Annotated in this window: 51 protein-coding genes (2 of these 51 only partly in view); 42 read left to right on the forward strand and 9 right to left on the reverse strand. The window is 70.0% G+C overall.

What is annotated here, in order from left to right:
* The 12 genes from ACPXBU_RS29690 to ACPXBU_RS29745 all read left to right on the forward strand — a co-directional run.
* Positions 1-798 carry the 3' portion of an FAD-dependent oxidoreductase gene (locus ACPXBU_RS29690; RefSeq protein WP_425760706.1) on the forward strand. 531 nt of this gene lie to the left of the window's left edge, so only the last 798 of its 1,329 coding nucleotides appear in the window; its start codon lies off the left edge, out of view; its stop codon occupies positions 796-798.
* A 23-nt stretch (positions 799-821) separates the two neighbouring features.
* Positions 822-2,303, forward strand: coding sequence for a 2-hydroxymuconic semialdehyde dehydrogenase (locus ACPXBU_RS29695; protein WP_425760762.1), 1,482 nt, complete (start codon positions 822-824; stop codon positions 2,301-2,303).
* 20 nt (positions 2,304-2,323) lie between these two features.
* Entirely contained in the window at positions 2,324-3,121 is a 798-nt protein-coding gene (locus ACPXBU_RS29700) for a 2-keto-4-pentenoate hydratase (protein WP_425760708.1), read from the forward strand.
* A complete protein-coding gene (locus tag ACPXBU_RS29705) occupies positions 3,118-4,053 on the forward strand; it encodes an acetaldehyde dehydrogenase (acetylating) (protein WP_425760709.1) in 936 nt (311 codons plus the stop codon). The genes ACPXBU_RS29700 and ACPXBU_RS29705 overlap by 4 nt, the downstream gene beginning before the upstream one ends.
* Positions 4,050-5,111 (forward strand): 4-hydroxy-2-oxovalerate aldolase, encoded by a 1,062-nt coding sequence (gene dmpG / locus ACPXBU_RS29710; protein WP_425760711.1) that lies wholly within the window; start codon positions 4,050-4,052, stop codon positions 5,109-5,111. Before ACPXBU_RS29705 ends, dmpG begins: the two co-directional genes overlap by 4 nt.
* Positions 5,108-5,881, forward strand: coding sequence for a 2-keto-4-pentenoate hydratase (locus tag ACPXBU_RS29715; RefSeq protein ID WP_425760713.1), 774 nt, complete (start codon positions 5,108-5,110; stop codon positions 5,879-5,881). The genes dmpG and ACPXBU_RS29715 overlap by 4 nt, the downstream gene beginning before the upstream one ends.
* Positions 5,882-6,032: 151 nt before the next feature.
* Positions 6,033-6,464, forward strand: coding sequence for a RidA family protein (locus ACPXBU_RS29720; protein WP_393373718.1), 432 nt, complete (start codon positions 6,033-6,035; stop codon positions 6,462-6,464).
* Positions 6,461-6,985: a 3-hydroxyanthranilate 3,4-dioxygenase gene (locus ACPXBU_RS29725; RefSeq protein WP_393373716.1), complete on the forward strand. Its 525-nt coding sequence runs from the start codon at positions 6,461-6,463 to the stop codon at positions 6,983-6,985. The genes ACPXBU_RS29720 and ACPXBU_RS29725 overlap by 4 nt, the downstream gene beginning before the upstream one ends.
* Positions 6,985-7,986, forward strand: a complete 1,002-nt coding sequence (locus tag ACPXBU_RS29730) for an amidohydrolase family protein (protein WP_425760716.1) — start codon at positions 6,985-6,987, stop codon at positions 7,984-7,986. Before ACPXBU_RS29725 ends, ACPXBU_RS29730 begins: the two co-directional genes overlap by 1 nt.
* A gap of 181 nt (positions 7,987-8,167) precedes the next feature.
* A complete protein-coding gene (locus tag ACPXBU_RS29735; RefSeq protein ID WP_425760718.1) occupies positions 8,168-9,631 on the forward strand; it encodes an amidase in 1,464 nt (487 codons plus the stop codon).
* Between the two features lie 75 nt (positions 9,632-9,706).
* Entirely contained in the window at positions 9,707-10,003 is a 297-nt protein-coding gene (locus ACPXBU_RS29740; protein WP_355032334.1) for an aa3-type cytochrome oxidase subunit CtaJ, read from the forward strand.
* On the forward strand, positions 9,990-10,397 hold the full coding sequence (locus tag ACPXBU_RS29745) for a DUF5130 family protein (RefSeq protein WP_393373708.1): 408 nt from the start codon (positions 9,990-9,992) through the stop codon (positions 10,395-10,397). Before ACPXBU_RS29740 ends, ACPXBU_RS29745 begins: the two co-directional genes overlap by 14 nt.
* A gap of 56 nt (positions 10,398-10,453) precedes the next feature.
* Here ACPXBU_RS29745 and ACPXBU_RS29750 read toward each other — a convergent pair whose 3' ends face one another.
* Both ACPXBU_RS29750 and pepN read right to left on the reverse strand, forming a co-directional pair.
* Positions 10,454-11,017 carry a Uma2 family endonuclease gene (locus ACPXBU_RS29750; protein ID WP_425760720.1) on the reverse strand — a complete coding sequence of 188 codons (564 nt, stop codon included), beginning with the start codon at positions 11,015-11,017 and terminating at the stop codon, positions 10,454-10,456.
* 89 nt (positions 11,018-11,106) lie between these two features.
* Positions 11,107-13,656 carry an aminopeptidase N gene (pepN, locus tag ACPXBU_RS29755; protein ID WP_425760722.1) on the reverse strand — a complete coding sequence of 850 codons (2,550 nt, stop codon included), beginning with the start codon at positions 13,654-13,656 and terminating at the stop codon, positions 11,107-11,109.
* 220 nt (positions 13,657-13,876) lie between these two features.
* On the opposite strand from pepN, the gene ACPXBU_RS29760 reads away from it, so the two are divergent.
* The 4 genes from ACPXBU_RS29760 (at position 13,877) to ACPXBU_RS29775 (ending at position 17,123) form a co-directional block, all read left to right on the forward strand.
* Positions 13,877-14,503, forward strand: coding sequence for a DsbA family protein (locus ACPXBU_RS29760; RefSeq protein ID WP_393373700.1), 627 nt, complete (start codon positions 13,877-13,879; stop codon positions 14,501-14,503).
* A 197-nt stretch (positions 14,504-14,700) separates the two neighbouring features.
* On the forward strand, positions 14,701-15,288 hold the full coding sequence (locus tag ACPXBU_RS29765; RefSeq protein ID WP_425760723.1) for a hypothetical protein: 588 nt from the start codon (positions 14,701-14,703) through the stop codon (positions 15,286-15,288).
* Between the two features lie 79 nt (positions 15,289-15,367).
* Positions 15,368-16,567: a DUF1015 family protein gene (locus tag ACPXBU_RS29770; protein WP_425760724.1), complete on the forward strand. Its 1,200-nt coding sequence runs from the start codon at positions 15,368-15,370 to the stop codon at positions 16,565-16,567.
* Positions 16,568-16,655: 88 nt separating this feature from the next.
* On the forward strand, positions 16,656-17,123 hold the full coding sequence (locus ACPXBU_RS29775; protein WP_425760725.1) for a ribose-5-phosphate isomerase: 468 nt from the start codon (positions 16,656-16,658) through the stop codon (positions 17,121-17,123).
* An 8-nt stretch (positions 17,124-17,131) separates the two neighbouring features.
* Here ACPXBU_RS29775 and ACPXBU_RS29780 read toward each other — a convergent pair whose 3' ends face one another.
* A complete protein-coding gene (locus tag ACPXBU_RS29780) occupies positions 17,132-17,473 on the reverse strand; it encodes a hypothetical protein (RefSeq protein ID WP_425760726.1) in 342 nt (113 codons plus the stop codon).
* A gap of 140 nt (positions 17,474-17,613) precedes the next feature.
* Here ACPXBU_RS29780 and ACPXBU_RS29785 point away from each other — a divergent pair, with 140 nt between their 5' ends.
* From ACPXBU_RS29785 to ACPXBU_RS29810, 6 genes are all read left to right on the forward strand, one after another.
* Positions 17,614-18,159 (forward strand): hypothetical protein, encoded by a 546-nt coding sequence (locus ACPXBU_RS29785; protein ID WP_393373690.1) that lies wholly within the window; start codon positions 17,614-17,616, stop codon positions 18,157-18,159.
* Between the two features lie 207 nt (positions 18,160-18,366).
* Positions 18,367-18,942, forward strand: coding sequence for a DUF5565 family protein (locus ACPXBU_RS29790; protein WP_425760727.1), 576 nt, complete (start codon positions 18,367-18,369; stop codon positions 18,940-18,942).
* Between the two features lie 5 nt (positions 18,943-18,947).
* The gene (locus ACPXBU_RS29795) at positions 18,948-19,952 is read left to right on the forward strand and encodes a PQQ-binding-like beta-propeller repeat protein (RefSeq protein WP_425760728.1); all 1,005 of its coding nucleotides are present in this window, start codon (positions 18,948-18,950) and stop codon (positions 19,950-19,952) included.
* A 119-nt stretch (positions 19,953-20,071) separates the two neighbouring features.
* The gene (locus tag ACPXBU_RS29800) at positions 20,072-20,581 is read left to right on the forward strand and encodes a SigE family RNA polymerase sigma factor (RefSeq protein ID WP_393373683.1); all 510 of its coding nucleotides are present in this window, start codon (positions 20,072-20,074) and stop codon (positions 20,579-20,581) included.
* On the forward strand, positions 20,578-21,420 hold the full coding sequence (locus ACPXBU_RS29805; protein WP_425760729.1) for a hypothetical protein: 843 nt from the start codon (positions 20,578-20,580) through the stop codon (positions 21,418-21,420). Before ACPXBU_RS29800 ends, ACPXBU_RS29805 begins: the two co-directional genes overlap by 4 nt.
* A gap of 163 nt (positions 21,421-21,583) precedes the next feature.
* Positions 21,584-22,189: a hypothetical protein gene (locus ACPXBU_RS29810; protein WP_425760730.1), complete on the forward strand. Its 606-nt coding sequence runs from the start codon at positions 21,584-21,586 to the stop codon at positions 22,187-22,189.
* Positions 22,190-22,351: 162 nt separating this feature from the next.
* Here the strand turns inward: ACPXBU_RS29810 and eccCa are convergent, their stop codons facing one another.
* Positions 22,352-26,374: a type VII secretion protein EccCa gene (gene eccCa, locus ACPXBU_RS29815; protein ID WP_425760731.1), complete on the reverse strand. Its 4,023-nt coding sequence runs from the start codon at positions 26,372-26,374 to the stop codon at positions 22,352-22,354.
* A gap of 116 nt (positions 26,375-26,490) precedes the next feature.
* On the opposite strand from eccCa, the gene eccD reads away from it, so the two are divergent.
* Positions 26,491-27,813 (forward strand): type VII secretion integral membrane protein EccD, encoded by a 1,323-nt coding sequence (gene eccD / locus ACPXBU_RS29820; protein ID WP_425760732.1) that lies wholly within the window; start codon positions 26,491-26,493, stop codon positions 27,811-27,813.
* A gap of 25 nt (positions 27,814-27,838) precedes the next feature.
* Here eccD and ACPXBU_RS29825 read toward each other — a convergent pair whose 3' ends face one another.
* Genes ACPXBU_RS29825 through ACPXBU_RS29835 form a run of 3 tightly spaced genes read right to left on the reverse strand, consistent with a single transcriptional unit; the run spans position 27,839 to position 29,260 of the window.
* The gene (locus tag ACPXBU_RS29825) at positions 27,839-28,189 is read right to left on the reverse strand and encodes a hypothetical protein (RefSeq protein ID WP_425760733.1); all 351 of its coding nucleotides are present in this window, start codon (positions 28,187-28,189) and stop codon (positions 27,839-27,841) included.
* 47 nt (positions 28,190-28,236) lie between these two features.
* Positions 28,237-28,956 carry a hypothetical protein gene (locus tag ACPXBU_RS29830; protein ID WP_425760734.1) on the reverse strand — a complete coding sequence of 240 codons (720 nt, stop codon included), beginning with the start codon at positions 28,954-28,956 and terminating at the stop codon, positions 28,237-28,239.
* A gap of 10 nt (positions 28,957-28,966) precedes the next feature.
* The gene (locus ACPXBU_RS29835) at positions 28,967-29,260 is read right to left on the reverse strand and encodes a hypothetical protein (RefSeq protein WP_393373666.1); all 294 of its coding nucleotides are present in this window, start codon (positions 29,258-29,260) and stop codon (positions 28,967-28,969) included.
* 60 nt (positions 29,261-29,320) lie between these two features.
* Between ACPXBU_RS29835 and ACPXBU_RS29840 the strand changes: the two genes are divergently transcribed.
* From ACPXBU_RS29840 to ACPXBU_RS29910, 15 genes are all read left to right on the forward strand, one after another.
* Positions 29,321-30,181, forward strand: coding sequence for a hypothetical protein (locus tag ACPXBU_RS29840; protein WP_425760735.1), 861 nt, complete (start codon positions 29,321-29,323; stop codon positions 30,179-30,181).
* A gap of 66 nt (positions 30,182-30,247) precedes the next feature.
* Positions 30,248-30,583: a WXG100 family type VII secretion target gene (locus ACPXBU_RS29845; RefSeq protein ID WP_355032311.1), complete on the forward strand. Its 336-nt coding sequence runs from the start codon at positions 30,248-30,250 to the stop codon at positions 30,581-30,583.
* Between the two features lie 19 nt (positions 30,584-30,602).
* A complete protein-coding gene (locus tag ACPXBU_RS29850) occupies positions 30,603-30,896 on the forward strand; it encodes a WXG100 family type VII secretion target (protein WP_393373663.1) in 294 nt (97 codons plus the stop codon).
* A gap of 143 nt (positions 30,897-31,039) precedes the next feature.
* A complete protein-coding gene (locus ACPXBU_RS29855; RefSeq protein WP_425760736.1) occupies positions 31,040-31,606 on the forward strand; it encodes a putative T7SS-secreted protein in 567 nt (188 codons plus the stop codon).
* Positions 31,600-35,556, forward strand: a complete 3,957-nt coding sequence (locus ACPXBU_RS29860; protein ID WP_425760737.1) for a DUF6531 domain-containing protein — start codon at positions 31,600-31,602, stop codon at positions 35,554-35,556. Before ACPXBU_RS29855 ends, ACPXBU_RS29860 begins: the two co-directional genes overlap by 7 nt.
* Entirely contained in the window at positions 35,556-36,119 is a 564-nt protein-coding gene (locus tag ACPXBU_RS29865) for a hypothetical protein (protein WP_425760738.1), read from the forward strand. Before ACPXBU_RS29860 ends, ACPXBU_RS29865 begins: the two co-directional genes overlap by 1 nt.
* Before the next feature lie 155 nt (positions 36,120-36,274).
* A complete protein-coding gene (locus tag ACPXBU_RS29870; protein ID WP_425760739.1) occupies positions 36,275-36,919 on the forward strand; it encodes a hypothetical protein in 645 nt (214 codons plus the stop codon).
* 206 nt (positions 36,920-37,125) lie between these two features.
* Positions 37,126-37,662, forward strand: coding sequence for a hypothetical protein (locus ACPXBU_RS29875; protein WP_425760740.1), 537 nt, complete (start codon positions 37,126-37,128; stop codon positions 37,660-37,662).
* Positions 37,663-37,999: 337 nt separating this feature from the next.
* On the forward strand, positions 38,000-42,559 hold the full coding sequence (locus tag ACPXBU_RS29880; RefSeq protein ID WP_425760741.1) for a DUF6531 domain-containing protein: 4,560 nt from the start codon (positions 38,000-38,002) through the stop codon (positions 42,557-42,559).
* Between the two features lie 80 nt (positions 42,560-42,639).
* Positions 42,640-43,092 (forward strand): hypothetical protein, encoded by a 453-nt coding sequence (locus ACPXBU_RS29885; RefSeq protein WP_425760742.1) that lies wholly within the window; start codon positions 42,640-42,642, stop codon positions 43,090-43,092.
* 393 nt (positions 43,093-43,485) lie between these two features.
* On the forward strand, positions 43,486-43,731 hold the full coding sequence (locus tag ACPXBU_RS29890; RefSeq protein ID WP_425760743.1) for a hypothetical protein: 246 nt from the start codon (positions 43,486-43,488) through the stop codon (positions 43,729-43,731).
* A gap of 184 nt (positions 43,732-43,915) precedes the next feature.
* Entirely contained in the window at positions 43,916-44,377 is a 462-nt protein-coding gene (locus ACPXBU_RS29895) for a hypothetical protein (protein ID WP_425760744.1), read from the forward strand.
* Between the two features lie 557 nt (positions 44,378-44,934).
* Positions 44,935-49,449, forward strand: a complete 4,515-nt coding sequence (locus tag ACPXBU_RS29900) for a DUF6531 domain-containing protein (RefSeq protein WP_425760763.1) — start codon at positions 44,935-44,937, stop codon at positions 49,447-49,449.
* A complete protein-coding gene (locus ACPXBU_RS29905; RefSeq protein ID WP_425760745.1) occupies positions 49,440-49,904 on the forward strand; it encodes a hypothetical protein in 465 nt (154 codons plus the stop codon). Before ACPXBU_RS29900 ends, ACPXBU_RS29905 begins: the two co-directional genes overlap by 10 nt.
* A gap of 394 nt (positions 49,905-50,298) precedes the next feature.
* Entirely contained in the window at positions 50,299-50,964 is a 666-nt protein-coding gene (locus ACPXBU_RS29910; RefSeq protein WP_425760746.1) for a hypothetical protein, read from the forward strand.
* Positions 50,965-51,012: 48 nt separating this feature from the next.
* Here ACPXBU_RS29910 and ACPXBU_RS29915 read toward each other — a convergent pair whose 3' ends face one another.
* A complete protein-coding gene (locus ACPXBU_RS29915; RefSeq protein WP_393373647.1) occupies positions 51,013-52,266 on the reverse strand; it encodes a DUF1501 domain-containing protein in 1,254 nt (417 codons plus the stop codon).
* A 1-nt stretch (position 52,267) separates the two neighbouring features.
* Positions 52,268-53,536, reverse strand: coding sequence for a DUF1800 domain-containing protein (locus ACPXBU_RS29920; protein ID WP_425760747.1), 1,269 nt, complete (start codon positions 53,534-53,536; stop codon positions 52,268-52,270).
* Positions 53,537-53,801: 265 nt separating this feature from the next.
* Here ACPXBU_RS29920 and ACPXBU_RS29925 point away from each other — a divergent pair, with 265 nt between their 5' ends.
* The 4 genes in view from ACPXBU_RS29925 to ACPXBU_RS29940 are tightly spaced (each overlapping or abutting the next) and all read left to right on the forward strand, a layout consistent with a single transcriptional unit that may run on beyond the window.
* Positions 53,802-55,073 (forward strand): glycosyltransferase, encoded by a 1,272-nt coding sequence (locus ACPXBU_RS29925; RefSeq protein ID WP_425760748.1) that lies wholly within the window; start codon positions 53,802-53,804, stop codon positions 55,071-55,073.
* A complete protein-coding gene (locus tag ACPXBU_RS29930; RefSeq protein WP_425760749.1) occupies positions 55,060-56,241 on the forward strand; it encodes a glycosyltransferase in 1,182 nt (393 codons plus the stop codon). Before ACPXBU_RS29925 ends, ACPXBU_RS29930 begins: the two co-directional genes overlap by 14 nt.
* Positions 56,238-57,470, forward strand: a complete 1,233-nt coding sequence (locus ACPXBU_RS29935; RefSeq protein WP_393373636.1) for a glycosyltransferase family 4 protein — start codon at positions 56,238-56,240, stop codon at positions 57,468-57,470. Before ACPXBU_RS29930 ends, ACPXBU_RS29935 begins: the two co-directional genes overlap by 4 nt.
* A protein-coding gene (locus tag ACPXBU_RS29940; RefSeq protein ID WP_425760750.1) for a glycosyltransferase crosses the window boundary here: on the forward strand, positions 57,467-57,671 show its 5' portion. Its footprint extends 1,001 nt past the window's final position; the window shows 205 of its 1,206 coding nt (coding positions 1-205); it begins with the start codon at positions 57,467-57,469; its stop codon lies beyond the right edge, outside the window. The genes ACPXBU_RS29935 and ACPXBU_RS29940 overlap by 4 nt, the downstream gene beginning before the upstream one ends.

The raw sequence follows: 57,671 nt of genomic DNA on the forward strand, positions 1-57,671 counted from the left end.
GGGTTGCTGCACGAGAGCGTGGACTTCCTCGACTACGGCTACAAGGAGTTGACGATCCCGCCGCTGGGCGGGGACTTCGCGCTCGATCCAGACGCGCTGCACATCTGGCCGCGCGGCACCTCGATGATGATCGCGCTGCCCAACCCGGACCGCTCCTTCACCTGCACGCTGTTCTGGCCCAACGAGGGCGCCGGCAGCTTCGCGGCACTGGACAGCCCGGCGGCGATCGAAGACCACTTCGCCAGGCACTACCCGGACGTCATCCCGTTGGCGCCGAACCTGGTCGACGACTACCGGCACAACCCGGTGGGTGTGCTCGGCACGGTCCGCTGCGCCCCCTGGCAGGTCTTCGGCAAGGTCGGGCTGCTCGGCGACGCGGCGCACGCGATCGTGCCGTTCTACGGTCAGGGCGCCAACTGCGCGTTCGAGGACGTGGTCGAGTTGGACCGCTGCCTGGACGAGTGCGCCGACGACTGGTTGGCGGCGCTGCCTCTGTACCAGCGACGCCGCCAGGAGAACGCCGAGGCCATCGCCGCGATGGCGCTCACCAACTTCGTGGAGATGCGGGACAGGGTCGCCTCTCCGGTCTTCCAGCTCCGCCGCAGGATCGAGCACGCCCTGGAACGCGCACTGCCCGGCCGGTACGTTTCGCAGTACGAGCTGGTGTCCTTCTCCACCACCCCGTACGCCGAGGTGCGCCGCCGGGTGCGCCGGCAGCACCGGGTGCTCGGCGCGGTCGTCGGCGGGGCCGCCCTGCTGCTGGTCGGCGCGACACTCGGTCGAGGGAGGCGCGGATGACCGCCAACTGGGATCCCCGGCTGATGGCCGGTCACGCGCCGGCCGGGCCGCAGCGGCTGCGCAACTTCGTCGGCGGCGAGTTCGTCGACGGTGGTCCGACGTTCGCCAAGGCCAGCCCGGTGACCGGGGAGCAGGTCTTCGAGGTGCTCGAGGCGTCCGAGTCCACCGTGGATGACGCGGTGGCCGCCGCGCGGGCGGCGCTGCGCGGACCGTGGGGCCGGATGGGCGAGCGCGAACGCGCCGAGGTGCTGCGCCGGGTCGCCGACGAGTTGGAGCGCCGCTTCGACGATCTGGTCACCGCCGAGGTCGCCGACACCGGCAAGTCCATCGCCCAGGCCCGCACCCTGGACATCCCGCGCGGTGCGGCGAACTTCCGGGCGTTCGCGGAGATCGTGGCGACCGCGCCCACCGAGTCGTTCACCACCGTCACCCCGACCGGCGGCCGGGCGCTCAACTACGCGCTGCGCAAACCGGTCGGCGTGGTTGCGGTCATCGTGCCGTGGAACCTGCCGCTGCTGCTGCTCACCTGGAAGGTCGCCCCGGCACTGGCCTGCGGCAACGCCGTCGTGGTCAAGCCCAGCGAGGAGACACCGGCCTCGGCGACGGTGCTCGCCGAGGTGATGGCCGCCGCGGGCGTACCGGCCGGGGTGTTCAACCTGGTGCACGGGTTCGGGCCCGACTCGGCCGGCGAGCACCTCACCCGCCACCCGGGCGTGGACGCGATCACCTTCACCGGCGAGTCGGCCACCGGCGGCGCGATCATGCGGGCCGCCGCCGACGGGGTGAAGGCGGTCAGCTTCGAGCTGGGCGGCAAGAACGCCGGCCTGGTCTTCGCCGACGCCGACCTGGACGCCGCGGTGGCCGGCTCGGTGCGGTCCAGCTTCACCAACGGCGGGCAGGTGTGCCTCTGCACCGAACGCCTCTACGTGCAGCGCCCGGTCTTCGAGGAGTTCACCGCCCGGCTGGCGAAGCGGGCCGGTGAGCTGGCGTACGGCTGGCCGACCGACGAGGCCACCGCCACCATGCCGCTGATCTCCCACCAGCACCGGGCGAAGGTCCTCGGCGCGTACGAGCTGGCCCGCTCCGAGGGCGCCGAGGTGCTCACCGGTGGCGGCACGCCCACCTTCGGCGACACCCGTGACGGCGGGTCGTACGTGCAGCCGACAGTGCTCACCGGGCTCGGGTCGGACGCCCGCACCAACCGGGAGGAGATCTTCGGCCCGGTTGTGCACGTCGCGCCGTTCGACACCGAGGACGAGGCGTACGCCCTGGCGAACGGCACCGAGTACGGCCTCGCCGCCACCGTCTGGACCCGGGACGTGGGGGTCGCGCACCGGGCCGGCGCCCGGCTCGACGCGGGCATCGTCTGGGTCAACACCTGGTTCCTGCGTGATCTGCGTACCCCGTTCGGCGGGGTGAAGGCGTCCGGCATCGGCCGGGAGGGTGGCGTGCACTCGTTGAACTTCTACTCCGAGTTGACGAACGTCTGCGTGGACCTGTCGTGAGCCGTGGCGAGGGAGTGGGCATGGAAGCTGACATCGAGGCCGCCAACCGGGAACTGGCCGACGCCCGCAGCACCGGCACGCCGTGCCCGCCGCTGCGTGGGCGACTGCTGCCGGAGGGCGACGTCGAGTCCGCGTACCGGGTGCAGCAACTCCAGGCGCGGGCCTGGCAGGGCCGCGGCGAACGCCGGGTCGGCGCGAAGATCGGGCTGACCTCCCGGGCGGTGCAGGAGACCTTCGGGGTGTACCAGCCGGACTTCGGCATGCTCACCGACGCGATGGCTGTCGGCGACGGGGTCGAGGTGCCCATCGGCCGGCTGCTCCAACCCCGGGTCGAGGCGGAGATCGCGTTCGTGCTCGACAAGGATCTCCCGGACCCGCAGCTCACCACCGTCGACCTGATCCGCGCGGTCGACCACCTGCTGCCGGCCATCGAGATCGTCGACTCGCGGATCGCCGGCTGGGACATCTCCATCGTGGACACCGTCGCGGACAACGCCTCGAGTGGGCTCTTCGTGCTCGGCACCACGCCCCGCCGGCTGGCCGACGTCGACCTGCGGCTGTGCGGGATGGTGCTGGAGCACGCCGGCGAGCCCGTCTCGGTGGGCGCGGGCGCGGCCTGCCTGGGCAACCCGCTGCACGCCCTGCACTGGCTGGCCGGCACCCTCGCCCGTGCCGGTGACCCGCTGCGCGCCGGGGACGTGGTGCTCTCCGGGGCGCTCGGCCCGATGGTGCCGGTCACCCCGGGGGCCGCGTACGAGGCCCGGATCTCCGGGCTCGGCTCGGTGCGGACATGCTTCAGCAAGGGGGGTAACCAGTGACCACTGACGTGGCGGTGCTCGGTTCCGGGAACATCGGCACCGACCTGATGATCAAGGTTCTCCGGCTCAGTGACAGCCTGCGCATGGTGGCGATGGCCGGCATCGACCCGGCCTCCGACGGTCTGGCCCGCGCCCGCCGGCTCGGCGTGGCCACCACCGCCGAGGGCGTGGACGGGCTCGTGGCGATGCCCGAGTTCGCCGACGTCGAGCTGGTCTTCGACGCCACCTCGGCCGGTGCGCACCGGCACCACGACGAGGTGCTGCGCGCACACGGCCGCACGGTTGTCGACCTGACCCCGGCCGCGCTCGGCCCGTACGTGGTGCCGCCGGTAAACCTCGACGAGCACCTGCACGAGCGCAACGTCAACATGGTGACCTGCGGCGGGCAGGCCACCGTGCCGATCGTCGCCGCCGTGCGCCGGGTCACCCAGGTGGCGTACGGGGAGATCGTCGCCTCGATCGCGTCGAGGTCGGCGGGTCCCGGCACCCGGGCCAACATCGACGAGTTCACCGAGACGACGGCACGCGCCATCGAGGTGGTCGGTGGTGCCGAACGGGGCAAGGCGATCATCGTGCTGAACCCGGCCGACCCCCCGCTGCTGATGCGCGACACCGTCTACTGCCTCTGCCCGGACGCCGACGCCGACACCGACGCCATCGCCGCGTCCGTGGCGGACATGGTGGCGACGGTGCAGGAGTACGTCCCGGGCTACCGGCTCAAGCAGGACGTGCAGTTCGACCGGGTCGAGGCGTACCTGCCGACGTTCGGTCGGCGGCTCACCGCGTTGCAGGTGTCGGTCTTCCTGGAGGTCTCCGGCGCCGGGCACTACCTGCCCGCGTACGCCGGGAACCTGGACATCATGACCTCGGCCGCGCTGCGTACCGCGGAGCGGCTGGTGGCCCTGCGTGCTTCGGAGGTGGCCGCGCCGTGACCGATCTCTACATCCAGGACGTGACGCTGCGCGACGGCATGCACGCCATCGCCCACCAGTACACGGTCGACCAGGTCCGCACCATCGCCGCCGCGCTGGACGCCGCAGGCGTGGCCGCCATCGAGGTGGCGCATGGAGACGGCCTCGCCGGTTCCAGCGTCAACTACGGCCACGGCGCGGCCAGCGACGCCGAGTGGATCTCCGCGGCCGCCGAGGTGCTGACCACGGCGAAGCTCACCACCCTGCTGCTGCCCGGCATCGGCACCATCGCCGACCTGAAGGCGGCGAAGGCGCTCGGGGTGACGAGCGTACGCATCGCCACCCACTGCACCGAGGCGGACATCTCCGCCCAGCACATCTCCTGGGCCCGGGAGAACGGCATGGACGTGGCCGGGTTCCTGATGATGTCGCACATGTTCGATGCGGCCGGGCTCGCCGGGCAGGCCAAGCTCATGGAGTCGTACGGGGCGCACTGCGTCTACGTCACCGACTCCGGTGGGCGGCTGCTGATGTCCGACGTGGCGCAGCGGGTCGACGCGTACCGGCAGGTCCTCGCCCCGGAGACACAGATCGGCATCCACGCGCACCACAACCTGTCGCTCGGGGTGGCGAACAGCGTGCTCGCCGTCGAACACGGCCGGGTCACCGGGTCCGCGCCGGTCGGACCGGACGCGCCCCACGGCCGGACCGTCCGCGTCGACGCCTCCCTGGCCGGCATGGGCGCGGGTGCCGGCAACGCGCCCCTGGAGGTCTTCGTGGCGGTCGCCGAGCTGCACGGCTGGAAGCACGGCTGCGACGTGTTCGCGCTGATGGACGCCGCCGACGACATCGTCCGCCCGTTGCAGGACCGGCCGGTCCAGGTGGACCGGGAAACGCTCTCCCTGGGGTACGCGGGGGTCTACTCCAGCTTCCTGCGGCACGCCGAGCGGGCGTCGGCGAAGTACGGCGTGGACGTCCGCTCGATCCTGGTCGAGCTGGGCCGGCGCCGGATGGTCGGCGGCCAGGAGGACATGATCGTGGACGTCGCACTCGACCTGGCCGGCAAGGAGCCCTCATGATCGGACCAGACATCGCGGGGATCGCCGAGAAGCTCGGCGTGGCGGCGGCCACGGCCACCGCGATCCCGCAGCTCGCCGCCGAGACCGGCCTCGACGTGGATACCGCGTACGCCGTGCAGGCCGCGCTGCTGCAGCGTCGGCTCGACGCCGGTGAGCGGCTGGTCGGGCTGAAGATGGGGCTGACCAGCAGGGCGAAGATGGCCCAGGTCGGCGTGGACGAGGTGATCTGGGGGCGACTCACCAACGCGATGCGGGTGCCCGACGGCGGTGCCGTGGACCCGTCCGCGTACATCCACCCCCGGGTGGAGCCGGAGGTGGCGTTCCTCCTGGACCGGCTGCCCGAGCCGGGCGAGCCGGTCGGCGACTTCGCCACTGCCGTCCGCGCCGTCGCGCCGGCCATCGAGCTGATCGACTCCCGGTACGCGGACTTCCGCTTCGCGCTGCCGGACGTGATCGCCGACAACACCTCGGCCGCCGCGTTCGTGATCGGGCCGTGGTCGCCGGTGCCCGACGGCCTGGACAACCTGGGCGTGCTGTTGGAGGTCGACGGTCGGGTGGCGCAGGTCGGTTCGACGGCGGCGATCCTCGGCGATCCGCGTCGGGCCCTCGACGAGGGCATCCGGTTGGCGGGTCGGCACGGGGTGCGGCTGGAGTCCGGCTGGGTGTTCCTGGCCGGCGCCGCCACCGCCGCCGTGCCGCTGCGTCCGGGCGCCCATGTCCGTGCGGTCGTGGAGAAGCTGGGCACGGCGTCGCTTCGGGTCTCTTCGTGATCGGCGTGCGGGCTTTCGTGGGCGCGGCCGTGGGGGTTCCGGGCAGCCCGACCGGCTCCGGGCGGTCAGGCTTGATCCCTGCGCCGGTCGGGCTGCCCGGAACCCCTGACCTGGTCGCGGTGGTCGCGTCGGTGCCGGGTGGGGGTGGGTCATGAGTGCCTCTGGTGCTCGGGTGGTCCCGGGCAAGGCCGTGCCGCGGGGGGCTTTTCCGCACGTCAAGGTCGCGGGTGGGTTCGTTTTTGTCTCCGGTACGTCGTCGCGGCGGCCGGACAACAGCTTCGCCGGTGTGTCGGTGGACGAACTCGGCACCACGAACCTCGACATCCGGGTGCAGACGCGGGCGGTGATCGAGAACATCGGCGATCTGCTGCGGTCGGTCGGTGCGGACCTCGGCGACCTCGTCCAGGTCACGTCGTACCTGGTCAACATGAACGACTTCGGTGGCTACAACGAGGTGTGGGCGGAGTTCTTCGACGCGTCCGGGCCGACCCGCACCACGGTGGCCGTGCACCAGTTGCCGCACCCGCACCTGCTCATCGAAATCCAGGCCGTGGCCCTTCTTCCCTCTGGAGGTCAGTCGTGAGTGAGATCGCCGAGCCGTTCAGCTTTCCGGGCTGGATCGCGGACAACCAGCACCTGTTGAAGCCGCCCGTGGGCAACAAGGAGATGTTCCCCGGCGGGGACGACTTCATCGTGATGGTGGTGGGCGGGCCCAACCAGCGCACCGACTTCCACGTGGACCCGTACGAGGAGTTCTTCTACCAGGTCAAGGGCAACATGCACATCAACCTGATGACCCCGGAGGGGCCGCGTACGGTGCACGTGCGCGAGGGTCAGATGTGGATGCTGCCGCGCAACACCCCGCACTCGCCGCAGCGGCCGGAGGCCGGCTCGATCGGCATGGTCGTGGAGCGGGTCCGCGAGGAGGGCACCCTGGAGACCTTTCAGTGGTACTGCCCCGGGTGCGGCCACCAGGTGTACGAGGTGGAGTTGCAGGTCCGCGACATCGCGGCCGACCTGCCGCCGGTGTTCCAGGCCTTCTACGCCGACGAGGCCGCCCGTACCTGCGCCAACTGCGGCACCCTGCACCCGGGTAAGGGCTGATGCCCGCAGGCGTGGTCGACGTGCACACGCACGTCGTACCGAAGGGGTGGCCGGACCTCGGCGCGGCGTGCGGTGGGTCCGGTTGGCCCTGGTTGCGCGTCGACTCCGAGCGCGCCGCCATGATCATGGTGGGGGAGACGGAGTTCCGCCCGGTCGGCGCCGAGTGCTGGGACGGGGCGCGCCGGCTGGCCGACATGGACGACGACGGCGTGGACGTGCAGGTGGTCTCGCCGACACCTGTCTTCTTCAGCTACCACCGGCCGGCCGACCAGGCGGTGAAGGTCGCCCGGATCTTCAACGACCTGACCCTGGAGGTCACCGCGGCCGGTGGCGGCCGACTGGTGCCGTTCTGCCAGGTGCCCCTCCAGGACCCGGACGCCGCGTGCGCCGAGCTGGATCGCAGCCTGGCCGCCGGGCACGTGGGCGTGGAGATCGGCAACCATGTCGGCGACCGGGACCTGGACGACGCGGGCGTGGTCACCTTCCTGCAGCACTGCGCCGAGGTGGGCGCACCCGTGTTCGTCCACCCGTGGGACATGCCGGGCGGTCCCCGCCTGGACCGCTGGATGGCCCGGTGGCTCACCGGGATGCCCGCCGAGACGCACCTGTCGGTGCTGGCGATGATCCTGGGCGGTGTCTTCGACCGGGTGCCCGACTCGTTGCGGATCTGCTTCGCGCACGGCGGCGGCAGCTTCCCGTTCTGGCTCGGCCGCGCCGACAACGCCTGGCACCGCCGGGGCGACCTGGTCCGTGGCGCGTCCGCGGCCCCGCCGAGCAGCTACGTCGACAGGTTCAGCGTCGACTCGGTGGTCTTCGCCCCGCCCGCGCTGCGGCTGCTCGTCGACACGATGGGGGAGGACCGGGTGCTGGTCGGCAGCGACTACCCGTACCCGTTGGGCGAACGCCCGGCCGGCGCGGTGGTCCGCGACGCCGACTTCCTCACCGACGACCAGCGCGACAAGCTGCTCTCCCGCAACGCGCTGCGCTTCCTGCGCGGCTGAGCACCGCGCCGCACCCTCGACCTGAGCAGATCTTGGAAAGTTTCCGTTAGCGCGGCGAACGGAAAGTGTCCAAGATCTGCGGCTCGGCAGGGCCGGTGGGTGGCAGAAGTCCAGTTGGTCCGTTTTCGGTCGCCAGCGCGTGTCGGCTGCGCGAAGTGCTGACGGCCGGCAGGATGACGGGATGGCCGAGCCGCACGACCTGACCGCGTTGGAGCAGGCCGCGGCGATAGCCCGTGGCGAGCTGTCCAGCGTCGACCTGGTCGAGCACTACCTGCGCCGGGTGGAAGCGCTCGGTGACACCGTGGGCGCGTTCGTCACGGTCACGCCCGATCTCGCCCGGGAAGCCGCTCGCGCAGCCGACGCCGCGCCGGTCGAGGCCCGAGGCCCGCTGCACGGTGTGCCGACCGCGATCAAGGACCTGACGCTCACCGCCGGGGTCCGCACCACATTCGGGTCGGCCGCCTTCCTCGACTTCGTCCCGCCGGTCGACGCCGACGTGGTCCGGTTCATCAAGGCCGCCGGCCTGGTCAGCCTCGGCAAGACCACCACCTCCGAGTTGGGCTGCTCGCTCTACTCGGAAGGCCGGGTCGCGCCCCCGGCCCGCAATCCGTGGCAACTGGCGTACACCGCGGGCGGGTCCAGCGGCGGCGCGGCGGCGGCGGTGGCGGCCGGGCTGGTTCCGGTCGCCCAGGGGTCCGACGGCGGCGGCTCGCTGCGCATCCCGGCGTCGCTCTGCGGCCTCGTCGGCTACAAGCCCAGCCGTGGCCTCGTCTCCGGCGGGCCGCTCGGCTCCGGCGCGTTCGGCCTGCCCACCAGCGGCCCGCTCGGGCGGACCGTCACCGACGTCGCCGCGCTGCTCGACGTCATGGCCGTGCCGGTCCCCGGCGAGCCCTACCTGCCGCCAACCGCGCCGCCGGGCGGCTACCTGGCCGCCGCGCGCCGTGCCGCTCCCGGCCCGCTGCGGATCGGCCGGTTCACCACGCCGATGCTCGCCGACGAGCCGGTGCACCCCGACTGCGTGGCCGCCGTGGACCAGGCCGCCGCGCTGCTCACCGCGGCCGGCCACGAGGTGGTCGAGGTGGCGCCGCCGCTCGGGCCGGCGGCGTGGCCACTGTTCGAGATCCTCTGGTACGTGCTGGCGCTCACCCCGGTGCCGCCACAGCGGGAGGCGGAGCTGCTGCCGCTGACCCGGTTGCTGCGGGCCCGCGGCGCCGAGATCTCCGCCGGCACCCTGGCCGCCACCCTCGGGGAGTTGCAGGCGCAGGTCCGGCTCGGTGCCCGTCGCACCGCCGGCTTCGACCTGCTGCTCTGTCCCACCCTCGCGGCCCCGCAGGCACCCGTCGGCTGGTTCAGCGCCGATGGTGACCCGGCGGCCGACTTCGACAGGCAACGCCGCTTCTCGCCGTACTGCGCCATCTTCAACGTCACCGGCGATCCCTCCGTCTCCCTGCCGGTGGGCGCAACGACCGACGGCCTGCCCGTCGGGGTGCTGCTCACCGGCCGATACGGCGACGACGCGCGGCTCATCGCTACCGCTGCGCAACTGGAGAACTCCAGTGACGGATGGGATCGGCACCCCGCAATCTGGCGGGCCGTCGACTCCGCTAACGTGAATGGTGACGGAGTCGGGCGGTCGACAACATGATCGTCCATCCGACCCGGTTGTTCGAGGTCGTCCTTCTTCCGCCTGGGGGCGTTGGGATTGTCTGTTACCGAGACGTTGCTGGTCTTCGTCGGCATCCCGTTGGCCGCGGTGCTGGTCATCGCCGGCCTGTCGTACGCCGGCAGCCGTGGGGGTGCCACCGGCGGTGGCGGTGGCGCCAAGCGCTACCGGCCGGGCCGGCCCTTCGACTTCACTCCGGTCTGGTTCCTGGGCCGTCCGGAGCAGCTGGCCGACTCGGCCGGCACCGCGCTGACGGCGGGGGCGCAGGCGCCCGCGCTGACCAGCCACAAGCTTGAGCAGGCCAGCGTCGACGCGCCGGCCGGTGGAACCGGAGGCGCAAGTGACCGTTGGTGAGAAGCAGACCGGGTCGGAAAATCCGCCCGAGGTGCTGGACGGGCCGTTCTCGACCCGCCAGCTGCTGCGCATCGACGAGGCGCTGCGCCTGGCCGACCGGGGCACCGGCCTGGTCTTCTCGGTCTTCGTCGGCGGCCTCGACGAGCCGATCCGGGAGCACGCCCAGCGGCTGCACCGCCAGCTCGCCGACCCCGACCGGTCGGTGCTGATCGCGGTGTCGCCAAACCAGCGCCAGTTGGAGATCATCACCGGCCGCTACGCGCGCAAGCGCGTCCCCGACACGTACGCCAAACTGGCCGCGCTCTCCATGGCGGGCGCGTTCAGCGGCGGGGACCTGGCCGGCGGCATCATCAACGGCCTCGACCAGCTCGCCAGCCACGCCGGCAAGGGCTGAGTCCTCCCAGCTACGACGAAGCCCGGTCCGCGTTCAGCGGGCCGGGCTTTCGTGTCTCACCGGGGCCAGGCGCTCGGGTCCAACCTCATCGTCCACGGCTCGTCCACGGTCACCGCGTCGTCCGGACCGATAGTGCCCAGCAGCTCGTAATGGTCGCCCTCGCCGAGCCGATAGCGGTAGATGATCGGGCCGAAGTCGCCTCGCTCCACGCGCCAGTAGTGCGGGATGCCCGCCTCGGCGTAGAGGGCGGGTTTGGTGAAGCGATCGTGGCGCCGGCTCCCCGTCGACTCGACTTCCAGGACGAGCGCGATGTTCTTGGGTTCGGCCCACATGCGCCCGCGCGGTGCGCTTGGTAGCAACACCGTCAGATCGGGGATGAGATTACCGCCGGGAACCTGCACCCCGATCTCCCGAATCACCCGCCAACCGGCGGGAGCCGACTGGCGAATCGCCATCCGAATCTCGTCCGCCAGCTCATGGTGCTCGGGCCCGGCCGGAGGAGTCACGTGCAGGCTCCCGTCGATGATCTCGTAGCGGTTACCGTCGGCAGGCAGGTCGAACAAATCCTGCTCGCGCCAGCCCCGGTCCGGGGGCTGCCACTGGTAGGTCGGCTGTGCCATCACGTCCACCTCCTTTCGCAACCATAACGGCCCGGTACCGGCGTCGACTCGCGTCCACGCCGGCACCGGGCCGCGTACTCCCCTGTTGGTCAGCTCTGCTGGGCGTCCTTCGTGCGGGCCTTGAGCGCCCGCACCACACCGTCGCGGCCCTCGGCGACCAGCCGGCGCAGCGGGCCGGGATGCCCGTCGCCGGCCAGCCACGCGTCGGTGGCCGCCACCGTGTCGTCCTCCACCAGGTAGATCGGGTACGCCAGCTGCGCGAACTCCTGCGCGGGCTCGCTGTCCCGGGTGGCCCACACCTGGCCGACGGCCGCGAAGTACCGCTCCCGGTAGGGCGCGATCAGGTCCACCTGCGCCGGGTGGGCGAGGCCCTGCAGGAGCGCCCGGTGGCGCCAGTTGGGCAGGGAGTCCGGACCGGTCAGCAGCGCCCAGACCGACTCCTTGTTCTCCGCCGTCGGCACCAGCGCGTGCGCGTACGCCGCCTCCCGTTCGCCGCTGGCGGTGCGGTCACCGGCCAGCTCCGCCTCGATCTCGGCGGCACCGGCGGCGCCGTTGGCCACCAGTGCGGAGAGGACCGACCAGCGCAGCTCGGTGTCCACGGTCAGCCCGGCCAGCGTACCGACCCCGTCCAGCCACCCGCGCAGCGTGGCCAGATCCTCGTCGGAGCGGGCCGCCGAGGTGAACGCACGAGCCCAGGCGAGCTGGAACCCGCTGCCGGGCTCCGCGGCGGCGAGCGCGTCCCGGGCGGTACGCGCCAGCTCGGCCCAACCGGTCGGCGCCCAGGCCGGGTCGGCGTAGAGGGTGATCGCGGTGGTCGCCTGCCGCAGGGTCGCGGTGACCAGGTTGATGTCGGTCTCCGCGGGCAGCCCGGTCAGCGCCAGCGCCACGTAGTCGCGGGCCGACAGCTCGGCGTCACGGATCATGTCCCATGCCGCAGTCCAGCAGAGCGCCCGCGCCAGCGACGACTCGAAGCCACCGATGTGCTGCACCACCGTGGCCATCGACCGGTCGTCGAGGCGCAGCTTGGTGTAGCTCAGGTCGTCGTCGTTGAGCAGCAGCACGTCGGCGGCCCGGACACCGCGCAGCTCGGCGAGGTCGGTCCGCTCGCCGGTCACGTCCACCTCGTGCCGTTCGCGGCGCACCAGCCGTCCGTCGGTCAGGTCGTACAGGCCCACGCCGATGCGGTGCGTCCGCAGCGTCGGGTACGCGGTCGGCGCTTCCTGCCGGACCGCCACCTGCTCGTAGGTGCCGTCCACGCCGATCGTCACCTCCGGGCGCAGCGTGTTGACCTGCGCGGTCTCCAACCACTGCGCGGCGAACTTGCGCAGTTCCCGGCCGGACGCGACCTCCAGCTCGCTGAGCAGGTCGTCGAAGGTGGCGTTGCCCCAGGCGTGCTTGCCGAAGTAGGCCCGCAGCCCGGCCACGAACGGCTCCTCGCCCACGTACGCGACGAGCTGCTTGAGCACACTTGCGCCCTTGGCGTAGGTGATGCCGTCGAAGTTGACCTCGACGGCCTCCATGTCCGGCATCTCGGTGTAGACCGGGTGGGTGGAGGAGAGCTGGTCCTGCCGGTAGCCCCAGTTCTTCCGGATGGACAGGAACGTCGTCCACGCCTCGGTGAACCGGGTGGCGTTCGTGTTGCACCAGTGACTGGCCCACTCGGCGAACGACTCGTTCAGCCACAGGTCGTTCCACCAGCGCATGGTGACCAGGTCGCCGAACCACATGTGGGCCAGCTCGTGCAGGATCGTGTTGGCCCGCTGCTCGTACTCGAAGTCGGTGACCTGCGAGCGGAACAGGTAGTGCGACTCGGCGTGCGTCACGCAGCCGAAATTCTCCATCGCGCCGGCGTTGAAGTCGGGCACCCAGAGCTGGTCGTACTTCGGCAGCGGGTAACGCACGCCGAACTTCTCGTGGAAGAAGTCGAAGCCCTGCTTGGTGATCAGGAACAGGTCGTCGGAGTCCAGGTACTGGGCCATCGAGGCCCGGCAGAACGCCCCCAGGTCGATGCCGTCGTGGCTGTCGCGCACCTCGTGGTACGGCCCGGCGCACATCGCCGTGATGTAGGTGCTCATCCGGGGCGACTCGGTGAAGTGCAGCGTCTTGAGCCCCTCACCCGCGGGCTCCTCCCGCTGCACGGGCATGTTGGACACCGCCCGCCAGTGCGCCGGAACGGTGGCGTGCCAGGTGTAGACGCTCTTCAGGTCGGGCTGGTCGAAGCAGGCGAACACCCGCTGCGCGTCGGCCGTCTCGAACTGGCTGTAGAGGTAGGTCTCGCCGTCCACCGGGTCGACCGTCCGGTGCAGACCCTGACCGCTGTTGGAGTAACCGAAGTCGGCGTCGACCACCAGGACGTTGTCGCTGTCCAGCCCGGACAGGGTCAGGCCCTTCTCGGCGGACCAGTCGGAGAGGTCGACGGGAGTGCCGTTGAGCGTCGCGGACCGCACCGACTCGGCGGCCAACTCGATGAAGGTGCTCGCGCCCGGTTCGGAGCAGCGGAACCGGACCTCGGTCGTCGACCGGAACGTGCGGCCGTCGGCCGCCAGCACGGCGCTGGACAGGTCCAGACTGATGTCATACCCCGTCACGTTGAGCAGGCGGGCCCGCTCGGTCGCCTCGACCTGCGTCAGGTTGCGCACTCCCGGCACTGTTGTCTCCATCCCACATCTCGCCGTACGCCCGGCGGCGTCCGTTCGCCTACCGCTCGTGACGGCTGGCCCGATCCGAGTCTTCCATGTACGGGCAGCCCGCGGTGGCCGAGGTCACGCTCTCATCCGGGTGCCGGGCGATGCGCCGCGGGGTGAAGATTCTCCTGAGGCGCCGACCTGTCGGCGCCACCCGTCGCGAAGGGATCTCACCGTGACCGAACGTGTCACCGCCGACATGTGGTTCGACCCGGCCTGCCCGTGGGCGTGGATCACCTCCCGTTGGCTGCTGGAGGTCGAGCAGATCCGAGATGTGGACATCCGCTTCCACGTGATGAGCCTGGCCGTGCTCAACGACGGCCGGGACGAGCTGCCCGAGGACTACAAGGAGTTCCTGAAGACCGCCTGGGGGCCGGTGCGGGTCTGCATCGCCGCCGAGCAGCGGTACGGCAACGACGCCCTGCGTCCGCTCTACACCGCGCTCGGGACCCGGATCCACCTCGGCAAGGAGGCGCGGAACCACGAGCTCTACGTCGCCGCGTTGACCGACGCCGGCCTGGACCCGGCGCTGGCGGCGGCCGCCGAGAGCACCGAGTACGACGAGGCGCTGCGGGCCAGCCACGAGGCCGGCATGCGTCCGGTCGGGCAGGACGTCGGCACTCCGGTCGTCCACGCGCCCGGCCCGGACGGCAGCCCGGTCGCGTTCTTCGGTCCGGTGATCACCCCGGCCCCGAAGGGGGAGGCCGCCGGTCGACTCTGGGACGGCGTGCTGCTGGTCGCCGGCACCCCGGGCTTCTACGAGCTCAAGCGCACCCGTGAGCAGGGCCCGATCTTCGACTGAGACGCGGAGGGTTGCCCTGTCGACGTCCGGCGTCGGCAGGGCGACCCTCCCGACGGCACGGCACCACGCGCGTTCGCTCGGCGTGTCGTGGGTCGGCGGTGCCTGCCCCGTCACCGGGGGACTGCCGCGTCGTTGGCCTGCATGTCCGCCGCAGCGACCCGCAGGGCCGCACCCCGCAGTTCGTGGAGGCTTTCCCGATGGCCAAGCACCGTGCGTCCGGTGACGATCAACTGACCCGTCCGGGGGTGATCGAGACTCCCGGCGCGGCCTACTGGTCGGTCGACGACTCCCGCTGGCCGGCGGTCCGCCCCGACCTTCCCGCCCACGTGGTGGATCTGCTCGCCCCGCCCATCGTGGTCGGCGTGGCCCGGGTTCCGGTGACCTCCCGGCTGACCCCGGTCGTGCCCGCGGCGCCGCTTGCCGGCCCCGCGTCGCCGGTGGCACCGGCTCTCGAATCCCTGCCGCCGGTGGCACCGGCTCTCGAATCCCTGCCGCCGCTCGCGGCGGTGGCCGCCGCCGTGGCGTCGGCTCCGGTTCTGCCGTCGGCTGCCGCGCCGGCCGAACCCGCGCCGCCTCCGCCGGCGCCCGCCGCGCCGCGTCCGGTGCCGACGCCGCCGCTGAGCCCGCGTCCCGTCCCGTCCCCGCCGCCCGAGCGTCCGGTGCCGGGGCCGCCCGCGTCACCCCGCCGGGCCGTGAACACCGGGCCGGCCGCGACCGGTCGGCGCGGCAACGCCGGACCGGCGGCGGGCAGGCACCGCCGGGGCGCCTCCGACCGGGCCAGCTGACCGGCTCGGCACTTTCATCTGGTGGACCCCACGCGGGTCCCCGTCGGCGGCGACACCGCCGCCGGTACCGTCAGTGGGCATGACGGTCGTGCATCCGATCTCCCGGGCGTGGGTCACCACTGGTGGCACCGGCGCGCAAAACTACGACGAGTTCGCCGACGACGCGGAGATCACCGCGATCATCGAGGCGAACCCGCACAGTGCTCTCGGCATCGAGATGCCGCATCGCGCCCCGCAGAGCCTGGGCACGTCGTTCCTCGACGCGCTGCCGGCCGCGGTGGCCCGCCTCGCCGAGGCGAAGGCCGACGGCAGTTACACGCCCGCCGAGGAGGTGGTGGTCCTCTACCGGATCAGCGCGCCCGGCGAGGAGTCGGCGTACGGGCTGTTCGCGATGGTCGACACCGACCAGATCTCCACCCGGGCCGACGAGCCGGGCCTGGTCATCCGCAACGAGGACGTCTTCATCGCCAAGGTGCGCGAGCGGGTGGCCCTGGCCGAGGCGCTCGGTCACCTGCTCTCACCCGTACTCCTGCTGCAGACCGGGCGCGGCGACGAGCTGCACGCCGCGCTCGCGGCGGCGACCGAGACGGCCGGCGCGCCCGCCGCGACGGACACCGACCAGGCGGGCCGCACCCATGCCATCTGGCTGCTCGGCCCCGGCCCGGAGCAGGCCACGCTCACCGCTCTCGCCGGCGGTGGGGAGCTGGTCGTCGCCGACGGTAACCACCGCAGCCTCGCCGCGCAGACCGGCGGGCTGCCGCGCTTCCTGGCCGTGGTCACCACGCCCGCGTCGGTGGCCATCCAGCCCTACAACCGGCTGGTCAGCGAGCTGACCACCACGCCTGCGGAGCTGCTCGACCGGCTGCGCGCGGCGGGCGCCGAGGTCGCGCCGATCGACGGCCCGGTCGAGGTCCCGGCGGCCGGCGGCACCGTGCACCTCCGTGTCGGCGACCAGGGGTACGCGGTGCGCCTGCCCGCCACGGCCGCCGGCGACCTGGAGAACCTGGACCACGCTCTCGTCGAGCGGCTGCTGCTGCGCGACGCGCTCGGTCTGGACCCGGGCGACAAGCGGATCACCTACGTCGGCGGTGACTACCCGGCGAGCTGGCTCACCGGTGAGGTCGACGCCGGCCGGGCCGAGCTGGCGATCCTGATCGCGCCGGTGACCGTGGCGGACTTCGTCGCGGTGAACCTGGCCCGGGAGAAGATGCCCCGCAAGAGCACCTGGTTCACCCCGAAGGCGCGCGGCGGTCTGGTCGTCGCCGAGCTGCCGCGCTGAGCGGTCCCGCACCCGACCGTGTGACGTACCCGGCTCTCCGACGCCGCCCGCGCGGCGTCGGAGAGCGCGGCCTGAGAGACTGCGCGGTATGCGCGTCTACCTGGGATCCGATCACGCCGGTTTCGAGTTGAAGGTGCACCTGGCCAACCACCTGGCCAAACAGGGGTACGACGTGGTCGACGTCGGTCCGCACAGCTACGACCCGGACGACGACTATCCGACGTTCTGCCTGCACACCGGCGATCAGGTGGTGGCCGACGAGACGGGTCTCGGTGTGGTCATCGGCGGGTCCGGCAACGGTGAGCAGATCGCCGCGAACAAGGTCGCCGGTGTCCGTGCCGCGCTGGCCTGGAGCGTGGAGACCGCCCAACTGGCCCGCCAGCACAACAACGCGAACGTGGTCGCGATCGGTGCCCGCCAGCACACGCTCGACGACGCCACGGGCATCGTCGAGGCGTTCCTCAACACGCCGTTCTCCGGCAACGAGCGGCATGCCCGACGGATCGACCAGGTGGCCGAGTACGAGAAGACCCGGGAGCTGCCCGAGCTGCCCTGACCGGTGGGTCAGCGCGGCGAGCGGGGCAACTCCTCGCGGGGCACCCAGTTGCGTCGGACGACAACCACCCGGGCCTCCGCCTCGGCGAGGTCGTCGTCGGTGGGTCGGGCCGCGTCCCGGGCCCGTAGCGCGGCGCTGAGCCCCACCTGGGACGATCCGGAACCGACCAACCCGCGCAGCCCCCGCTCGCCGTCGCGCTCGTCGCCGCCGGAGTTCCGGCGGCGCGGGGGCGGGTCGTCACCGTCGTGCACGCCTGTGGTGCTGGCCGTCGGGGTGTCGGTGCTCCGAGCGGCCGTCTCGGCATCGGGGTGGTGGCGCAGCCGTCGCCGTCGTCGGTCGGGGTCAGCCATCAGCCGACCGTACCCTGCCCGGCGGGCGATTCGGCACCGTCGTGCCGGTCCGCGTCTCGGGCGGGGTCGGCGACCTGTTTGCCGGCTGGTTACCCTCGGATTCAGGCGGTGGTGGTGCCGTCGGTCAGGGGGAGGACGAGATGGCAGACCAGACGCAGCCGTGGGCGGAGCGGACCGTGGAGGTGCCACCGCAGGCCGGCGTCGGGGTGCCGCCGCAGCGCGACGGATTCCGGCGGGGCGTGGCTCCGGTGGGTCAGCGGCGCAGCCCGCGGACCGAGCCGTTCCCGGTGGTAGAGCAGGAGCCGACCGGCACCGGCTGGCCCGGCGAGCAGGCCCCGCGTCGGCCGCTGAGCTGGCGGATGGCGCAGTTGCGGCGCGGCGGCGAGTGGAGCGCGGCGGCCGGGCTCTTCGCGTTCGTGTGCTGGGGGATCTGGGCGCTCTCCGGCCAGGGTGACCTGAGTGGCCCGGTGCTGGTGCTGGTGCTCAGCATGCTGGTGGCGGTCGGCCTGTTCGCGCTGTCCCGGTTGGTCGGCCGGGTGGTGTGGGAGCGGCAGCTCGGCCGGGTGCGGCGCAGCGCCCGAGGCGCCCACCTGGCGACGGCGGTGTTCCTCGTCGGCCTCGGCGTGGCGTGGCTGCAGCAGACCGAGTGGATCGTCTCGGCCTGGAACTGGATCTCCTCGAACTGAGGATCGGGAAACGCCCAGGCGGCCGGCGAGCGCCGCCCGCCCGGGCGTCGGCCTCGCGGCACGCCGCGAGGCCGGTCGTCTCCTCCACCAGACAGGGCCGCCGCATACCCCGCTGGCCACGGTTCATCCGTGCGCGGCCGGTCCGTCTCGCGTCCAGGACCCCGGTTCCTGCGATAAATCGTTTCGGGCCGATGGGACGATGCTCGGGTGAAGAAGATTCCCACCCTTTTTCTACGGAACCCCGACGACCGCAAGCACGTCCTTTCCGAGGTCAACCCCGCCTGCCAGTGGGTCCTCGACGGAGAGGGGATGTCGACGCGAAAGTACGACGGCACCTGCCTGCTGCTCGACGAGGACGGCGTGTGGTGGGCCCGGCGCGAGGTGCGGGCGGGCCGGACGCAACCGCCGGGCTACCGCCCGGTGATGACCGACGACGCGACGGGCAAGACCATGGGCTGGGAGCCGGTCGAGCAGTCGCCGTACGCCAAGTACCACGCCGAGGCCCTGGCCGCCGCGCCGGAACGGCGATCTCCGGGCACCTACGAACTGATCGGCCCGAAGATCAACGGCAACCCCGAGGGTGTACGGGGCCACGAGCTCGTGCCCCACGCCGATGCCGAGCGGTTCGACGTGCCACGGGACCTGGACGGTCTGCGTGACTGGCTGTTGGCGCACCCGCGGTACGAGGGGATCGTCTGGCACCACCCCGACGGCCGGCGGGCGAAGTTGAAGCGCCGCGACTTCCCTGCGCCGACAGCGCTGCCCGCAGCCGAAGCGGGATAGGCTCGGTGATCTTCGACGTCCTCTGGCGTCGCCCGCTGCTCCAGCGGCCTGCCCCGACCGCGACGGCGAGCACACCCGACGGGGTGTTCGTGCACGAGCGCTCGACCCGTCTGGTCTGTCTCGACCCGGCCGACGGTGTGGCCCGGTGGGACGTACCGGTCGGCACCTGGCCCCGCGCGGTCGTCGCCGATGGGCCGCAGTGCTGGGTGATCAGCCAGGACCGCAACGAGCTGCGCTGCCTCGACGTGCGCAGCGGCGAGGTCCACTGGAGTGTCGACCTGCCCCGCTTCACGGCTCATATCGTGGTGGCCGGCGATCGGGTCCTGGTGGGCGGTTGGCGGGGCTACACGGCGCTGCGGGCGTTCGACAGGTGGACCGGCGCCCTGCTCTGGGCCGAACGGCACCGGGCGGCAACCGTGCTGCCGGCCGCGGTCGGCGAGCGGGTGCTCGTCGGCGAACCAGGCGGCTCGTCGGTGCGGCTGCTGGACGTGCGCGACGGCACCGAGGTCTGCCGCTGGAGCCTGCCGGAACCCCTCGTGGGCGGCGACGGACAGTGGCAGGCGTTCGTGGCCGCCGGTCCGGACCGGTTCCTGCTGCGCTGCGGGGCGCGGACGCTGTGGCAGGTCAACCCGGGCGCGGGGACAGCCGGCGAGTTCTTCCGGCACGACCGCGACCTGGCCGCCACGGGGATCAGCACCGTCGGCGCGCTGGTGTGGGCGCGCGAGCGCCACCGCGGTGCCGTCGCGCTGGACCTGACCCCCCGTGAATTCCGTGGGCGGGTGAGCGTCGGGCCGGACGTGGTGGGTCAGGTCGTCCCGGCCGCCGCCGGGCACGTGCTGGCCACCGGGCGACCCGGCATGCTGCTGCTCGTCGACGACGCTGGCCGTCCCCGCGAGCGCCGCCTCGTCGACCAGCAGATCGGCGGGCTACGCCCGCTGATGCCGGGCGTCCTGCTGGTGGCTGGCAAGGGCACGCTGCTCGCGGTGGACGCGGCCACCCCGACGGCATGAGTGGTTTGTCGCCTCCGGACGCCGTTCGGCGTTGATCCCTTGAGACGTACACGAGTTGCGGAGCAACCCCGCGGGGCAGACCTCGCGTGTCTATCTCGAAACGGGGATCGGAGGCCTGAATGAGCGATCGCGACGAGGCGTTCGCCGAGTACTTCGCGGCACGGTCCGCTGCCATGCGCGCCACGGCGTACCTGCTGTGCGGCGACTGGCACCGTGCGGAAGACCTGGTGCAGACCACGTTCGTCAAGCTCTACCGGGTCTGGCACCGGATCTCGCGGCACGAGGTGCTCGACAGCTACGTCCGCCAGATCCTGGTCCGGACCTTCCTCGACGAGCGGCGTCGCGGCTGGTGGCGGCGTGAACGGGTGGGGAGCGAGGACGCCGAGCAGGCGGCCGTTCCGGACTCGCCGGAGAGTCGGCTGGTGCTGCTCGAGGCCCTGGCCCGCGTCGCACCGCGCCAACGGGCCGTGCTGGTCCTCCGCTACTGGGAGGACCAATCGATCGAGGACGTCGCCGCGCTGCTGGAGTGCTCTCCAGGGACGGTGAAGAGCCAGGCGGCACGCGGGCTCGACACCCTGCGTGGCCTCCTGGCACCCACCTACAGCGGGACCGAGATGGGGGAGCGATGAACGGACAAGAGTTGCGCGACGCGTTGCGCAGCGAGATGGCGAGCACCACCCCGCCACCACCACTGAGTACGGCAGCCACGCTCGGCAGGGCGCGACGGGCACGTTTTCGCCGCCGAGCAACGTGCGCGTCGCTCGGATCGGCGGCCGTGGTGTTGGCGGTCGCCGGCTTCGCGGCCGTCGGCGGTCCGGGAGACCCGGTCTACCAACCGGCGGGCGGAGGGTTCCCCCTCTCCGCGGATGCGTCGACGGACACCAAGGAGCCGTGGCCGACCGGGCCGGACGGTCAACCGCAGGAGGACCGGACGGCACGGGCCGGATCCCAGTACGACCGGGGGGTCCGACTGCTCAACGAAGTCGTCGCCGTCGTGCCCGCCGGCTACACCGCACCAGAGGATCCGGCCGACCAGCACGCCGACCAGCGGACGTTGCGGACCCACCAGGCGCAGTTCGAGGAGAAGGTGAACGGCGTCGACAGGTGGAGTTACCTGACCTCGGTCGCCGTGGCCCGAGGCACCGGTACCGGGCGGGTGATCGTCGAGGTCCACGATGCCGGCAACCGGTTGCCGACCGAGCCGTGCGCCCTGGCCCGCGACTTCTGGGGCATGCGGGGCGAATGCCAGGTCGAGACCGTCGGAGCGGCGCAGGTAGGCGTGGTGGTCCGACCGGGCAGCGACGACCGGCTCGACCAGTGGTCGGCGTACCGGCACCCGGACGGCGTGGTGGTCTACGTGGCGCAGGGCGCGAACCTCGACGAGACCCGGCCGTCGTTGAAGGAGTTGCCGTTCTCCGTACGGCAGTTGGCGACCCTCGCGGTCGACGAACGGTTCCACCTGCGCTGACCCGTTCCCCGCCCCGGGTTCCGGCCCGGGCGGGGACGGCCGCGCGCCGCGTCCTGCTCGGCCCTCCTGCCGCTCGGCCGGCGCCGCACCCTAGCTCGCGCGGGGGAGGTGGTTGGTCCTCACCGGGGATCATCTGCCGTCGTCGCCGGTAAAGAATTTGGATATGGCGATCACGTTCTGGCATGCGGCCCCGGCCAGCAGCGACACCGAGCAACCCGTCCCACGGTGGGCGCTCCGTACCGCCTACGCGCTCCCCTGGCTGCTGCTTCCCTCATGCCTGTGGAGGTTGCCGTTTGCCTTTTCCTTCGACATGGGTCAGCTCGACGACGCACCCGTGTCTCCGTTGTGGATCTCTGTCCCGTATGTCATCGGACTCAGTGTGCTCACCGAGTTGCTGGCGCTGCTCAGCATCGGTCTGGTGCGCGGCTGGGGCGAGGTGGTCCCGACCTGGATCCCGGTCATTGGCGGCAGACGTGTGCCGTCCATGGCGACGGTTGTCCCTGCCGTGCTCGGAGGGCTGCTCCTGACCACGGTCTCGGTCTGGATGGCGCTCACCTGGGCCGGTGTGTCCGACGGCGTGGCGTACGAGAACGGCTGGTGGCAGGCGCTGGCCATGGTGTGCATCAGCCCGATAGGGCTCTGGGGTCCGATAGTGCTCGCCCTGACCTACGCCTACCACGTGCGCCGTCGCCCTGCCCGCGGTTCGGGGATGCCTGGGCTTGACCCGCTTCCTCAGCATCGGCGCCGATCGGGCCGTGGGGACCGGTGAGCGGCCGGTAGACGCCGCAGCCGACGTGTCCGGCTACGGTCCCGGACGAGATCGCCGAACGCAACCGCACGTACGAGATCCCGGACTACGCACCGGACCTGTTGCTGATCGGGGACGACGGCGGCGGGTTCCGGCCCGGGCGGGACGACCGATAGCCGCGTTCTACTCGACGTACGCCAACTGCACCAGGGTGGTGCGCCGGCCCCGACGCACCAGCCGCCCCCGGCCGGGGGGTTGCACGGAGAGGTGGGCCTGCGGCCAGAGTTGGCCCTCCTGCCGCTCGCCGGAGAGCAGCAGCCCGGCGCAGCCGACCTCCTTCATCCGCTGCGGCACCGGCTCGTGGACGGCCCGGCCCGCGCCGCCGCTGCGCCGAGTCAGCACCAGGTGGAAGCCGAGGTCCTTCGACTGCGGCAGGAACTCCAGGAACGGGCCCAACGGGCCGGCGCCGCCGGTGGGCAGCAGGTCGTAGTCGTCGCAGAGCACCACGATCTCCGGCCCCTTCCACCAGGACCGACTCCGGAGCTGGTCGACGGTCAGGGTGTCCGGGGGCAGCCGATCGTGGAATACCGTGGCGAGATTCTGCACCAGGCCCTGGGCGGCCTTGGCGGTGCCGGCGTACGCGCCGAGATACGCCTCGGGCACCGCGTCCAACATGGTGCGCCGCAGGTCGATGACCGCGAAGACCAACTGCTCGTCGGTGAACTGCGCGGTCAGGTCCCGGACCAGCAGGCGGAGCAACGACGTCTTGCCGCTCGCCGAGTCGCCGAAGACGAGCAGGTGCGGGTCGGTGCCGAACAGGTCGAGCATCGTGGGTCGCAGCTCCGCCTCGTCGAGCCCGAGCCGGACCCGCCCGTCGGCGGGCAGCCCGGTGGCCACCTCCCCGTACCCGATCATGGTGGGTAGCATCCGGATGGCCGGCGCCGACGGGCCGGTCCAGGCCGTCGCCACCCGGGACACCAGATCGTCGAGCCCCTTCGGCAGGGTGGTCACGTCGTCGCTGCCGTCGATGCGGGGCAGCGCGATGTGCGCGGTCAGCGCGTCCTGGGTCAGGCAGCGGCCCGGGGTGTCGGCGCGCAGGTTCTCGGCGGCCTGCCGCTTGATCGTCGAGTCCAGCGGGTCGTTCAACCGGAACTCGATCTTCGAGCCGATCACCGCCTGGAGCTGCATCCGCAGGTCCGACCACCGACCGGCGGTCAACACCAGGTGTACGGCATACCCGAGCCCCCGGGAGCCGATGTCCTGGACGAGATCGGCGAGATCCTCGAACTCCGTCTTCAGCACCGGATAGTTGTCGATCACCAGCACGACGTCGGCGGCGGCCAACTCGGGCAGCCGGCCCTCCCGGTGCATCCGCCGCATCGTGTCGATCGAGTCGATGCCGTGTGCGGCGAAAAGCTCCTCCCGTTCGGTCATCAACATGCTGACCTCGGTCACCGTCCGCCGAATCCGGTCCGGGTCCAGCCGGCCGGCCACCCCACCGACGTGCGGCAGCCCGGCCAGCGCGTTCAGCGCGCCACCGCCGACATCGACGCAGTAGAACGCGATGTCCTGCGGCGTGTGGGTCAGCGCGGCGCCGGCCACCAGGCTGCGCAGCAACGTCGACTTACCGGTCTGCGGCGCGCCGAGCACACAGACGTGCCCACCCGCGCCGGAGATGTCCAGCACGAACGGTTCCTGTTTCTGCTCGGTGGGCCGATCGAGCAGGCCGAGCGGAATCCGCAGCCGCCCGCGACGCTCCACCGGGGCCACCAGGCCGTACGCCGGATCGGTCTCCAGCGGGCCGACGACGGAGTCCAGCGGCAGCGCGGCCGGCAGCGGCGGCAGCCAGATCCGGTGCGCCTGCCGCCCGTGCTCGCGCAACCGGTCGACCACGACGTCCAGGGTGCTCGGCGCCGAGACGCTCTCGTCCGCCTCCGCCGACTCCTCGGTCGTCAACGGCTTCGGCAGGTGCCGGGCCACGTTGTACATCAGGAAGACCGTCGGGTCGGGTGCGGCGTCCACCACCTCCTCGCCGGCCGGCGGCCGGTACGTGCCGGACACGTACGCCGCCTTGAACCGCTCGAAGACCGTGGTGTCGACCTTCAGGTAGCCCGATCCGGGCAGCGGCGGCAGCCGGTACGCGTCGGGCACCCCCAGCACGGTGCGGCTCTCCTGCTCGTTGAAGGTGCGCAACCCCAGCCGGTACGACAGGAACGACTCCAACCCGCGCAGTCGGCCCTCCTCCAGCCGCTGCGAGGCGAGCATCTGGTGGATGCCGATCGACCGGCCGATCCGGCCGATCGCGATGAACAGCTCGATGAAGTCCGGTTTGGCGGTCAGCAGCTCGCTGAACTCGTCGATGATCACCATCAGGTTGGGCAGCGGCGGCAACGGCCGGCCCGCGTCCCGCCGCCTGTTGTACTCGGTGATGTTGGCCAGTTGCCCGGCGTCGAGCAGGATCTGCTGGCGGCGCTTCATCTCCCCCTGGATCGCGTCGTGCAGCCGATCCACCAGACCGGAGTCGTCGGACAGGTTCGAGATCATCGCCGAGGTGTGCGGCAGATGTTCCAACCCGGCGAAGGTCGCGCCGCCCTTGTAGTCGACAAGCACCAGGCTGAGCCGCTCGGGCGGGTGGGTCATCGCCAGGGTGAGCACCAGCGTCCGCAGGACCTCGGACTTGCCGGAGCCGGTCGCGCCGACGCAGAGCCCGTGCGGGCCCATGCCGCCCAACGCGGCCTCCTTGATGTCCAGGTGCACCGGGTTGCCGTCCGTGCCCACCCCGAACGGCACCGTGAGGAAGTCCGAGAGCATCCGGGGCGCCCACAGCGACCGCACGTCGTAGCTCGCCTCGTCCACGATGCCGAGCAGCCCACGCAGGTCGACTGTCGACTCCAGCGGCGCGTCCTCCACCAGGTCGGCCACCAGCCGCAGCGGCGAGACCCGCCGGGCCAGCATCTCCATCTCCGCCAGGTCGAGCTTGTCGACAGTCCCGGCGGGTGCGCCGCGCAACCGCTCACGCTCGGCCAGGATCACCTGCGCCCGAGTGTCCTTGACCTTGCGCAGATCCTGCACGGTGACCTGGTCACCCTCGCAGAGCACCCGGACGTCCACGTGGGACGGCTCGTGCTGCCGGTCGTCGACGAGCACCACCACCGCCATGCCCAGGTCGTCGGGGGCGAGACCGGCTTCGAGGTGACCGAGTGGGTCGGCTCGCCCGGCGGAGATCTGGTCGACCACGACGACCAACCGGCTGCCCCGGAACCGGTGCTGCGGATCGCCCAGTCGCCGGGCCCGGGCGACCTCACCGACGCGCCGGGACAGCTCCGCGGTGAGCAGCGACGCCAGTGCCATCGGCTCCGCGGCCACCAGCCGCTGCGGGGCCGGGCCGTCGTACTCGCTCGGGTGCAGGCAGTGCGGGAGCCACTTCAGCCAGTCGAACTCCGGGCCGGCGGTGCCGCCGAGCAGCCACGCGAGGCGCACGTCGTCCGGAGCGTGCAGGGTGGCGAGCTGCGCCACCAGCACCCGCACCAGGTTGCGGGTGTCGGCCGGGCTGCCGACCACCGAGACGACACCGGTGACCGGCACCGCGACCGGCATGCCGTCGAGCAGTCGGTCCCGGTCCACGACCAGCCGGGCGGCGGCCAGGGTGACCGGGTCCAGATCGACCATCGGGTTGTTCTCGTCGGCCTGGAGGGTGACCCGGCGCCAGAGGCGATCCTGACCGTGCCCGACCCGCAGCACCAGGAAGTCCGGGTCGGCCAGCCGTCGCTCCCACCGCCGGTGCGGGTCCCGGAGCAGGTCCGGCAGCACCTCCGGTGCGGGGTGCCGATGCTGGGCCGCGGCCCGCTGGGTGACGGCGTCCGCCCGGATCTGGTCGCGGATCCGGTCGATGTACTCCAGGTACCGCTGCCGTTGTCGGGCGAAACGGCGGGCCGCGCCGGTGCGCTGGGTGACGTACGCGGCGATCCCGCCGAACACCGTGGCGACGAGCATGCCGAGCCCGGCGATCATCATGATCGGGTTTTGGTTGGCCATCATCATGAGCAACATGCCGGCCCCGCCCATGATCGGGAGGAAGACCTGCATGACGCCCGCGAACCCACCGCCGCCGTCGGGCACCGCCGGTGGTGAGACCACGTCGAGCGCGGTCGGCTCCGGCTCCGTTGGTGGGACCCGGGCCGGTCGGTGAATCACCCGCTGCGTCATCGCGACCCCCTCCGGGCCGAACCGATCAGTGCCTCGGCCGGGTTACCGGTAGTGCTCCGACTGCCTACAGTAGTACCGGTCGGCACACTGGGCCGACCGTGCGGGGACGGAGGGTCATGGCAACCCGATTCACCCGAGTGACAGTGGTGGCCGGCGGGCGAAGCCTCGATATCAGCCTGCCGGCGGCCCGGCCGGTGCTGGAGTTCGTGCCGCAGGTGTGCGAGCTGCTCTCGCTCACGCCCGAGGCCGCCGGGCGTTGGAAACTGTCCACCGTGGCCGCCGGCGGGTTGGACCCACGCCGCTCCCTGGACGAGGCCGGCATCATCGACGCCGAGACGCTCTACCTGACCCCGCCCGAGCAGGCGCCCCTGCCGCCGTTCGTCGACGACGTGGTGGACGAGGTGCAGACCACCCTGGACGGTGACGGCAGCGAATGGCGGGACACCGCACGGATGACGGGCAGCGCGGCACTGGCCGGTGTCGTGGTGCTGATCCTCACGTACGCGCTCACCACCATGCCGGTGCCGGTGGCCGCGGCTCCGGCCATGCTGTTCGCGGTGGCCGCCCTGACGGTGCTGGCCGGGCGCCTGCTGGGCGCGCCCGGAGGCACGCTCCTGATCACCGCTGCCGCGCCGGCCTGGCTGGTCGCCGGCTTCGCGGTGGCCCGAGCGGCCGGTTGGCCCGAGCCGGCCTGGTTCACCGCCGGCGCCCTCGGTGCGGGTCTCGGCGCTGCCCTGTTCGTCCTGGCCGGCGAGCGTTGGTATGGCGTGGCCGCCGGCGGGCTCGCGGTGACGGTGCTCGGCGGGCTCGGCACCACACTGCTCGTCGCCGGGCTCGACCCGCAGCAGGCGGCGGCCGTGGGGTCTGTCGTGGTCGTCTTCGCGGTGGGTCTGGCGCCGCAGCTCGCGCTCAGCTCGGCCCGTCTCGTCGATCTGCTGCGCCGGCAGGAGGAGAGCCAGTGGGTCGGCCGGCACCTGGTCGCGGCGGCGGTCCGCCGAGGCCAGAGCGTGCTGTCCGGTGCCCTGGTCGGCGTCGCGCTGGCCGCCACCGCCGCCTCCGTCGTGCTGTTGACCGGGCCGGCCGGCGTCGGCGTGGTGCTCGGTGCGGTGCTGGGCCTGGTGTTCGCGCTGCGGTCGCGGGTCTTCACCCGCTTCGGTCAGGTGCTGCCCATGCTCGTCCCACCGGTGACGGCGGCCACCGTCGCGGTGCTCGGTGCCGTCCGCCTCACCGATGCCGACGAGGCGGTGCGTGCCTGGTTGGCAGTGGTCGGTGTCCTGGTGGTGGTGGGCGCGGTGCTCTGGGCCGGCCGTCCCCGGTTGGACGACGTCGGCGCGGCCCGACTGCGACAGCTCCTCGACCTGGCGGAGGTGCTCGCGGTGGTCAGCCTCGCGCCGCTGGTGATCGCGGTCTTCGGGGGCTTCGACTGGGCGGCCCGCTGAGCCGAGGGCCGACCGCATCCGCTGATCAGCCGATCAGCGCGGTGCGGGACACGATCGTCGTGGTCTCCCCGGGCCGGTCCGCCGGTCCTGCCGGTCGCACGAGGAACGAACGTGGCGCGTCCGACGCCGGCTGCGTGGCGGCGGGCGGGGCCAGCCCTCGCTTCTGGCGCTGCTGGGCAAGGAGGCCACCGATACTTGTGATCGCCCAGACGGCGATCAGCAGCAGGGCGCCGACGACCAGGCTCGCGATCACCGTCGCGTAGGGACGGCGCAGATCACGTGGGCCGCGCCGGGACCCGTGCAGGAGCGCGGCCTTGGCCGTGGCGGTACGCAGCGCGTGCGCCTCGACCACCACCCGGTCCCGGCCGTCAGCCACGGCCCAACCCAGCCCGGTCGCCGGTGGTCGTCGCGACCGACCGGCCGTCAGTCATTGTCGTGCGCCCGCTCGGCCTGGCCGGCGCGCTGGGCCTGGTCGGCCCGGTAGGCCTCATTGGCGGCCGCTACGTCGTCCGGGTCGGCGGGCTTGATGCTCTGGGCCACCGCCACGATCACGTCGGCGAGCACCTGCTCCATCTCGGGGTGCGGTGTCGCGGCACTGAGCAGGGCCGTCCAGGTGGTGCCGGGCAGCGGCAGGAACAGTTGCAACACCATCGAACGGACCCGGGTCAGGCCGCCCGGCGGCACCGTGGACGCGACGTCGCGGTGCAGCACTCCCGGCCCGGTCGGAGTCTCGACCTCCTCCGTCGTGCCGGTGCGCGGCAGCGTCTGCCGGACCAGGGCGAGGCCGGCCGGCTGGGGCGCCGAGTTGAACCAGCCCAGGTGCAGCCCGGCGCTGCCGACCGCACCAGTGGACATCCGCCCCAGCTGCACCAGGCTCAGCGACGCGCCGGCACGTTGGCAGTCGGCGACGAGCTGCTCCACGAACTGGAGCACCTCCCGGCGCTCGGCGGCGCGCAGCCGTTGCCCGAAGAACCGGTCGTCGACCATCCGGGCGGCGCTGCGCTGCCAGGACTCCGGATTGGTGTCGAGCAGCGCCCAGTCTGAGGGGACCCCGATGAACCACGGGAAGTCCGGGTGCGGGGCATGGGGGTTGAGCTTCAGATCGTGGGCGGGCAGCGGATCGAGCATGGAGACGTCGCTCATGCGGCACCCCCTACGATTCGGTGGGGCGCAGCGCGGCGGCGGTCTGGGTGTCGAAGTCGGCGACCATCTTGCCGATCGCGCTGGAGAGCCCGCCCCACTCGCCGATGTTGTTCATCAACTCGAGCAGGCTGGTCTTCCATTCGTCCCGAAAATCGGAGATCGCACCCTGGATATCGGCATGATCATCGGTCAGGCCGTCGCAGTCGACCACCCCGCGATGATCCGTCTCCAACTGGTCGGCAAGGGTGGTCAAATTTCCACCTAGGCTCACCAGCGTCGCGTAAGGATACTGAACGTACGTCATCCCGCCTCCCCGTCATCGCTCACCAAGGCTAACAACTCACGTCTATACCGGGGGACCCCGATGACCGAGTACCGACAGATCGGCCGGACGATGGTGCGCGCCCTCGACCCCCGGATCACCGCACGGCTGAGGGTCGAGCGGGAGCGCGACGAGATTCTCTCCGCCCGGCTCCGGCCAGGCGTGATCGCCGTGGTCGGGCCGGGCTCGGGCACCGGCCGGTCGACCGTCGCGGCGCTGGTGACCTCGGCGCTGGCCCGCCACCAGGGCACCGGGGTGCTCGCCGTGGACACCGGCCACGGTGGTGGCCTGCACGCCCGGCTGGCGATCCGGGCCGGTGGGTCCACCGAGGTGGTGCTGGCCGGTCTCGGCCTGCGGGGCGCCACCGCTGGTCGCCGGCCGGCGGTGGGTCACCGCTGGCTGCGGGAGCGCCTCGCGCTGGCCGAGCGGGCGATGCTGTTGGCCGGCCCCCCGGGCGACGTCGAACCCCCGGTGACGGCAGCCGAGTACGGCACGGTCTCGGCCACCCTCAGCCGTTGGTTTCCCGTACGTGTCGTCGACACCCCGCCGCTGACCGACGATCCGGTCGTGCCGGCGGTGCTGACCCGGGCCGACCGGGTGGTGCTCGTGGCCCCGAACGACGAGCGCGGCTCCCGGTTGCTTGCCGACTGCCGGTCGTGGATCGCCCCCCTGCTGCGTGAGCCGCTCGACCGGGTCGGCGTCCAGGTGTTGGTCGGCCAGGACCCCCAGCCCGGCGTCGCCGCGGTCGAGCAGTCGCCCGGCGATCTCCCGACCTTCGTCCTGCCGTTCGACCCGGCGCTGCGGACGCCCGACGCGCTGCGCTGGGCTGATCTCGCGAGCAGCACGCAGGAGATCATTCTCGACGTTGCCGCGCAGACTGTGCGAGATATGCGACTCGGGTAGCGCGGAAAGGTCGTTGCGTGTCTATGTTCGAATGACTGTGGGTCGAATCTACGGGAGGGGCTTCGGATGGGTGCGAAGTTTTCGATCACCGACAATGCGGTCAACCAACACTCGTCAAACCTAGACACGTCGGTCGCCGCGCTCAACAGCCAGGCGCGATCGTTCATCAGCGCGATCGAGCCGCTGCCGGCGGTCTGGAAGGGATCCGCCTACCAGAGCTGGGACCAGCTGACTCAGCGGTGGAACACGGCGATGGCCGATCTCAACAAGGCCTTGACCGACATCACGAGCCGGGTTGGTTCGGCGGGGCAGCTCTACGACACCTACCACTCGGAGCAGACCAGCCAGTTGCAGTCGACCATGGGGTCGGCCAACTGGGACAGCGCGAAGTTCCGGGGCTGACGGGAAGGTTACGGGGATCATGGGTGACGTCTTCAGTTACGACGAGTCGACCGCCGGGTCGGCGCAGGGCGACATTGCTTCGGTCGCCAACGGGGTCCAGGCAAGTCTCGATGATCTGACCAACTTCGTCACCCGGGTCAAGGCCAACTGGGAGGGCGACGAGATGGAGATCTACAACGGTATCCAGTTGCAGTGGAACACTGCGGCGGACACCGTGAAGCAGATCCTCGACTCGGTGAAGGGTGCCCTGGGTCAAACCACGACGTCCGTGCAGGAGATGCGCGGTCAGGTGCGGGGGACTCTGCAGGGCTGATCCATTCGTGCGACCGCGTCCGGGCCTCGATCGAGACCCGGACGCGGTCTCGTGGTCCGTGGTGCCGAGCGGGTGGTTGTCCCGTGTCGGGTGCTGCGAGGGATACGAGCTTGTTGGCGTGGACACGGGGAGGTCCTGGCGCGATGGCTGAGTTTCCGGCGCATTTGTTCAGGATGGATGGTGATCCGTCGGCGGTTCGGTCGTCGGCGTCGCGGTGGCAGGGTTTTGGGTCGGCGGCGTCGCAGGCGGCGGGGCAGATCACGGGTTTGGATACGAGTCAGTTCGTGGGTCCGGAGGGTGATTTGTTCCGGGAGGGGCTCAATGCCCAGATGCCGGGGCATTTGCGGGTCACGGGTGATGCGTTCGGCAGGGTGTCGACCGGGCTGACGGCGTTCGCGGGGTCGTTGTCGTCGTTGCAGGATCGGATGCGTCCGTTGGCGCAGCGTGCGCCGGGTTTGTGGGCGGCGTTGCAGGCGGCGCGGGGGCGGGCTGATCGGGCGCAGCAGGCTGATGAGCGTCATGAGCAGGAGGTCGCCGACCGGCCGCCGGAGGAGGCTGCGGCTGCGGCGCCGGATGCGTATCGCTCGGATGCGGGGGCTGCGGGTTCGGCGTTGTCGCAGGCGCAGCGGGACTGGGACGAGTGTGTGGGCCAGGCGGGTGCGTTGCGGGGTGAGTTGGCACGGCGGTGCGGGACTGTGTGCGGGTGGTGAATGATGCGAAGGGTTTGCGGTTCAAGGAGAATCCGAAGTGGTGGGATCTGAAGGGTCAGTTCACCAACTTCGTGCGGGACAATCAGGAGTTGTTGGCGCAACTCTCGGGGGCGTTGAAGATCGTCTCGCTGGTCGCGGGGTTGTTGTCGTTCATTCCGATTCTCGCGCCGATCATGGGTCCGATCGCGATCGCTGCGGGTGCGGCGGCTCTGTTGATCGACGCGTCGCTGTACGCGGCGACGGGTAAGGGCAGTCTCACCAGTTTGTTGATCGATACGGTGCTGACAGTCGTGCCCATCGGTCGGCTGGCGATGCTCGGCAGACCGGTGTTGGCCCTGGCCAAGCGGGGATTGCCGACCCTCGCCAGGGGCCTTCCCAGGGTGCGCGCGGCGTTGCCGAGGATGCCTCGTCCGAGCATTCCGCTGGGGTTGCGTAAGTGCGCGGGTGACCCGATCGACGTGGCCAGCGGCGAGGTCGTGCTGGCCCAGACCGACGTTGAGCTGCCCGGCCTGCTGCCGCTGGTGCTGAACCGTAGTCACGTGTCCTCGTATCGGGTTGGTCGGTGTTTTGGGTCGTCTTGGGCGTCGACGCTTGATCAGCGGGTCGAGGTCGACGACGAGGGGGTCTGTTTCGTCGCCGAGGACGGCATGGTCCTCACCTACCCGACGCCTGCGGATGGCGGCGGGCAGGTCCTGCCGGAGGCGGGTCCCCGTTGGCCGCTCACCCGGACCGCCGACGGCTATCGCGTCGACCAGCCGGAGACCGGGCGTGCCCTGCACTTCGAGGTGGTGCCCGACGTCGAGGCAGTACCGGACTTTCGGGCGGTGCCGGACTTGCAGGCGGCGCCCGACCAGCCCGAGTCCGAGCCGGAGGGCGATGGCGGCCCCGTTCGGGTGCTACCCCTGACAGCCGTGACCGACCGTAACGGTCACCGGATCGACCTGGACTGGCGCGACGGTGTGGTCACCGAGGTTCGGCACAGCGGTGGGTACCGGATCGCTGTCGACACCCTGCACGGTCAGGTCGCGGCGCTGAGTCTGCTCGACGCGGAGTCCTCCGGTGAGGCCCGGACTCTGGTGCGGTTCGGCTATGACGAGGCCGGTCACCTCGCCGAGGTGATCAACTCATCGGGGCTGCCGCTGCGGTTCGGCTACGACGACGACGGCCGGTTGGCCCACTGGCAGGACCGTAATGGGCAGGAGTACCACTACACCTACGACGAGCAGGGCCGTTGTGTGGCCGCGACCGGCTCGGGTGGTTTCCTCTCCGCGCGGCTGCATTACAACCCGGCTGACCGGAAGACCGCCGTAGAGGACTCGCTCGGCCACACCACCGTCTACGAGCTGACCGAGCGCGGTCACACGCATCGGGTTACCGACCCGTTGGGGAACGTGACAGCGTTCACCTTGGATCGGTTTGATCGCAAGCTGTCCGAGACCGATGCTCTCGGGCGAATCACTCGTTGGTCCTACGATGACGACGGCAATCTGGTCGAGGTCACCCGCCCGGATGACAGCCGGGTGTCCGTGTCGTACAACGACTTGCGCCAACCGGTCGTGGTCGCCGACGTCGACGCAGCGGTCTGGCGGCGTGAGTACGACGAGCGCGGCAACCTGACCATGGTCACCGACCCGGCCGGCGCGGCTACCCACTACCGCTACGACGATTCCGGTCACCTCAGCGAGGTAATCGACGCGCTCGGCAATACCCTGGTGGTGGCCACCGATCCGGCCGGGTTGATCAGCCAGGTTACCGAGCCCACTGGAGCGGTGACGACCTACCGGCGGGATCGGGCTGGGCGGGTCGCGGAGGTGATCGATCCGCTCGGTGGCAGCACCCATCTCGGCTGGACGGTCGAGGGACGGCTGGCATGGCGGCGTGGCCCGGGCGGGGTGAGTGAGGAGTGGACCTACGACCCGGAAGGCAACCTGGTCAGCCACACCGACCAGACCGGGGCGACCACCGAGTTCGAGATCGGGCCCTTCGACCTGCCGGTGACACGTACCGGGCGGGACGGCTCCCGGCTTGCCTTCGATTACGACGCCGAGTTGCGGCTCACCTCGGTCACCAATCCGCAAGGGCTCGTCTGGCGTTACGACTACGACCCTGCCGGGCGGCTGGCAACCGAGACTGACTTCAACGGTAGGACGCAGACCTATACGCACGACGCCGCCGGTCAGATGGTGGCGTGGACCAATGGCGCCGGGCAGACCATCGAGCTTGTCCGCGACCTGCTGGGCAACGTCGTCGAGAAGCGCACCGCCGAAGGTGTCACCACCTTCGAGTACGACCCGGCCGGCCGGCTGCTGCACGCCACCTCACCCGCGGTCGATCTCCGCTTCGAGCGGGATCCGGTGGGCCGGGTGCTCGCCGAGATCCGCGACGGTCAGACCGTCACCTCGGCCTACGATGCCCTCGGGCGGCAGACGCAGCGACGCACCCCCCAGGGGGTCGAGAGTGTCTGGGAGTACGACGCCGGTCACCTGCCGGTGGCGCTGCACACCGGCGGTGCGACGGTCCGCTTCACCCACGATGTGGCCGGTCGGGAGACCCGGCGGGCAGTCGGCAGTCTGGCTCTGACCCAGAGCTGGGACGCCAATCACCGGCTGCTCTCCCAGATCCTCACCGCGAGTCCCGCGGGGCCAGCCGCGGTGCCGGACCTGGTTGCCCAGCGGGCCTACCGGTATCGCGCCGACGGCTACCTCACCGACATCGCCGACCAGCTCAGCGGCGAGCGGAAGTTGGAGCTGGACCGAGCCGGCCGGATCACCGCCGTCCAGGCCGGCGACTGGACCGAGCGGTATGTCTATGACGAGGCCGGCAACATCGCCACTGCTACCTGGCCCGGCTCACACGGTGACGGCGCGGCTCGTGGCGAGCGGGAGTACAAGGGCACCCTGATCCGCCGTGCCGGTGATGTGCGCTACGAGCACGACAACGCCGGTCGGGTCACGCTGCGGCAGCTCAAGCAACGGTCGGCCAAGCCCTTGACCTGGCGCTACACCTGGGACAGCGAGGACCGACTGGTCGCGGTCACGACACCGGACGGCATCCGTTGGCGCTACCGGTACGACGCCCTCGGTCGCCGGGTCGCCAAGCAGCGCCTCGATGACGACGGTGGTGTGGTCGAGCAGGTCGACTTCGCCTGGGACGGCCCACGCCTGATCGAGCAGACCCACCGCGGCGACGACGGCGACCGGACCAGCACCTGGGAGTACGCCCCGGACACGTTCACCCCGATCAGCCAGACCGACGGCCCAGGCGATCAGGACGAGGTCGACCGCCGCTTCTACGCGATCGTGACCGACCTGGTGGGGGCGCCCACCGAGCTGGTCAGCCCGGACGGCGATGTCGCCTGGCAGCAGCGGACGACAATCTGGGGGATTCCGACTCACGTCAGCACTGCGGGGGTCGACTGCCCGCTGCGCTTCCCCGGGCAGATCCATGACCCGGAGAGCGGCACCTCGTACAACTATCACCGGTACTACGACCCCGATACAGCTCGCTACGTGTCGACGGATCCTATCGGCCTCGAAGCTGGTCCCAACCCGCACGCCTATGTGATAAACCCGCTCGGCTGGCTCGACCCACTTGGACTCATAGGCTGTCTGACCCAGATGGCGGCGACCGGTGGCCGGGCGGCGGATAGCGCGAAGGCAGCCAAGACGGGGCTAACTCATGCCGGCAGAAAATATCAACAACACATGATGCAGGGCGACCTTCCGCACCTGCCCTCGCAGTCGCCAAAAATCCTGAACCAAGCTGGCCAGGGGATGCTCGAAAAAGTATTGAAGGATCCTCTTGCGAGCGTGGTGCCGGCTGGTCTCAAGACCAACTTCCCTGGCGGGTATCATGTCGTCAGTAACATCGTTTCACCCGGCGGTGACGGCTTCATCTCGGCGTTCTTCGACGCAAACAACGTATTCCAGTTCTTTGGAAAGATTAGTTGATGAGCATGGCTTTGGTGCAGCGCGAGGACAAGACCCGAATCGACGAGTTGTCTGCGGCGGTAGCGGCACGTCGATTCCGGGGTGTCACCTACTTCGTTCCGCCCGGGCTGGAGTGGGTGGAGGAGGACTCGCCTGCCGGTGCGGTTCATGTCGCCGACATGGGTGTCTCACTTCGTTTTGACGATCTTAGGTTCAACGTGGCGTGGTCGATGAACGGGTTCAATGAAGGTCTGGCCGTCGCCACCGACCCGGTGGATCCGCTGTTTTTTGGCAGGTCGGCCGTCGCGGTCGATGCCAGCGCCATTCCTCCTTGGCCGTCCCGGTTGGGACACGCCGTCGAGGGCATTTCATGGGCGTGGCACCAGCCGGGCGATGACTGTCCAGAGCTGCTGTGGGCGGTGCGATTCGATTTCGGTGTTACCGGGTCTGCGGTCATCGCACTTGGCGAAGTCGACGATGGAAAACCCCGATATATGCCGGACTCGCTACTCGTCCTGTTTGACGAGAATCTCGCCAGGTCCTACGTCATTCCGGCCGGAGAGAGTTCGTCGTGGGGAGCGTGAACGGCTAGCCGGGATGGCGCTTCTTCGGAACCAGGCCCGCCGCGCATCGTCTCGAGAACTGTTGAACGTCGCTGTACCGCGGGACGTGGCCCAGAAGACAATCGATAACGCGAACACGTGTTTCAACAGCATCGAGGCCATCAGGGGAGCTTTCCGTGGAGGACGATCGCAAGGCGATCTCCCAACGGGTCGAGGCGCAGTTGGGCGTCCGGCCGCCGGTGGGCCTGCTTGACGTGTGGACCGGCGTGCGGCCGGTGGACGAAGGCGACGTCTACGTCTACGGTCCCGACGAGATCGCCGAACGCAACCTCGCGTACGAGGTTTCGGAAGCCGCTCCGGGTCTGCTGCTGATCGGCAGCGACGGTGGGGGAGACGGCTTGTTCGTCGCGACAAACGACCGCGATCCCGAGGTCTTCCTTATCGGTCTCGGGGCGGTGGGCACGTCCGACGGCAGGCGCGCTGGTCGGTTGTCGGTACTGGTAGCGGAGGGCTTCCGCTCGATCGATTCGACGGAGGACGCCAGGCCTGAGGCAGCGGACGGCCCGATCGACGTCCTGGTCACCCGTCGTCCCGGTGTGAAGGCAGTGGTGGAGATGCGCAAGCTGTTCCACCTCTCCCTGCCGATCAGCGCATTCACCGCTGCGGACGCCGAATTCCCGATGGTGCTGTTGACCGAGGTCTACAACGCCAAGTACGGAGAGGCCATTAACCAGGTAAACCTGCGCTACCGGTGCTTGGCCGTTCGCTCACACGTCGGCGCGCAGCGGTCCCGGCGGCCTACTCAGATAGCGAAACTGTGACTGACGTAATGGTCAAAGTTCGTCGCATGTCTATGATCGGATGACTGTGGGACGACTCCATCGGAGTCGTTCTGGTCAGTGGTGCCGAGCGGGTGGTCGTCCTGTGTCGGGTTCATCGATGGGTTCAGGCTTTTTGGCGTGGACACGGGGAGGTCCGGGCGCGAGGGCTGACGCCTTTGGAATCGACCATCTGGCCAGGATGGCCGATGGGCCAGCATCCTCCCAAATTTCGATTCGGACTGGTGAAGGCTGGGTTCACTATGGCACTTGAGTGGAGTATCGAAGGTGGGCGACCTTTGGACCCGCAGAGCCTCGTCGAGCAGGTAGGAAAGATGCTTGAGATGCTGGCCGATACAGCGGTTATTGTGCATCTCGAACAGGACGTCCAGATGGGTTCCGAGCCGGCGGAGGGCGGCCCGGAATTCTCCTTTGTTCTGAAGTCTGAGATAGCTGGAAAATTGTCCAGCGTCGAGTTGGTGCAACTCGGCTCCGATTCTTCGAGTGGCACCTGCATAGGGTATGTCACCGCGAACCGGGACGGAGGCTCCGTAGCGCTCGGGGTGGTCGTCGCCGCACACTGGAATATGGCTGCCGGTGGCGACCTCTCGGGCACCGGTCTGGGTGGCAAGCGACTCTCGCCCGAAGAGTCGGAAGGGCTGCTTGCTGATCTTTTTTATGGTGCTACCTGGGAAGATAGGGCCGAGCGGGCAGCGGGCCGGCTCGGGTGTGGCCAGGTGACCTGAACGGTCCTTCCCGAATGAGGGGCCCGGCTGTTCGACCACGCCGTGGCCTCTAGGCCGGCGCTGCCTCCGGCCGGTCTGGCCTGTCCCGTCCTCCCGTCGCCGGCCGATTCGGCGGTGCGGGCCGCTGCGCAGATTGTGCAAATAAGCGACCGAAGCAGTGATCAAAGTTCGGTGCACGTCTATGTTCGGACCGTAGTCGATTACCAGGGATGGCTCCACGTCAGGTGACTCGCGGACGCATCGCCGTGGTGCCGGGCGGTTAGCTGTCCCGCGCTGAGGCGTTGTGCGAGCTACGGATACGAGCTTGTTGGCGTGGACACGGGGAGGTCCTGGCGCGATGGCTGAGTTTCCGGCGCATTTGTTCAAGATGGATGGTGATCCGTCGGCGGTTCGGTCGTCGGCGTCGCGGTGGCAGGGTTTTGGGTCGGCGGCGTCGCAGGCGGCGGGGCAGATCACGGGTTTGGATACGAGTCAGTTCGTGGGTCCGGAGGGTGATTTGTTCCGGGAGGGGCTCAATGCCCAGATGCCGGGGCATTTGCGGGTCACGGGTGATGCGTTCGGCAAGGTGTCGACCGGGCTGACGGCGTTCGCGGGGTCGTTGTCGTCGTTGCAGGATCGGATGCGTCCGTTGGCGCAGCGTGCGCCGGGTTTGTGGGCGGCGTTGCAGGCGGCGCGGGGGCGGGCTGATCGGGCGAGGCAGGCTGATGAGCGTCATGAGCGGGAGGTCGCCGATCGGCCGCCGGAGGAGGCTGCGGCTGCGGTGCCGGATGCGTATCGCTCGGATGCGGGGGCGGCGGGTTCGGCGTTGTCGCAGGCGCAGCGGGACTGGGACGAGTGTGTGGGCCAGGCGGGTGCCCTGCGGGGTGAGTTGGCCACGGCGGTGCGTGACTGTGTGCGGGTGGTGAATGATGCGAAGGGGTTGCGGTTCAAGGAGAATCCGAAGTGGTGGGATCTGAAGGGTCAGTTCACCAACTTCGTGCGGGACAACCAGGAGTTGTTGGCGCAGCTGTCGGGTGCGTTGAAGATCGTGTCGCTGGTCGCGGGGTTGTTGTCGTTCATTCCGATTCTTGCGCCGATCATGGGTCCGATCGCGATCGCTGCGGGTGCGGCGGCTCTGTTGATCGACGCGTCGCTGTATGCGGCGACGGGTAAGGGCAGTCTCACCAGTTTGTTGATCGATACGGTGCTGACGGTCGTGCCTATCGGTCGGCTCGCGATGCTCGGCAGACCGGTGTTGGCCCTGGCCAAGCGTGGATTGCCGACCCTCGCCAGGGGCCTTCCCAGGGTGCGCGCGGCGTTGCCGAGGATGCCTCGTCCGAGCATCCCGCTGGGCTTGCGTCGGTGCGCGGGTGATCCGATCGACGTGGCCAGCGGTGAGGTGGTGCTGGCCCAGACCGATGTGGAGCTGCCGGGCCTGCTCGCGCTCGTCCTGAGGCGGAGTCATCTGTCGTCGTACCGGATCGGTCGGTGTTTTGGGCCTTCTTGGGCGTCGACGCTTGATCAGCGGGTCGAGGTCGACGACGAGGGCATCTGCTTCGTCACCGAAGACGGCATGGTCCTCACCTACTCGACTCCCGCCGGTGTCGGGGCGCAGAGCATGCCGGAGACCGGTCCCCGCTGGCCGCTCACCTCGACCGCGGCCGGCTACCGTGTCGACCAGCCGGAGATCGGCCGAGCGCTGCATTTCCACGTGGTGCCGGACGTCCAGGCGGTGCCGGACCACCCAGAGTCGGAAGGCGAGGGCGAGGATCGTCCCGTTCGGGTGTTGCCGCTGGTTGCCGTCAGCGACCGCAACGGTCATCGGATCGACCTGGACTGGCGCGACGGTGCGGTCACCGACGTTCGACACAGTGGTGGGTATCGGATCGCCGTCGACACCCTGCACGGTCAGGTCGCGGCGCTGAGCCTGCTCGACGCGGAACCCTCCGGTGAGGCCCGGACTCTGGTGCGGTTCGGCTACGACGAGGCCGGTCACCTCGCCGAGGTCATCAACGCATCGGGCATCCCGCTGCGGTTCGGCTACGACGACGACGGTCGCTTGACCCACTGGCAGGACCGCAACGGGCAGGAGTACCACTACACCTACGACGAGCAGGGACGCTGCGTGGCCGCGACCGGCTCGGGTGGTTTCCTCTCCGCGCGGCTGCAGTACGACCCGGTCGGTCGGCAGACCGCTGTGAGCGACTCACTGGGTCACACGACCATCTACGAGCTGACCGATCGCGGCCAGACCCGACGAATCAGCGACCCGCTGGGCAACGTCACGGCCTTCACCTGGGATCGGTTCGATCGGAAGCTGACCGAGACCGATGCCCTGGAGCGGACGACTCGTTATTCCTACGATGACGATGGCAACCTGGTCGAGGTCACCCGCCCGGACGGCGCGCGGGCGACCGCCATCTACGACGAACTGCGTCAGCCGGTGGTCATCACAGGTGTCGACGGTGCGGTCTCGCGACGTGAGTACGACGAGCGCGGCAACCTGACCATGGTCACCGACCCGAGCGGCGCTTCCACCCTCTACCGCCACGACGAGGCAGGCCACCTCGCCGAGGTGACCGATGCGCTCGGCAACACCCTGGCAGTGACCACCGATCCGACCGGGCTGATCAGCCAGCTCAGCGAACCCAACGGCGCGGTGACCACCTATCGCCGTGACGTGGCGGGCCAGATTACCCAGGTGATCGACCCGGTCGGTGGCGTCACCCACCTCGGCTGGACCGTCGAGGGGCAGCTCGCCTGGCGGCGGAGCCCGGACGGGGCGAGCGAGGAGTGGACGTACGACCCGGAAGGCAACCTGGTCACCTACACCGACCAGACCGGGGCGACCACCGAGTTCGAGATCGGCCACTTCGACCTGCCGGTCGCGCGTATCGGGCCGGACGGCGGCCGGTTGACCTTCGACTACGACACCGAGTTGCGCCTGACCACGGTCACGAACCCGCAGGGGCTCACCTGGAGCTACGACTACGACCCGGCCGGGCGCCTGGTGGCCGAGACCGACTTCAACGGCCGCGTACAGACGTACTCCTACGATGCCGCCGGCCAACTCGTCACCCGGAGCAGCGGTGCCGGGCGAAGCATCGAGTTGATCCGCGATCCGCTGGGCAACATCGTCGAGAAGCGCACCGCCGAGGGCATCACCACCTTCGAGTACGACCCGGTCGGCCGGTTGCTGCACGCCACCTCACCCGAGGTTGATCTTCGCTTCGAGCGGGATCCGCTGGGTCGGGTGCTCGCCGAGATCCGAGACGGCCAAGAGGTCAGGTCGTCCTACGATGCACTCGGCCGCCGGACGCTCCGGCGTACCCCATCAGGGGTCGAGAGTGCCTGGGAGTACGACGCCGGCCACCAGCCCGCGGCTCTGCGCACCGGCGGCGCGACGGTCAGCTTCACCCACGATGCCGCCGGCCGGGAGACCCGCAGGGCAGTCGGCGGTCTTGCCCTGACCCAGAGTTGGGACGCCAACCACAGGCTGCTCTCCCAAATCCTCGTCACCAGCCCGGAGAGTCCGACGGGCGTGCCAGAGCTCCTCGCGCACCGGGCCTACCGGTACCGTGCCGACGGCTACCTGACCGACATCGCCGACCAGCTCACCGGCGAGCGCCGGCTGGAGGTGGACCGGTCCGGCCGGATCACCGCCGTCCAGGCCGCCGACTGGACCGAGCGGTACGCCTACGACGAGGCCGGAAACGTCGCCGATGCCGAGTGGCCCGGCGCCGCCGGCGGACGTGGCAGCGCCGGAGGCGAGCGGGAGTACGCCGGCACCCTGATTCGTCGGGCCGGGGACGTGCGGTACGAGCATGACGACGCTGGCCGCGTGACGCTGCGGCAGGTCAAGCAGCGTTCCACCAAGCCCTTGACCTGGCGCTACACCTGGGACAGCGAAGACCGGCTGACGGGAGTGACGACGCCGGATGGCACCCGCTGGCGCTACCGGTACGACGCGCTCGGTCGCCGGGTCGCCAAGCAGCGCCTCGACTCCGACGGCGGCGTGGTCGAGGAGGTCGACTTCACCTGGGACGGCCCGCGTCTGATCGAGCAGACCCACCGCGGCGCGGGCGAGGAACGGACCAGCACCTGGGAGTACGCCCCGGGCACGTTCACGCCCATCACCCAGACCGACGCGCACGCCGACCAGGACGAGGTCGACCGCCGCTTCTATGCGATCGTGACCGACCTGGTTGGCACGCCCATGGAGTTGGTCAGCCCGGATGGCGACGTCGCCTGGCAGCAGCGGACCACCATCTGGGGCATCCCGACCCACGTCAGCGCCACCGGCGTCGACTGCCCGTTGCGGTTCCCCGGGCAGATCCATGACCCGGAAACCGGCGCTTCGTACAACCACCACCGCTACTACGACCCCGAGGCGGCGCAATACCTCTCGACCGACAAACTGGGGATCAGCGGAGGCCTCAACCCGCAGAGTTATGTCTCCAACCCGGTGCAGTGGGCCGATCCCTTGGGTCTTGCGCCCTGCCCCGTCTACAGCAATGTCGTCAATGGTAGGGCGGGCCCTGCCTATGCACAGGTTTCTCCCCAGACGCTGATTGATGCGGCGGCCGGCAGGATCGGCAGCGAAGCGCCACGAAGGTTGCGCCCGGCAGGCTTCCTTGGAGGTGCGGGCGGTCATTCTCGCGGCCACTTGATCGGTAGGCGGTTTGGCGGAGACGGCACGGACATTCGAAACGTAGTCACACAGAGTGAGGCTCTGAACAATGGGCCGATTAATGAGGTGGAAAAGAGGATAGCCGAGCACGTAACCAGTAGCCAGAATAACGTTGTTATGAGCGTTACTCCGGTGTACGAAAATGGTGGGGTCGTGCCTAGTCATGTAATCATCGAAGCCGTCGACGATTTCGGGTGGTCGCTGTATGAAAAGGTGCGCAATATATAGGATATCTGGTGAGTAGGCTGCCGGACCTTCTCGCCCTGTGTCCTCCTCCGCCTGCCGTGGAGCCATCCCATCGTGCGACGGTGGATGAGGGCGTCGAGCTGCCCCTCAGCCACCGGCAGATGGTTGCGACCTATGGGGCGGGCTGTTTCGACGAGTTCTTGTGGATCTACGGCGAGGGTGTCGAGCGAGAAGCACTGAATATCGAGAAGGGCACCCAGGAGGCCCGATCATTCTTGAGTAACGGCCTTCCAGAGCCCCTTGAGGAGTACCTGTCGAGCCTTCGCATCGCTCCGGGTCAGCTCGTGCGGTGGGGTGGGACCGATAACGCCGATGTCCTCATGTGGATTCCGACGGGGCCGGTGGACGATTGGCCGACTCTCGTATTGGAGGCCCGGCAGCTGAGATTCTCGATCGTTCACCTCGAAACCCCAAGTGTGGTCTTCGAGCTGCTGACGAAGTCCCTGCAAATCCCGTTCTTTCCTCCGGATTTTCCCAGCAGCAATCCCCAGTTCAGCCCCGACCCCTACGCGTGATCCAGGGTCGCTGCGCAGCCTGCCGGCAGTCGCTCGCCCCACCCCTGTCCGCGCCGTCGACCCCGCGCGGCCATCGGGTTCGCCAGCCGCTGGTCGTTCGCGGCTGCCGTTGCCTCCGGTAGACGACCACCACCGGGCCGTACCGCCGCTGGGAGCGGGAGCGTCGATCGACGTCCTGTTCGCCGACCGTCCCCGATCGTGCGAGTGGTCCTCTCCACCTCGCCTGCCGATAAGCCCAGTCACCGCGCACCTCGCCCCGGTGCAGGCAGGCTGCGGCCCAGATTCTGCGAGATATGCGACTGGTTCAGTGCTCGCAGGTTGTTGCGCTTCTATGTTCGAATGACTGAGGGTCGAGTCACGGGAGGGCTCTCACTTCACAGGAAGCTGGTGACGGTGGCTGATATCTTCGAGCAGGTAACGGGCCATATGACTGGCTTGATCCATGAATCAGTTAGCCGTGCAGAAGTGGCCGATTGGGCCATTGAGCGTGTCAAGGACGAATCGGCCGGCTATTCATCCCACGCGGCCCTTTGGGTGGCGCTGGACCGGTTGGCTGGCGTTGACCTTCAGCAGGGTCCGGGGGTTTATCTGCATGGTCAGGAAGACTTTCGGTCGTGGCTTGCTGATCTTGACTGGTAGTTGACGCGCGTTCCGTTGACCATAGCTCGATATGCCGAAATTCGTCCTACCCACGTCGTGGAGCGCCTGAGATTGAGCCCCGAGACAAGCCGTCAGCCGGCGCGAAAGAGCGGGATCGGTTCACCCCGGTTGGCCGGGCGGGAATAGGTCATATTAGAAAAGTTGGTATCTGATGGCCCCTCAAATGGGCAGCGAAATCGACCACGTGATGGCACGGCTCGGTGAGCGAGGCTTCGCCGTCAACATCGAGACCGAGGATGAGCTGCGTGTGTACCGTGTCTCGGGGAAGGGCTTTCGCCTGCGAGTGGGCATAGGTCCGAAGGGGATTTTGCTCGAATTCGTCGTCAATCGGGACGGGGAATCGCCCGAGCTCCGATATGGTATAGATACTGACCTGTACGACATATCCGATCCTGATCAGCGATGTTTCGCGGACGAGATCCAGCGCGACATCGCCTTCTTCCTGGATGCCCTGGGGGACGGGAGTCTCAAGGTGAGTCGTGGGCGAAACAAAACGGTGATCGCCTTTCCGTGCGCGGATAAATATGTGCGAGTGGAGCGTGGGCGCGTGTTTACCCGCCGGCAAGAGTATGAACGTGCATCGGGCGCGGAAGCCGGCGGCGTTTTTCAGCCCTTCGGCCCGTGATTGGTGCTGCGGCGCAGATTGTGCGAAACATGCAACTGTTCCGTAGCGACCGTTTCAGGGGCGAAACGGTGGGCTCTTGCTACGGAAGATAATGGCAGGGTGGGCGCCTCGGTTCGATCCGCGTGGTGTGCCAGGTGCTGCCGCCGTGTCGAGTTGGCCGAGCATGGCGTCCTGCGCGGCGCGTTCGACGGCGTGGGTGCCGAAGCCGCCGAGGCTTACCCAATTCACGCGAGTTGGCCCCCGGCCTCGAACGTAGCGGGTGGTGCGGAACTACCACGCTTGCTCGGCAGGCTCCGGCCGGATTCGTTCCTCCCGGTGTCGACCGATCTCCTGGCGGCCCGCCTCAGATGACGCCAAATGCGACTGAGGTGATGGTCAAAGTTCGTTGCGCGCCTATGTTCGAATGACGGTAGGGCGACTTTACGGGAGATCGTTCTGGTCCGTGGTGCCGAGCGGGTGGTTGTCCCGTGTCGGGTGCTGCGAGGGATACGAGCTTGTTGGCGTGGACACGGGGAGGTCCTGGCGCGATGGCTGAGTTTCCGGCGCATTTGTTCAGGATGGATGGTGATCCGTCGGCGGTTCGGTCGTCGGCGTCGCGGTGGCAGGGTTTTGGGTCGGCGGCGTCGCAGGCGGCGGGGCAGATCACGGGTTTGGATACGAGTCAGTTCGTGGGTCCGGAGGGGGATTTGTTCCGGGAGGGGCTCAATGCCCAGATGCCGGGGCATTTGCGGGTGACGGGTGATGCGTTCGGGCGGGTGTCGTCGGGGTTGTCGGTGTTTGCGGGGTCGTTGTCGTCGTTGCAGGATCGGATGCGTCCGTTGGCGCAGCGTGCGCCGGGTTTGTGGGCGGCGTTGCAGGCCGCCCGGGGGCGGGCTGACCGGGCGCAGCAGGCTGATGAGCGTCATGAGCAGGAGGTCGCCGACCGGCCGCCGGAGGAAGCCGCGGCTGCGGCGCCGGATGCGTATCGCTCGGATGCGGGGGCGGCGGGTTCGGCGTTGTCGCAGGCGCAGCGCGACTGGGACGAGTGTGTGGCCCAGGCGGGTGCGTTGCGGGGTGAGTTGGCCACGGCGGTGCGGGACTGTGTGCGGGCCGTGAATGACGCGAAGGGTTTGCGGTTCAAGGAGAACCCGAAGTGGTGGGATCTGAAGGGTCAGTTCACCAACTTCGTGCGGGACAACCAGGAGTTGTTGGCGCAGCTGTCCGGCGCGTTGAAGATCGTCTCGCTGGTCGCGGGGTTGTTGTCGTTCATTCCGATTCTCGCGCCGATCATGGGTCCGATCGCGATCGGCAGCGCCCTGCTCGCCTCCGCGATCGACCTGTCGATCTACGCCGCCACCGGTAAGGGCAGCCTGAAGACGATCCTGATCGACGTCGGGCTCAATCTGCTACCGGGGGTCGGCAAACTGGCTCGGCTCGGGGCCGGAGCGTTGAAGGGCACGCGCGTTGCGCAGGCCTTTTCCTCGGTCGCCGCCCGGGGTCGCAACATGGGCTCGGTGGCCCGCTGGGGTTTGGCGAACCCGAGGGCCAACGGCATCGAGGCGATCAAGCGGCTGGCGCGGTTGGATCCGATCGACATCGCCTGCGGCGACATGGTGCTCACCCAGACCGACGTCGAGTTGCCCGGGGCGTTGCCGCTACTACTGTCCCGCACGCACCTGTCGTCGTACCGAATGGGGAGCTGGTTCGGCCGGTCCTGGGCCTCCACGCTCGATCAGCGGATCGAGGTCGACGAGAGCGGGGTCTACGTCGCGACCGCCGATGGGATGACGCTGATCTACCCGGCCGGCGACGACGGTCGTCCGGACCGGCTGCCAACCGAGGGGCCGCGCTGGCTGTTGGCGCAGGATCCGGCGGGCGGCACCTACCAGGTCACCGACCCGACACGGGGCTGGACCTGGCACTTCGGGCCGGTGCCCGGCAGCCTGGCGGCCCAACTCCCGCTGGTCGCGCTGACCGACCGCAACGGTCACCGGGTCGACGTGCGGCACGACGACAGCGGAGCACCTGTCGAGCTGGTGCACTCCGGTGGTTACCGGGTTCGGGTGCGCACCGAGGAGAACCGGATCGTCGGGTTCGACCTTGCCGGCGACGACACCGATACCGAGCTGGTCCGCTTCGGCTACGACGAGGCCGGCGACCTGACCGAGGTCGTCAACTCCTCCGGAATGCCGCTGCGTTTCGACTACGACATCGACGGACGGGTCACCCGGTGGGCCGATCGCAACGGCACCGAGTACCGCTACACCTATGACGAGGATGGCCGCTGTGTCGCCACGTCCGGCACCGGTGGTTACCTGACGGGTCTGCTGCGGTACGACACCGAGGCCCGGGTCACCACGGTGGTCGACTCGCTCGGCCACGCGACCGTCTACGCGCTCAACGACCTGCGGCAGGCCGAACGGGTCACGGATCCGCTGGGGAACGTCACCTCCTCCACCTGGGATCGGTTCGATCGGAAGCTGTCCGAGACCGATGCTCTCGGTCGGACGACTCGTTGGTCCTACGATGACGACGGCAACCTGGTCGAGGTCACCCGCCCGGACGGCAGCCGGGCGTTGGCGTCGTACAACGAGCTGCGTCAGCCGGTGGTGGTCACCGACGTCGACGGCGCGGTCTGGCGGCGCGAGTACGACGAGCGCGGCAACCTGACCATGGTCACCGACCCGGCCGGCGCGGCGACCAGGTACCGGTACGACGAGGCCGGTCACCTCAGCGAGGTGATCGACGCGCTCGGCAACGCCCTGGTGGTGGCCACCAACCCGACCGGGCTGATCAGCCAACTCACCGACCCGACCGGCGCGGCGACCAGCTACCAGCGAGACCGGGCAGGCCGGATCACCATGGTGACCGATCCGGTCGGCGGCACCACCCACCTCGGCTGGACTGTCGAGGGACGGCTCGCATGGCGGCGAAGCCCGGACGGCGCGAGTGAGGAGTGGACCTACGACCCGGAAGGCAACCTGGTCAGCCACACCGATCAGACCGGGGCGACCACCGAGTTCGAGGTCGGGCACTTCGATCTGCCGGTGGCGCGTACCGGGCCGCTGGGCGCCCGGTTGGCCTTTGGTTACGACACGGAGTTGCGGCTCACCACGGTGACGAACCCGCAGGGGCTCGTCTGGCGTTACGACTACGACCCGGCCGGGCGGCTGGTCGCCGAGACCGACTTCAACGGCCGCTCCCAGGCCTACACGCTTGATGCCGTCGGTCAGGTCGTGAGCCGGGCCAACGGCGCTGAGCAGAGCATCGAACTGATCCGTGACCTGCTGGGCAACGTCGTGGAGAAGCGCACCCCTGAGGGCGTCACCACCTTCGGGTACGACCCGGTCGGCCGGCTCTTACACGCGACCTCACCCGATGTCGAACTCCGGTTCGAGCGGGATCCGTTGGGTCGGGTGCTGGCCGAGATCCAGGACGGCCAGCCCGTCACCTCCTCCTACGACGCGATTGGTCGACGGACGCACCGGCGTACCCCGTCGGGCGTGGAAAGTGCCTGGGAGTACGACGGCCAACGGCCTGTGGCCCTGCACACCGGCGGCGCGACGGTCAGCTTCACCTACGACGCGGCCGGCCGGGAGACCCGGAGGATGGTCGGGAGCCTCGCCCTGACCCAAAGCTGGGATGCCAGCCACCGGCTGCTCTCCCAGATCCTCACCGCGAGCCCTACCGTCGACGGCGGCGTACCAGACCTGGTCGCGCACCGGGCGTACCAGTACCGTGCCGACGGTCACCTGACCGACATAGCCGACCAGGTCACTGGCGAACGCCGGCTGGAGTTGGACCGGGCCGGCCGGGTCACCGCCGTGCGGGCCGCCGAGTGGACCGAGCGGTACGCCTACGACGACGCGGGCAACGTCGCCAGCGCCACCTGGTCTGGCGACACGGGCGACGACAGCGATCGCGACGTCCGAGGCGAGCGGGAGTACACCGGCACCCTCATCCGGTCCGCCGGGAACGTGCGCTACGAGCACGACGCCGCCGGCCGGGTCACGCTGCGGCAGATCAAGCAACGTTCGACCAAGCCGCTGAGCTGGCGTTACACCTGGGACAGCGATGATCGGCTGGTCGCGGTCGCGACTCCGGACGGAACTCGGTGGCGTTACCGGTACGACGCGCTGGGTCGGCGGGTCGCCAAGCAACGCCTCGACGCCGACGGTGCCGTTGTCGAGCAGGTCGACTTCGCGTGGGACGGCCCACGCCTGATCGAGCAGACCCGACGCGGCGACGACGGCGACAAGAGCAGCACCTGGGAGTACGCGCCCGGCGCGTTCATCCCGATCGCCCAGACCGACGGCGTGGCCGACCAGGGCGAGGTGGACCGCCGCTTCTACGCGATCGTGACCGACCTGGTCGGTACGCCCACCGAACTGGTCAGCCCGGACGGCGAGATCGCCTGGCAGCAGCGGACCACCATCTGGGGCATCCCGACCCACGTCAGTGCCACCGGCGTCGACTGCCCGTTGCGCTTCCCCGGACATTTCCATGATCCAGAAACCGGCGCATCGAGCAACTACCACCGTTACTACGACCCTGACATCGCCCGATATCTCAGCGCCGACCCCCTTGGTCTTGTTCCTGGCTCGAACCCGTACAGATACGTGGTCAACCCGTTCCGGTTTGTCGACCCGCTTGGCCTGTCGCCTTACCAGGCCGGGAGCAAGATCCCGATTTATCGAGGCACGTCGCGGGCGCTGGAGAATCACATTGTCAGTGAGACCGGAAAGGTGATGAGCGACGCCGCCCAGCGCGCATTCATGGAGAGTGGTGGCGTTGTCGACGACGCGGCGCGCGCCTCCCAGGATGCTCACCAGGCCGGAGTCCGGGCCTGGGGTAATGAGCAGAACTATGCGCACGCGCATGCGGAGTTCGGCACGGAGATGGCGGAGGTCGGGGAGCGCTCCATGATATCTTTCACCGGCGACATCGATACGGCGAAGAACTTCGCCGGGCCGAACGGGCAGATCCATCAAGCGATGGTGGATCCGAGTCAGGTGATCGTCCAATCGCTGCCCGGAGCCGGCGAGTCGGAGATTCTGGTGCGTAACATGATCGATGTGCTGCCATGGCCGTGACCCTTGACCTCGGGGGAACCCCATTCGTCTTCTTCCCGGCGGGCGAGCCCTGGGGCATTCCCGGCGACGTTGTCCACGGTGACCAGCTCGAGGATCCTTTGCTCATCGACCATCCGCGGCTCCGTCGGATTCTGGTGCGCAGCTATCCCTCGATGCCGGCCCTGGCCTACGTGCTGCACTGGAGTGATGGATCGGACCTCCATGCCGTCGACAGCCGAGTAACTGCTGGGACAGTCGATGCCAAGGACTTCCAAGGTGCATTGGTGGCCGAGGTGCGTTCTGTCGTCTGCCGCAACTGTGCCGCGATTCTTCGGGTGGTTGTGGCGGAAACGGCCATTTCCGTGTTGGGTGGCGACCTGGCTCCCCGTATCGCCGAGCATGAGTTCCGGCGAAATTGCCCGGTATGCGGGGAGCCCACCCTTCCCTACGTCGTGGAACACCTCGACGCCGCGTAGCTTGTTCGAGCGATAGTCGGGGGACTCCGCCAGCGATGATCGACGATTCTGAGTGGTTGGGCATAAAATCGCGACTCCCGCTCGGCGCGCGAGTACGTGGGCAGGTGGAGCGGTGGATGCCTTTCGGGTTCTTCGTTCGAATCTCGGGAGATGTGCCAATCCTGGGGTTGGTGGACGGGATTAGCTATCGTCCTGGCGGTCGTGACGTTACTGATCATTCTCTCTGGCCAGCAGTCGGGGATTCGGTCGAGGTGACCGTGGCTGGGCATCAGGACGTCACCCGTCAGGTGAGACTCAGGGTTGGCCCACCACTACGGTGAGAACTCACTTCGATCGGCTGGCCACGCTTCGGCCCTGGCCACTTTCCGGGCAAGTTTTCAGCCGAGGAGCGGACATGGGGCCCAAGAGTGTCGAGCCGTCCGAGGTGTCGCTGGGCTACGACATATTCGCGCCCCTGTGGGGGCTTCTCCAATTGGGCGCGGCAAGAGAGTGGGACGGTACTTCCCCGTTCCGCCCGGTCTTCCTCGCTTTTGTCACGGCCCGACGAGACAGCCTGGCCAGGCTCCTCTCGGCGGTCCAGGCGGTCGGTGACCTCTCCGACCAGACAGTGGCCATCTTCGAGGAGCAGGGGGGCTGGTCCGACGCCGATCCGGAATTCGTACCGGATCAGCTCGGTGCCAGCCTCCTGACGTACTCCGGATTCCTCGCGGAGTACCCCCTCGACCTCGCTGATGCCACCACCGTACGACGCGCCATCGACGCCGGCACCGATCTGCAGTTGGTGAACCTGCTGCAAGGGTTGGTTGGTGCGGCGCTCGTTCGCGGCCCCGCGGTCCGGTCGGCAGCACCACTCGTTGTCGAGTCGATGCGTGCTGCCGCTGAGGTCATCGGCGCGGCCGCTGGTTCGGTTCTGGCGAGCGTGGTCAGTTCATGGCGGATCGCGCATCTGTCCCCGGCCCTGCGTCCTGACTCGAACATGAGTGAGGCAAGGAGGGCGCGCTTGAGGGCTCTGGCGCTACAGGTGGAATCCAGACTCTCCGTGAGTCGACCCGACAATTAGCCCCGCCGGAGCATCCGTCGCCAGGTTCGGGACCCACCCGGCAGCTCGTCAGCCGGCACGGAACAGCGGGAGCGGTTCACCCCGATAGCCGAGTAGGTACTGCTCCGGGTCCGCCCCGAGCACCGTGTCGAGGACCGCCCCGAACACGTCCCGGAAGTCGGTCGTCGCCTTCAGGTCGCCGTGGTCGAGGTCGGTGAGGCTGGGCGGTTGGCCGTGGAAGCCGCCGGCCACCCGCGCTCCGGCCACCAGCACCGGTCCGGCGGTGCCGTGGTCGGTGCCGTCGGAGGCGTTGGCACGTACCCGTCTGCCGAATTCGCTGTAGACGACCACCGCGACCCGGCGGCCGGCGTCGCTGCCGGCCATTCGGTCCACGAAGCCGGTCACCGCCGCGTCGAGTTGGCCGAGCAGGGCCTCCTGCGCGGCCCGTTCGCCGGCGTGGGTGTCGAAGCCGCCGAGGCTTACCGAGTACACGCGGGTCGGCACCCCGGCCTCGACGCAGCGGGCGACCAGGGCCAGTTGCGCGCCGAGCGCCCCACCGCCGCCGGTGCCGGTAGCGGTGGCGACCGGGGTCGCGTCGGTCGGGCTGGCGGCCGGGGCCACCGCCGCCTGGACCAGCCGGCCCATGTCGACCAGATCGGCGTACGCGGTGGCGGCCCGCGCCTGCATCGCCGACTCGCCGGCCTGCACCCGGCCGAGCGACGCCACCATCGCGGGCGCCACCCAGTCGGGCAGCTCCAACCCCTGGTAGCTGACGCAGGCGCCGACCCGCCGCCGTCCGACGAGCAGCGGCGGCAGGACCGGTTCGAAGCTGACCGCCGCCTCGACGGGGGCTTGCGTCTCGTCCAGCCAGCGCCCCACCCAACCGGTGTCGGCCGGGCCGCCCGGCGCCGCGGTCTGCCAGATGTCCATCGACCGGAAGTGGCTGCGGTCCGGTTTCGGGTAGCCGACCCCGTGCACGATGGCGAGCCGACCGGTCGACCAGAGCCCCTGTAGGCCACGCATTACCGGGTGCAGACCGTGGTCGTTGTCCAACCGCAGCACCTGCTCCTCCGGGTACGCCAGCTCGGGCCGGGAGGCCCGGTAGGCCGGGTCGGCGTACGGGATGACGGTGTTCAGCCCGTCGTTACCGCCGTAGAGGGTGACAAGCACGACCGTCTCCACCGGACGCCGGGCGACGCGTGGTTCCGGGTCCGCGCTGTCGAGCAGCCGGGACAGGGTGACCGCGCCGGCTCCGGCGGCGAGGGCGCCGCCGCCGGCCACACCGGAGGCGAGCAGGAATCGTCGTCGGGTCAGTCGGTCCATCTCAGGTCACCTGGTATTCCGGGCTGACCAGCCCGAGGGTGAGCATCAGTCGGGAGTTGGTGGTGCCGCGCAGCACCTCGTACGTGCGGTCGGTCCAGGTGTCCACGCAGAGCAGGTGGGCCACCTCCTCCGGGGTCATCCGCTCCGGGCTGAGCTGGCTGGCGAGCTTGCCGGCCAGAGACAGTTTCAACCGGGCGGCGGCCGAGGTCAGCCAGGCCACCCCGGCCGGCCAGCCACCCACACTGGGCGGGGCGAACGGGCGTTGCCCGAGACCGCCGAGCCCGTCGAGCAGCCCGGTGACCGTCTCCGCCGGGAGGGTGGCCGGTCGCAACCCGAGTTGCCGCAGCGCGCCGACCAGCCACTCCACCGGCTGTTTGACCATGGTGGCACGGGTGCTCGGGAACGTCTCGTCGGCCAGCAGTACCCGCAGCATCGGCAGCGGCTCGGGGAAGGCGGCGACCATCTGCTCCCTGGTGCGTTCCGGGATCGGCTGGGTGCTGGAGGCGTACCGGTGCCAGAGCCGGGCGGCCACGAACCGCGGGCAGGCCTCCTGGTCCAGCACCAGATCGGCCAGGCTGTCGGTGGTGAAGTGCCTGGTCACGCCGAGGATGCTCGACGCGCCGTCGTGGTGGCGCCGAGGGTCGAAGCCCGAGCGCCGCCCGGCGAGGTCGATCCACCAACCGGTCAACGCCAGGCCGGCCTGTTGCACGTCGGATTCGGTGTACTGCCCGAGGCCGAGGGTGAACAACTCGAAGAACTCCCGGGCGAGATTCTCGTTGGGGGCTTCTCGGCTGTTCAGCTGGCCGTCCAGCCAGTAGACCAGGGCTGGATCGACGATCATCCGATGGGCCATGTCCCGAAAGTCGCGGGATTCCCGCAGGGTGAGGTGCTGGGCCAACATGAGCTGCGGGCTCTTGACCTTGACGATCGAGGTGGCCCAGTGGCCGTGCCAGAAGAAGAGCAGCTTCTCCACGGCCTGCTGGTCGGCGACGGTCATCCGGTCCAGCCACCACTGGGTGAGGCTGCTCGCCTGTGCTCGACGTCGTCCGTCGGCTTCGACCCGCTGCGCCGGCGTCGGCTCGGGTGTGCCGACGTACGGGTCGGGGCCGAGCGGGGGCACGGGCGCCCGGGTGGCGCCGATGTCGGGCCCCGTGGGGGTGGTCAGCGCGGCCAGGGTGGCGGTGTAGCCGGCCCGCCGTGCTGCCGCCAGCTCGTTGGCGGTTGGTCCGAACCCCGTTCGGCGTAGCAGCAGAGCCACGTCGTCGGTCATAACGACACCATGGTGGGACCCTCAGCAGGGAGCGGCATTTCACCATCATCCGGAATTCCGCCCGTCGGCGACGGGTCGAGCCGCGCCCCGACGATACGTCCCCGATGGACGTACCGCATAGAGTATGGACGATCGTTGTCCGCGGTGGTGATCCCATGTCCGTTTACTGACTTCTGTCGACTGTGGTATGTGTTGCGCTCGATATGTTAGCTATCGTCGGCGGCTGCATCGCCGATCGTCCACACTCTTACGGGGGTACGAGGTGATGGATCAGCCGGTTCCACCCAGCCTGCGCCAACCGTCCGGGCAGTCGCCGGTCGCGCTCGCGGGTGCCGGGGCGGACACCGACACCTGGCCGGGCATCCCGGGGCAACCCGCCGGGCCCCGTCCGGTCCCACCTGTCGAAGCCGGCCGTCCGATCCCGCCCGTCGAGACCGGCCGCCCGATCCCGCCCGTCGAGACCGTCCGTTCGGTTGCGCTCGTGCACGAGTGGTTCACCGCCACCGGCGGCGCGGAACAGGTCTTCCGGCAGCTCACCGAGGTCTTCCCGACCGCAGCGCGGTTCGCGCTCTGGAGTGACGACGACGCGGACCCGCCGCCGCTGCGGGTGTCGTGGCTGGCCCGGACACCGCTGCGGGGCAACAAGGCGGTCGCCCTGCCGTTCATGCCGCTGGTCTGGCGGACCCTCACCCGCGACCGGTTCGACGTGGTGATCTCCTCAAGCCACGCGTTCGCGCACACGGTCCGGCTCGGCAATCCCGACCGCACCCGGCACCTCAGCTACGTCCACGCTCCCGCCCGCTATCTCTGGAACCCGCGTGTCGACGATCGCGCGTCGGGGCCGATGCTTGCGGTGCCCCGACGACTGATGCGGGCGCTCGACGTGGGGCTCAGTCACCACGTGCACAGTTACGCGGCCAACTCCGTCGAGGTGCGTGACCGGATCCGCCGGCACTGGGGGCGCGACGCCTGGGTGATCAACCCCCCGGTCGATGTGGACTTCTTCTCCGCCGCCCCGGCCGCCGACCAGGCGCAACCGCGCGACTACCTGCTGGGTGTCGGGCGCTGGGTGCCCTACAAGAACTTCGACCTGATCATCGCCATCGCCGAGGAGGCCGGGCTGCCCCTGGTCCTCGCCGGGTCCGGGCCCGAGGAGGACCGACTGCGACGTCTGGCACACCAGGCGCGTGTGCCCGTCACCATCGAGGTCCACCCGGACCGCTTCCGGTTGCGGCAGCTCTACTGGGGCGCCCGCGCCCTGCTCTTCCCCGTCCACGAGGACTTCGGCATCGTGCCGGTCGAGGCGCAGGCCTGCCGCACCCCGGTCCTCGGCCTGCGCCGTGGCGGTCTGCTGGAAACGGTCGTCGACGCGGAGACCGGAGTCCTGGTCGACTCACTCGACCCCCACGACCACGCGGCGGCGATCGGCCGGCTCGACGAGCTGGACCAGGCGCGGATGCCCGTTCAGGCGGAACGGTTCTCGACGCAGACCTTCGCCCGCCGGGTGACCGAGTGGGTCGATCATGAGTGTGACTGACCCGATGCGGGTGCTGCACGTCACCCACACCGCGCAACCCGGCGGGGCCGAGCTGGCCCTGGCCCGCCTGCTCAATCAGCGGCACCCCTGGCAGGCGTCCCTGTACGGCCCACCCACCGGCGTCGCCTTCGACCAACTCCCCCCGCAGGAGGTGGCGCAGGCCCGGGATCTGCCGACACTGCCCACCGGCGGCACCCGCAGTTCGGCGCCCCTGCTGGCGGCCCGCTACCTGACCGCGCTGCGCGACGGCGCCCGGGTGCTGCGGCGCAGCCCGCTGTATCAGCAGGCCGACCTGGTGCACGCGAACACCGCCGCCGCGGCGATCATGTGCGCGCTCGCCGACCGCGCCAGACGCCGGCCCCTCGTGGTGCACCTCCGCGGCCCGTTGACCGTCGAGAGCCTCGGCCCGATCGGTCTGCCCGCGTTCCGTCGGCTGGCCATGCGGCGCGCCGACGGGATCATCGCCAACTCCGGGTTCACCCTCGCCAGCGTTCCGTCGGGCTCCCGGATCCCGGCCCAGCGCACGGTGCTGCAAAGTCCCAGCGGGATCTCCGAGCGGCGTACGCACCCCGAGGTCCGCCCGCAGGTCAAGGCCATCGGCATGGTCGGCCGGCTTCAGCACTGGAAGGGCCAGCACGTCTTCCTCCGCGCGTTCGCCGCGAGCCTGCGCGGCACCGACGTGCGCGCGTACCTCTGCGGTGCCCCGCTCTTCGGCGAGGAGGCCTACGAGACGCAACTACGGGAACTCGCCGCCAGGCTGGGCATCAGCGAACAGGTCATCTTTCGCGGCCACGTCGACGACATCAACGGTTTCCTCGACTCGGTCGACGTCCTGGTGCACTCGTCGCTCGGAGCCGAGCCGCTGGGCCAGACCGTGTTGCAGGGACTGGCCCGGGCGCTGCCGGTGGTGGCCACCGAGGGCGGTGGGCCGGGGGAGTGGATCCGCTCCGGCGTCAACGGAATGCTCATCCCGCCCGGAGACGCCGACGCGCTCGCCGCGGTGCTGCGTGACCTGGTGGGCTCGCCGCAGCTACGGCACGACCTGGCCACCGCCGCCGCCCGCACCCCGGGCCTCCTGACCGACGCGGACTGCGTCGATCAGCACGCCGGGTTCTTCGAGTCCGTCCGCAGCGCCCACCGGCCGGCCCCAGCGCGGGACGCCGCGTGAGCGCAAAGGCACTACGGATCGGGTACGTCCAGATCCGCCCACCCGGGCTCACCGAGACCTTCATCCCCGCCGAGATCGAGGCGGTGCGGGCGGCCGGGGCGACGGTCGAGGTGTTCGTGGCCAACCCGGACGGCAACCGTCGGGCCGAGCCGGGTCGGGCCGCCGTGCACCTACTCCGCCGTCCCGGCGGGCTCCCGGCCGACCTGCGCCTGCTCGGGCTGCCGTCGCGGGCTGCCGGGGGGCGGGGACTGGCTCGTGGTCTGCTGGCCAGCGGCGCTGCCACCACCCTCACCGACGAGATCGCGCGCTTCGACCCGGACGTCCTGCACGCCCACTTCGTCAACGTGCCCACCGCTGTCGCCCTGCTGGTCGGGCGCCGACTCGACCGGCCGGTGACGGCGACCGCGCACGCCGCCGACTTCCTGCTCGACCCGGACGCGGCGGCGCTGAGTCGCCGGATCGCCCGCCTGCGGCACCTCTTCGTCGTCTCCGCGGCGACCGCCGGCCAACTCGCGGCACGGGGGGTGCCGATCGCGACGACACCCCACCGGGTCGTCCGGGCCGGCCTCGACGCCGGGCTCCTGGACGCCCCACCGGCCGTGCCCACCACCCCCACGCCGGGCGCGCCGACGAGGATCGTCACCGTCGCCCGGCTGATCCCGAAGAAGGGCGTCGACACCACGATCGACGCGGTGGCCCGGCTCGTCCAGGCCGGGCATCCGATCCGGTACGACATCTACGGCGACGGTCCACTGCGGGATGAACTGCGCCGCCGGGTCGACTCGGCGGGGCTGGCCGACAGCGTGGTGCTGCACGGCGCGGTGCCACATCCGGTGGCCACCGCCGCACTCGCCGGCGCGCAGGTCGCCGCCCTGCCCTGCCGGCCCGCCCCGGACGGCGACCTCGACGGCATACCGGTGTTCCTGATGGAGGCGGCAAGTCAGGGCGTCCCCGTTGTCACCACAGCGGTCTCGGGCATCCCCGAACTCGTCGGTCCGGACAGCGGCTGGCTCGTCCCGCCGGACGATCCGGTCGCCCTCGCCACCGCGATCCGGACGGTGGTCGCCGAGCCGGTCACGGCTCGGCGACGCGCGCAGGCGCTGCTGCTCCGGCTCCGGTCGGAGTTCGCCCCGGCGGTGCAGGCCGACAGGTTGCTGTCCGTCTGGCGGGAACTGGCCGACTCGACCCCGACCCGACCGACCGTGCCCTGCGAAGGTGGCCACCGGTGACCCTCAGCGTCGTCTCGTCGTACCTGCCGATCCCGCTGGACCGGGGCGATCCCGTCCGGGTGGCGATGGTGTTGCGGGCGCTGGCTCAGGTGCCGGACTGCACCCTGCTGGTGGTCCGCCGCCCGGACACCACCGCCGACCAGGAGGAGCAGTTGCGCGAGATGCTCCACCCGATGCGGGTGCGCACCTTCGAGGCCACGC

Source organism: Micromonospora sp. DT231 (assembly GCF_049847025.1).
Classification (GTDB): Bacteria; Actinomycetota; Actinomycetes; order Mycobacteriales; family Micromonosporaceae; genus Micromonospora.

Bases quoted from the DNA above. Each gene is read 5' to 3' on its own strand.
- ACPXBU_RS29875 (WP_425760740.1), top strand. From the start codon at position 37,126: ATGGGCCAGCATCCTCCCAAATTTCGATTCGGACTGGTGAAGGCTGGG.
- ACPXBU_RS29920 (WP_425760747.1), bottom strand. From the start codon at position 53,536: ATGACCGACGACGTGGCTCTGCTGCTACGCCGAACGGGGTTCGGACCA.
- ACPXBU_RS29780 (WP_425760726.1), bottom strand. From the start codon at position 17,473: ATGGCTGACCCCGACCGACGACGGCGACGGCTGCGCCACCACCCCGAT.
- ACPXBU_RS29840 (WP_425760735.1), top strand. From the start codon at position 29,321: ATGACCGAGTACCGACAGATCGGCCGGACGATGGTGCGCGCCCTCGAC.
- ACPXBU_RS29800 (WP_393373683.1), top strand. From the start codon at position 20,072: ATGAGCGATCGCGACGAGGCGTTCGCCGAGTACTTCGCGGCACGGTCC.
- ACPXBU_RS29905 (WP_425760745.1), top strand. From the start codon at position 49,440: ATGGCCGTGACCCTTGACCTCGGGGGAACCCCATTCGTCTTCTTCCCG.
- ACPXBU_RS29735 (WP_425760718.1), top strand. From the start codon at position 8,168: ATGGCCGAGCCGCACGACCTGACCGCGTTGGAGCAGGCCGCGGCGATA.
- ACPXBU_RS29810 (WP_425760730.1), top strand. From the start codon at position 21,584: ATGGCGATCACGTTCTGGCATGCGGCCCCGGCCAGCAGCGACACCGAG.
- eccD (WP_425760732.1), top strand. From the start codon at position 26,491: ATGGCAACCCGATTCACCCGAGTGACAGTGGTGGCCGGCGGGCGAAGC.
- eccCa (WP_425760731.1), bottom strand. From the start codon at position 26,374: ATGACGCAGCGGGTGATTCACCGACCGGCCCGGGTCCCACCAACGGAG.
- ACPXBU_RS29855 (WP_425760736.1), top strand. From the start codon at position 31,040: ATGGCTGAGTTTCCGGCGCATTTGTTCAGGATGGATGGTGATCCGTCG.
- ACPXBU_RS29915 (WP_393373647.1), bottom strand. From the start codon at position 52,266: ATGGACCGACTGACCCGACGACGATTCCTGCTCGCCTCCGGTGTGGCC.
- ACPXBU_RS29925 (WP_425760748.1), top strand. From the start codon at position 53,802: ATGGATCAGCCGGTTCCACCCAGCCTGCGCCAACCGTCCGGGCAGTCG.
- ACPXBU_RS29805 (WP_425760729.1), top strand. From the start codon at position 20,578: ATGAACGGACAAGAGTTGCGCGACGCGTTGCGCAGCGAGATGGCGAGC.
- ACPXBU_RS29785 (WP_393373690.1), top strand. From the start codon at position 17,614: ATGGCAGACCAGACGCAGCCGTGGGCGGAGCGGACCGTGGAGGTGCCA.
- ACPXBU_RS29830 (WP_425760734.1), bottom strand. From the start codon at position 28,956: ATGAGCGACGTCTCCATGCTCGATCCGCTGCCCGCCCACGATCTGAAG.
- ACPXBU_RS29720 (WP_393373718.1), top strand. From the start codon at position 6,033: ATGAGTGCCTCTGGTGCTCGGGTGGTCCCGGGCAAGGCCGTGCCGCGG.
- ACPXBU_RS29865 (WP_425760738.1), top strand. From the start codon at position 35,556: ATGAGCATGGCTTTGGTGCAGCGCGAGGACAAGACCCGAATCGACGAG.
- ACPXBU_RS29715 (WP_425760713.1), top strand. From the start codon at position 5,108: ATGATCGGACCAGACATCGCGGGGATCGCCGAGAAGCTCGGCGTGGCG.
- ACPXBU_RS29895 (WP_425760744.1), top strand. From the start codon at position 43,916: ATGGGCAGCGAAATCGACCACGTGATGGCACGGCTCGGTGAGCGAGGC.
- ACPXBU_RS29930 (WP_425760749.1), top strand. From the start codon at position 55,060: ATGAGTGTGACTGACCCGATGCGGGTGCTGCACGTCACCCACACCGCG.
- ACPXBU_RS29900 (WP_425760763.1), top strand. From the start codon at position 44,935: ATGGATGGTGATCCGTCGGCGGTTCGGTCGTCGGCGTCGCGGTGGCAG.
- ACPXBU_RS29770 (WP_425760724.1), top strand. From the start codon at position 15,368: ATGACGGTCGTGCATCCGATCTCCCGGGCGTGGGTCACCACTGGTGGC.
- ACPXBU_RS29845 (WP_355032311.1), top strand. From the start codon at position 30,248: ATGGGTGCGAAGTTTTCGATCACCGACAATGCGGTCAACCAACACTCG.
- ACPXBU_RS29730 (WP_425760716.1), top strand. From the start codon at position 6,985: ATGCCCGCAGGCGTGGTCGACGTGCACACGCACGTCGTACCGAAGGGG.
- ACPXBU_RS29850 (WP_393373663.1), top strand. From the start codon at position 30,603: ATGGGTGACGTCTTCAGTTACGACGAGTCGACCGCCGGGTCGGCGCAG.
- ACPXBU_RS29910 (WP_425760746.1), top strand. From the start codon at position 50,299: ATGGGGCCCAAGAGTGTCGAGCCGTCCGAGGTGTCGCTGGGCTACGAC.
- ACPXBU_RS29775 (WP_425760725.1), top strand. From the start codon at position 16,656: ATGCGCGTCTACCTGGGATCCGATCACGCCGGTTTCGAGTTGAAGGTG.
- ACPXBU_RS29700 (WP_425760708.1), top strand. From the start codon at position 2,324: ATGGAAGCTGACATCGAGGCCGCCAACCGGGAACTGGCCGACGCCCGC.
- ACPXBU_RS29835 (WP_393373666.1), bottom strand. From the start codon at position 29,260: ATGACGTACGTTCAGTATCCTTACGCGACGCTGGTGAGCCTAGGTGGA.
- ACPXBU_RS29750 (WP_425760720.1), bottom strand. From the start codon at position 11,017: ATGGCACAGCCGACCTACCAGTGGCAGCCCCCGGACCGGGGCTGGCGC.
- ACPXBU_RS29695 (WP_425760762.1), top strand. From the start codon at position 822: ATGGCCGGTCACGCGCCGGCCGGGCCGCAGCGGCTGCGCAACTTCGTC.
- ACPXBU_RS29880 (WP_425760741.1), top strand. From the start codon at position 38,000: ATGGCTGAGTTTCCGGCGCATTTGTTCAAGATGGATGGTGATCCGTCG.
- ACPXBU_RS29765 (WP_425760723.1), top strand. From the start codon at position 14,701: ATGGCCAAGCACCGTGCGTCCGGTGACGATCAACTGACCCGTCCGGGG.